The organism is Rhizobium sp. 1399 (genome assembly GCF_031455475.1).
Classification (GTDB): Bacteria; Pseudomonadota; Alphaproteobacteria; order Rhizobiales; family Rhizobiaceae; genus Rhizobium.
In genome coordinates, this window is record NZ_JAVDSU010000002.1 from 1 (window position 1) to 57,671 (window position 57,671).

At 60.8% G+C, this 57,671-nt stretch carries 44 protein-coding genes and 1 pseudogene (1 of these 45 running past the window's edge); 30 read left to right on the plus strand and 15 right to left on the minus strand.

All coding sequences use genetic code 11. From position 1 onward, the window contains the following. Window positions 1-177 precede the first annotated feature (177 nt). A complete protein-coding gene (gene istA, locus J2X71_RS06040; protein WP_310380119.1) occupies window positions 178-1,698 on the plus strand; it encodes an IS21 family transposase in 1,521 nt (506 codons plus the stop codon). Next, on the plus strand, window positions 1,688-2,482 hold the full coding sequence (istB, locus tag J2X71_RS06045) for an IS21-like element helper ATPase IstB (protein ID WP_310380121.1): 795 nt from the start codon (window positions 1,688-1,690) through the stop codon (window positions 2,480-2,482). The genes istA and istB overlap by 11 nt, the downstream gene beginning before the upstream one ends. Before the next feature lie 73 nt (window positions 2,483-2,555). Here the strand turns inward: istB and J2X71_RS06050 are convergent. From J2X71_RS06050 to msrA, 5 genes and pseudogenes are all read right to left on the minus strand, one after another. Next, a pseudogene (locus tag J2X71_RS06050) lies at window positions 2,556-2,923 on the minus strand (transposase); the annotation flags it as partial. A 93-nt stretch (window positions 2,924-3,016) separates the two neighbouring features. Further along, the gene (locus J2X71_RS06055; RefSeq protein ID WP_310380122.1) at window positions 3,017-4,138 is read right to left on the minus strand and encodes an alginate O-acetyltransferase AlgX-related protein; all 1,122 of its coding nucleotides are present in this window, start codon (window positions 4,136-4,138) and stop codon (window positions 3,017-3,019) included. Between the two features lie 9 nt (window positions 4,139-4,147). Beyond that, window positions 4,148-5,512 carry an MBOAT family O-acyltransferase gene (locus tag J2X71_RS06060; protein ID WP_310380124.1) on the minus strand — a complete coding sequence of 455 codons (1,365 nt, stop codon included), beginning with the start codon at window positions 5,510-5,512 and terminating at the stop codon, window positions 4,148-4,150. 218 nt (window positions 5,513-5,730) lie between these two features. Then, window positions 5,731-6,171 carry a response regulator gene (locus J2X71_RS06065; RefSeq protein WP_310380126.1) on the minus strand — a complete coding sequence of 147 codons (441 nt, stop codon included), beginning with the start codon at window positions 6,169-6,171 and terminating at the stop codon, window positions 5,731-5,733. A gap of 226 nt (window positions 6,172-6,397) precedes the next feature. Next, window positions 6,398-7,108, minus strand: coding sequence for a peptide-methionine (S)-S-oxide reductase MsrA (msrA, locus tag J2X71_RS06070; RefSeq protein WP_310380128.1), 711 nt, complete (start codon window positions 7,106-7,108; stop codon window positions 6,398-6,400). Window positions 7,109-7,310: 202 nt separating this feature from the next. Here msrA and J2X71_RS06075 point away from each other — a divergent pair, with 202 nt between their 5' ends. The 5 genes from J2X71_RS06075 (at window position 7,311) to cueR (ending at window position 20,600) form a co-directional block, all read left to right on the plus strand. After that, the gene (locus J2X71_RS06075) at window positions 7,311-12,791 is read left to right on the plus strand and encodes an alpha-2-macroglobulin family protein (RefSeq protein WP_310380131.1); all 5,481 of its coding nucleotides are present in this window, start codon (window positions 7,311-7,313) and stop codon (window positions 12,789-12,791) included. After that, window positions 12,788-14,869 (plus strand): penicillin-binding protein 1C, encoded by a 2,082-nt coding sequence (pbpC, locus tag J2X71_RS06080; protein WP_310380133.1) that lies wholly within the window; start codon window positions 12,788-12,790, stop codon window positions 14,867-14,869. The genes J2X71_RS06075 and pbpC overlap by 4 nt, the downstream gene beginning before the upstream one ends. Window positions 14,870-14,931: 62 nt before the next feature. Continuing rightward, complete coding sequence (gene treY, locus J2X71_RS06085) at window positions 14,932-17,541, plus strand: malto-oligosyltrehalose synthase (RefSeq protein WP_310380135.1); 2,610 nt, start codon at window positions 14,932-14,934, stop codon at window positions 17,539-17,541. A gap of 107 nt (window positions 17,542-17,648) precedes the next feature. Further along, window positions 17,649-20,195: a heavy metal translocating P-type ATPase gene (locus J2X71_RS06090; protein ID WP_310380137.1), complete on the plus strand. Its 2,547-nt coding sequence runs from the start codon at window positions 17,649-17,651 to the stop codon at window positions 20,193-20,195. A 12-nt stretch (window positions 20,196-20,207) separates the two neighbouring features. Continuing rightward, entirely contained in the window at window positions 20,208-20,600 is a 393-nt protein-coding gene (cueR, locus tag J2X71_RS06095) for a Cu(I)-responsive transcriptional regulator (protein WP_007812037.1), read from the plus strand. 60 nt (window positions 20,601-20,660) lie between these two features. On the opposite strand, the gene J2X71_RS06100 is transcribed toward cueR, so the two are convergent. Next, window positions 20,661-20,954, minus strand: a complete 294-nt coding sequence (locus J2X71_RS06100; protein ID WP_310380140.1) for a hypothetical protein — start codon at window positions 20,952-20,954, stop codon at window positions 20,661-20,663. Window positions 20,955-21,192: 238 nt separating this feature from the next. Next, window positions 21,193-21,528, minus strand: a complete 336-nt coding sequence (locus tag J2X71_RS06105) for a helix-turn-helix domain-containing protein (protein WP_113321201.1) — start codon at window positions 21,526-21,528, stop codon at window positions 21,193-21,195. A 131-nt stretch (window positions 21,529-21,659) separates the two neighbouring features. Here J2X71_RS06105 and J2X71_RS06110 point away from each other — a divergent pair, with 131 nt between their 5' ends. Next, entirely contained in the window at window positions 21,660-22,550 is an 891-nt protein-coding gene (locus J2X71_RS06110) for a LysR family transcriptional regulator (protein WP_310380143.1), read from the plus strand. A gap of 76 nt (window positions 22,551-22,626) precedes the next feature. Here J2X71_RS06110 and traA read toward each other — a convergent pair whose 3' ends face one another. Together traA and J2X71_RS06120 are read right to left on the minus strand one after the other, a co-directional pair. Beyond that, complete coding sequence (gene traA, locus J2X71_RS06115) at window positions 22,627-25,938, minus strand: Ti-type conjugative transfer relaxase TraA (RefSeq protein ID WP_310380144.1); 3,312 nt, start codon at window positions 25,936-25,938, stop codon at window positions 22,627-22,629. 337 nt (window positions 25,939-26,275) lie between these two features. Beyond that, complete coding sequence (locus J2X71_RS06120) at window positions 26,276-26,746, minus strand: DUF992 domain-containing protein (protein WP_310380145.1); 471 nt, start codon at window positions 26,744-26,746, stop codon at window positions 26,276-26,278. A gap of 528 nt (window positions 26,747-27,274) precedes the next feature. Here J2X71_RS06120 and J2X71_RS06125 point away from each other — a divergent pair. The 9 genes from J2X71_RS06125 (at window position 27,275) to J2X71_RS06165 (ending at window position 39,017) form a co-directional block, all read left to right on the plus strand. After that, on the plus strand, window positions 27,275-28,108 hold the full coding sequence (locus tag J2X71_RS06125) for a formate/nitrite transporter family protein (RefSeq protein ID WP_310380146.1): 834 nt from the start codon (window positions 27,275-27,277) through the stop codon (window positions 28,106-28,108). A gap of 7 nt (window positions 28,109-28,115) precedes the next feature. Next, window positions 28,116-29,264: an HlyD family secretion protein gene (locus J2X71_RS06130; RefSeq protein WP_405049684.1), complete on the plus strand. Its 1,149-nt coding sequence runs from the start codon at window positions 28,116-28,118 to the stop codon at window positions 29,262-29,264. After that, entirely contained in the window at window positions 29,261-30,877 is a 1,617-nt protein-coding gene (locus tag J2X71_RS06135) for an MFS transporter (RefSeq protein ID WP_310380148.1), read from the plus strand. The genes J2X71_RS06130 and J2X71_RS06135 overlap by 4 nt, the downstream gene beginning before the upstream one ends. Window positions 30,878-31,219: 342 nt before the next feature. Continuing rightward, a complete protein-coding gene (locus J2X71_RS06140; protein WP_310380150.1) occupies window positions 31,220-32,407 on the plus strand; it encodes an efflux RND transporter periplasmic adaptor subunit in 1,188 nt (395 codons plus the stop codon). Between the two features lie 3 nt (window positions 32,408-32,410). Further along, window positions 32,411-35,527, plus strand: a complete 3,117-nt coding sequence (locus J2X71_RS06145; protein WP_310380152.1) for an efflux RND transporter permease subunit — start codon at window positions 32,411-32,413, stop codon at window positions 35,525-35,527. Window positions 35,528-35,555: 28 nt separating this feature from the next. Continuing rightward, entirely contained in the window at window positions 35,556-36,806 is a 1,251-nt protein-coding gene (locus tag J2X71_RS06150) for an oxalate decarboxylase family bicupin (protein ID WP_310380154.1), read from the plus strand. Window positions 36,807-36,986: 180 nt separating this feature from the next. Beyond that, the gene (locus J2X71_RS06155) at window positions 36,987-37,526 is read left to right on the plus strand and encodes a sigma-70 family RNA polymerase sigma factor (RefSeq protein WP_310380156.1); all 540 of its coding nucleotides are present in this window, start codon (window positions 36,987-36,989) and stop codon (window positions 37,524-37,526) included. After that, window positions 37,513-38,280: an anti-sigma factor gene (locus J2X71_RS06160; protein ID WP_310380157.1), complete on the plus strand. Its 768-nt coding sequence runs from the start codon at window positions 37,513-37,515 to the stop codon at window positions 38,278-38,280. Before J2X71_RS06155 ends, J2X71_RS06160 begins: the two co-directional genes overlap by 14 nt. Window positions 38,281-38,300: 20 nt before the next feature. Beyond that, window positions 38,301-39,017 carry a Bax inhibitor-1/YccA family protein gene (locus J2X71_RS06165; RefSeq protein ID WP_113185105.1) on the plus strand — a complete coding sequence of 239 codons (717 nt, stop codon included), beginning with the start codon at window positions 38,301-38,303 and terminating at the stop codon, window positions 39,015-39,017. 140 nt (window positions 39,018-39,157) lie between these two features. Here the strand turns inward: J2X71_RS06165 and J2X71_RS06170 are convergent, their stop codons facing one another. The 3 genes from J2X71_RS06170 to repA all read right to left on the minus strand — a co-directional run bounded on the left by J2X71_RS06170 (window position 39,158) and on the right by repA (window position 42,664). Further along, window positions 39,158-40,285: an RHE_PE00001 family protein gene (locus J2X71_RS06170; RefSeq protein ID WP_310380159.1), complete on the minus strand. Its 1,128-nt coding sequence runs from the start codon at window positions 40,283-40,285 to the stop codon at window positions 39,158-39,160. Window positions 40,286-40,481: 196 nt separating this feature from the next. Continuing rightward, window positions 40,482-41,471: a plasmid partitioning protein RepB gene (gene repB / locus J2X71_RS06175; RefSeq protein ID WP_310380161.1), complete on the minus strand. Its 990-nt coding sequence runs from the start codon at window positions 41,469-41,471 to the stop codon at window positions 40,482-40,484. Continuing rightward, complete coding sequence (gene repA, locus J2X71_RS06180; protein WP_310380164.1) at window positions 41,468-42,664, minus strand: plasmid partitioning protein RepA; 1,197 nt, start codon at window positions 42,662-42,664, stop codon at window positions 41,468-41,470. Before repA ends, repB begins: the two co-directional genes overlap by 4 nt. A 202-nt stretch (window positions 42,665-42,866) precedes the next feature. Between repA and cobF the strand changes: the two genes are divergently transcribed. The 5 genes from cobF to J2X71_RS06205 all read left to right on the plus strand — a co-directional run bounded on the left by cobF (window position 42,867) and on the right by J2X71_RS06205 (window position 47,188). After that, window positions 42,867-43,631, plus strand: a complete 765-nt coding sequence (gene cobF, locus J2X71_RS06185) for a precorrin-6A synthase (deacetylating) (RefSeq protein WP_310380166.1) — start codon at window positions 42,867-42,869, stop codon at window positions 43,629-43,631. Window positions 43,632-43,708: 77 nt separating this feature from the next. After that, complete coding sequence (gene cobG / locus J2X71_RS06190) at window positions 43,709-45,070, plus strand: precorrin-3B synthase (protein WP_310380168.1); 1,362 nt, start codon at window positions 43,709-43,711, stop codon at window positions 45,068-45,070. 2 nt (window positions 45,071-45,072) lie between these two features. Then, window positions 45,073-45,705, plus strand: a complete 633-nt coding sequence (locus J2X71_RS06195) for a precorrin-8X methylmutase (RefSeq protein WP_310380170.1) — start codon at window positions 45,073-45,075, stop codon at window positions 45,703-45,705. Then, window positions 45,702-46,427, plus strand: a complete 726-nt coding sequence (locus tag J2X71_RS06200; RefSeq protein ID WP_310380172.1) for a precorrin-2 C(20)-methyltransferase — start codon at window positions 45,702-45,704, stop codon at window positions 46,425-46,427. Before J2X71_RS06195 ends, J2X71_RS06200 begins: the two co-directional genes overlap by 4 nt. Continuing rightward, complete coding sequence (locus J2X71_RS06205; RefSeq protein ID WP_310380174.1) at window positions 46,424-47,188, plus strand: precorrin-3B C(17)-methyltransferase; 765 nt, start codon at window positions 46,424-46,426, stop codon at window positions 47,186-47,188. The genes J2X71_RS06200 and J2X71_RS06205 overlap by 4 nt, the downstream gene beginning before the upstream one ends. Here the strand turns inward: J2X71_RS06205 and J2X71_RS06210 are convergent. Next, window positions 47,152-47,922: a cobalt-precorrin-6A reductase gene (locus tag J2X71_RS06210; RefSeq protein ID WP_310380175.1), complete on the minus strand. Its 771-nt coding sequence runs from the start codon at window positions 47,920-47,922 to the stop codon at window positions 47,152-47,154. The genes J2X71_RS06205 and J2X71_RS06210 overlap by 37 nt on opposite strands. Here J2X71_RS06210 and cbiE point away from each other — a divergent pair. Both cbiE and cobM read left to right on the plus strand, forming a co-directional pair. Further along, window positions 47,921-49,150, plus strand: coding sequence for a precorrin-6y C5,15-methyltransferase (decarboxylating) subunit CbiE (gene cbiE, locus J2X71_RS06215; protein WP_310380176.1), 1,230 nt, complete (start codon window positions 47,921-47,923; stop codon window positions 49,148-49,150). The two genes, J2X71_RS06210 and cbiE, sit on opposite strands and share 2 nt — an antisense overlap. A gap of 4 nt (window positions 49,151-49,154) precedes the next feature. Further along, window positions 49,155-49,913: a precorrin-4 C(11)-methyltransferase gene (gene cobM / locus J2X71_RS06220; protein WP_310380178.1), complete on the plus strand. Its 759-nt coding sequence runs from the start codon at window positions 49,155-49,157 to the stop codon at window positions 49,911-49,913. A gap of 5 nt (window positions 49,914-49,918) precedes the next feature. Here the strand turns inward: cobM and J2X71_RS06225 are convergent, their stop codons facing one another. Both J2X71_RS06225 and J2X71_RS06230 read right to left on the minus strand, forming a co-directional pair. Further along, window positions 49,919-50,731 carry a TIM barrel protein gene (locus J2X71_RS06225; RefSeq protein WP_310380180.1) on the minus strand — a complete coding sequence of 271 codons (813 nt, stop codon included), beginning with the start codon at window positions 50,729-50,731 and terminating at the stop codon, window positions 49,919-49,921. 215 nt (window positions 50,732-50,946) lie between these two features. Next, complete coding sequence (locus J2X71_RS06230) at window positions 50,947-51,975, minus strand: LacI family DNA-binding transcriptional regulator (RefSeq protein WP_310380182.1); 1,029 nt, start codon at window positions 51,973-51,975, stop codon at window positions 50,947-50,949. Window positions 51,976-52,109: 134 nt separating this feature from the next. Between J2X71_RS06230 and J2X71_RS06235 the strand changes: the two genes are divergently transcribed. The 6 genes from J2X71_RS06235 to nadA all read left to right on the plus strand — a co-directional run. Further along, window positions 52,110-53,198, plus strand: a complete 1,089-nt coding sequence (locus tag J2X71_RS06235) for a fatty acid desaturase family protein (protein WP_310380184.1) — start codon at window positions 52,110-52,112, stop codon at window positions 53,196-53,198. Window positions 53,199-53,234: 36 nt separating this feature from the next. Next, window positions 53,235-53,549 (plus strand): MocE family 2Fe-2S type ferredoxin, encoded by a 315-nt coding sequence (locus tag J2X71_RS06240; RefSeq protein ID WP_113320291.1) that lies wholly within the window; start codon window positions 53,235-53,237, stop codon window positions 53,547-53,549. A gap of 8 nt (window positions 53,550-53,557) precedes the next feature. Then, window positions 53,558-54,784 (plus strand): FAD-dependent oxidoreductase, encoded by a 1,227-nt coding sequence (locus tag J2X71_RS06245; RefSeq protein WP_310380187.1) that lies wholly within the window; start codon window positions 53,558-53,560, stop codon window positions 54,782-54,784. A 50-nt stretch (window positions 54,785-54,834) separates the two neighbouring features. Next, window positions 54,835-55,638 (plus strand): 3-methyl-2-oxobutanoate hydroxymethyltransferase, encoded by an 804-nt coding sequence (locus J2X71_RS06250; RefSeq protein WP_310380189.1) that lies wholly within the window; start codon window positions 54,835-54,837, stop codon window positions 55,636-55,638. 99 nt (window positions 55,639-55,737) lie between these two features. Next, window positions 55,738-56,634 carry an NrtR DNA-binding winged helix domain-containing protein gene (locus tag J2X71_RS06255; RefSeq protein WP_310380191.1) on the plus strand — a complete coding sequence of 299 codons (897 nt, stop codon included), beginning with the start codon at window positions 55,738-55,740 and terminating at the stop codon, window positions 56,632-56,634. A gap of 71 nt (window positions 56,635-56,705) precedes the next feature. Next, window positions 56,706-57,671 carry the 5' portion of a quinolinate synthase NadA gene (gene nadA, locus J2X71_RS06260; RefSeq protein ID WP_310380193.1) on the plus strand. 6 nt of this gene lie beyond the right edge of the window, so 966 of the gene's 972 nt are visible here — the first part of the coding sequence; it begins with the start codon at window positions 56,706-56,708; its stop codon lies beyond the right edge, outside the window.

Below are 57,671 nucleotides of genomic sequence, written 5' to 3' on the forward strand. Positions count from 1 at the left end.
CCTCGCTGGTCGGTAGGTCGCCCTGGCCAATTCCAGAGCCCACACAATCTACAGCGTGGGTGGGCGGCCCTCACCAACGAACATACGGTCTAGTGTTACCACTAGGACTGGCAGTCAGCAGCCCTCTATCGCAAGACGGCCTTCACCGTGGGCTTACGGGGCAACGGAGTGATCCACATGGGACTTTTAAACATCATCCGCCGGATGGCGCTGCGCGAGAAGCAATCGATCAGAGAGATCAGCCGGCGCACTGGGCTGTCACGCAACACCATCGCGAAGTATTTGAGTGCCGGTACGATCGAGCCGACGTTCACGGTACCGGAACGACCGAGCAAGCTTGATCCGTTCGCCGACAAACTCTCTGGCTGGCTGAAGACCGAGGCCGGGAGAACGCGCAAGCAGCGCCGGACGTTGAAGCAGCTTCATGCCGATCTGATGGCTCTGGGTTTTACCGGCTCCTATGGCCGGGTCGCCGCGTTCGCCCGTGAATGGCGGGTTGAGCAGCAGACGGCTGGCCGCGGCATATTCGTTCCTCTGTCTTTCCGCCCAGGCGAAGCATTCCAATTCGATTGGAGCGAGGATTATGCTGTGATCGGCGGCGATCGCACGAAGCTGCAAGTTGCCCACATCAAACTATCACACAGCCGGGCGTTTCTGATCAGGGCCTACCTGCTGCAGACGCACGAGATGCTCTTCGACGCTCACTGGCACGGGTTCCGCGTGTTCGGTGGCGTGCCTGGTCGCGGCATTTACGACAACATGAAGACCGCGGTCGATCGCGTCGGCCGCGGTAAAGAACGGCAGGTCAATATCCGTTTCCTCGCGATGACGAACCACTACGTCTTTGCGCCTGAGTTTTGCAATCCTGCCGCGGGTTGGGAAAAGGGCCAGGTCGAGAAGAACGTCCAGGATGCCCGACCACGGTTGTGGCAACAGATGCCGGACTTTCCGGATCTGGCGGCGTTGAATGGCTGGCTGGAACAGAATTGCCAGGACCTGTGGCGCGACACAGCGCACGGCACCTTGCCTGGTACGATCGCGGACGTCTGGTCCGCTGAACAACCAGCATTGATGGCGCTCCCAGCCGCATTCGATGGCTTCGTCGAGCAAAGCAAGCGCGTCTCGCCGACATGCCTGATCACCTTCGAGCGGAACCGCTATAGCGTGCCTGCATCGTTTGCGAACCGGCCTGTCAGCCTGCGGATTTATCCGGAGCGGCTGGTCGTAGTGGCCGAGGGCAATATTCTCTGCGAACATCCGCGGGTGATTGAGCGCAGTCACGATAAACCGCCACGGACGATTTACGACTGGCGGCATTATCTTACGGTCATCCAACGCAAGCCCGGTGCCTTGCGCAATGGTGCACCCTTCCTAGAATTACCGTTGGCCTTTCGGCAATTGCAGGACCAGATGCTTCGCCGCCCCGGCGGTGATCGTGAGATGGCCGATATCCTTGCCCTTGTTCTCCATCATGACGAACAGGTTGTCCTTCGCGCTGTGGAGCTGGCCCTAAATGCGGGCGTGGCAACCAAGACGCATGTATTGAACCTGCTGCATCGGCTGATCGACGGCAAAACGACTGACGGTCCCGACATCGATACCCCACAGGCGTTGACCTTGCTGCATGAACCCAAGGCAAACGTAGAGCGCTATGATGGCCTGCGTGTCCGGATCGCGGGAGGTCGTAATGCGTCATGATCCTGCCAGCGCCGCTGTCGTCATCATGCTGCGTAGCCTGAAGATGTATGGCATGGCCCAAGCCATCACAGACCTGATCGAGCAAGGGGCTCCGGCCTTCGATGCGGCCGTTCCCATCCTGTCTCAGTTGCTGAAAGCCGAGATGGCTGAGCGCGAGGTTCGCTCGATTGCCTACCACATGAAGGCAGCTCGCTTCCCGGCCTATAAGGACATCTCCGGGTTCGACTTCGCAGCCAGCGAGATCAACGAGGCGACGGTGCGCCAACTGCATCGATGCGAGTTCATGGACGGAGCCCAGAATATCGTGCTCGTCGGCGGACCGGGCACAGGCAAAAGCCACATAGCAACCGCTCTCGGCGTTCAGGCGATCGAGCACCATCGCCGGAAAGTCCGCTTCTTCTCGACCATCGAACTGGTCAACGCCCTTGAGCAGGAAAAGGCCAAGGGCAAGGCAGGACAGATTGCTGAGACATTGGTGCGCCTCGATCTACTGATCCTCGATGAACTCGGATACCTTCCGTTCAGTGCCTCAGGCGGAGCGCTGCTCTTCCATCTGCTGAGCAAGCTCTATGAGCGCACCAGCGTCATCATCACGACCAATCTCAGCTTCAGCGAATGGGCGACCGTCTTCGGTGATGCCAAAATGACGACCGCTCTCCTCGACCGTCTCACCCATCGTTGTCATATCCTCGAAACCGGCAACGATAGCATTCGCTTCAAAGCCAGCTCGGCCGCCGCGGCCCAGAAGAGAGGAGAAAAAGCTAATCCCTTGACCAAATCCTGATCAGAAAACCATACTCAGAGGTGGCTCACTTCTCGGTGGAAAAACCGGCTCAGTTCCGCGTGGAAACCAACAGTTCCTGCTCCAATGCGTGTGCGGTCTTTTTTTGAACGTCCAACCGCGCTTTCGCAGCCAGACATCGAGGGCGCTGCGACCAATGGAGACGTTCTTCTCTTCAGTCAGACGCAGGACCATCTCATTGAGCGTGATGTCTTTTTCCTTCTCGATCATGGCAATGATAAAATCCTCATGGGCATCTAGACGAGAGCCGCCACGCCGTCCTTGTTTGGCCGGCGCCAATTGACCCTGCCTCGCGCTGGCGATCCAGGCGATGGCCGTTGAAACGCCGATCCCGAACCGAGCTGCCGCCGATCGTGCGGACATGCCTTCACGAGACGCAGCAAGAATGCGGCTGCGAAGATCATCACTGAACGCGCGGCTCATATTCTCTCCGACCAAATCACCAATCGGGCTATGGAATCAGAAAACGATCGACAACGGAATCCTCATTCCGATTCCGCGTTCAACGGACGTGCTCTAGTGTCCAGTATCACCGCTGGGCGCAAGATCGACGCTTGGCGCGGTGGCGAACAGCTCGTTTCGGGCATCCCGCTCCACAACGGTGACGAAGACAAAGTCCGGCCTTAGCTTGTCAACTATCTTCAAGAGGGGCTGCTCCCTAAGTCCGTCAGTCCAGTGAAGTTGAACAACATCACTGAAGGTTAGAGCCATAAAGGGGGACAGTGCCACCCCAAAAGAGTCCCTCAGCCATAACACCTTTCTTCGATTTAAAGCTCCGTCAGCATGTATAAGAATTGGATGATGCGTCGGCTGGATAAGAACATTTGGTCCGGAACTTATTGGCTCTCCCGTTTCCCAATCGTATTGTGTCAACTTGATCGGTAATTGCATTACGCCGAGCAACGGCTCGCGATCACTGAGATCGGCCTCCAGATGAAGGAATCGAGAAAGGTCGCCACCCTTACGCCGGGCGTCCCCGGTTATCCAGTACGCGTCCTTGTTTGGCCAACGAAGATCTGGCTCTTTCGAACCAATTATTTTTGCGAATGACTCGAAGGCCGCCCCAGCGCCTGCGAGGTTCCAATGTGTATCAGTTTGATAGTAAAGCGGGACAGACGACGTTCCCTTGCGCGCAAGTAGCGAAGGGCGTAAGTCAATATAATTCGATCCCGCCGAGGCAAGGAGCGCGTCAGTGGGATTAGGAAATACAGGCTGCGCCCATTGAGGTGCCGTCTCCGGATAGATTGCACTTTTGTTCGGCCCAATCATGATTGCGAACTGACGAACCCCATACCTCGCGAGGATTTTTTCCCAACGCGTACTTGCGTTCTTCACCCTTAAACCGAAATCCTTATCGTCTTGGGTAGCCTCTCGCCTGTCATTGGAGAGTGTAGCCGAATAATAATCGCCGAGATGTAGCCAACCCTGCTTCCCAACCGTTACCTGATCCGGATCAATGCTAACGCCGACGGGATATACTGTTGCCGCGACCCGTCTTTTTATGTGATCTAGATTGAACAAAGTACTTTGTCTCAACCTAGTTTTTCCCATCGGCCACATCAAATTGACAGCTGGGACGACTGAAACTGTCAATAAGACAATCGAAAGGAATAGTAAAACAGCACGTGCGGGGCTCATTTTGACAGCTTAAAAGTTGAAGTAGAGAAAAACGGTACTTGATTGCACAAGCGTGAAATACAAACCGAATGAAAACAGCAGACTGCCGTACAAAACGTAGCGGATGTTCGCAGACGATCGTACAAGTTCCATCGAGTTTTTCTGACAGATCAGGAAAAACGCAACAATCAAAAGTGGCAAAAGAGGGAGTTGGCCAACAAGGTGCGCAGGGATCCAGCCGGCTAGTTGGTCTGCCATACTACCACCCCAAGCAAGATCGGAAACGGGAGCAGCTCTAGAACTGATACCGTAAGCGGATTGGATATCAATCATCCCCCAAAGTATTTTCGATGCAGCAGACCAATCTTCCGCCCTAAACAACACCCAGGAAATATTAATAAATAAAAACGTAACCAGCCAAGCAAGCGCTTTTGGCAATTTTAATCCGGCGCTCGTCCAAACCCGATGCACGACCAGAGCAAGGCCATGAAGTACACCCCACAAAACAAACATCCAGGTAGCGCCATGCCAGAGCCCTCCGAGAGCAAACGTTATCAGCAGATTAATATACGTCCGGCGCTTGGACATTCTGCTTCCGCCGAGGGGTATATAAATAAAGTCTCTAAGAAATCCGCTCAGCGTGATGTGCCATCGGCGCCAAAACTCTTGAATATTCAGCGCCTTGTAAGGCGAATTGAAATTGATGGGTAGCACTATATTGAACATCAGCGACGCGCCTATTGCCATGTCACAATAGCCGCTAAAATCGAAGTACAACTGAAAGGTATAAGCGAGGCTAGTTACCCAGGCTTCATAGAAATTAAGAAACCTTCCATGGTCAAAACCGGCCGCGACGGCTGGAGCAAGCGTGTCCGCGATACCAGCTTTTTTGAAAAGGCCTATTCCGAAAATGAATAGACCTTGCAAGATGTGATCGCTTGATGGACGCCAACGCCGAGGGGAAGCGAACTGAGGCATGATATGACTATGTTGAACAATCGGGCCTGCAATAAGATGAGGGAAGAACGTTACGAAGAGAGCATAGTTTAAAATATTATAGTGGCTGGTCTCGCCTTTATAGCTATCGACAAGGTATACAATTTGCGTGAAGGTAAAAAAGCTTATAGCCAAAGGAAGCGTGATCGATTTTAGATCAAAGCCTGTAGAAAATATCAAATTTGCATTATTTATGAAAAAATTCGTGTACTTGAAGTACGCTAGCGCAAATATGTTGGCGGTTATACTGACCGCCAACAAAAATTTCCTTCCGTTGGCAGCGCTTTCAGAATTTGCGAGCCTCTGCCCCATCAAAAAATTAGCGCCAATGGAGATCAAAATTACAGGAAGATACTTCACATTCCAATGACTGTAAAAAAACAAGCTCGCGATTACCAACCAAGCTTTCCCCGCTTCGGGACTCCGCCTCGCATTGAACCAAAAGTAGAGGACCAAGGTAGTTGGCAGGAAAACGCAAATGAATTGCCACGAACTGAAGAGCATCGAGTGAGCCTTTGACGAATGGCTCTCTTCTACAGCCTATGATGTGTCGCACAAGAGTTAACCCATTGCTCGAGCGATTGCCCCACAGCCATATTCGTACCACCGCCTGCGCTTCACGCAAAAACCATCATCTGCGGCGGCACCACAGCCAGCATTCCGGCGCGGCGAGCGGCGACGTATTTGAGGAGCTGTTCGACCACCCTTGGCATAACGGGTTTTTGTACCACGCCGAGGGCGCCGCGCACGCCATCTGCAACCACTTCCGGATTGGCAGTCATGAAGACGACGGAAATGCCATGATCTTCTGCGAGCTGCCGGCCGATCTCCGGGCCGGTTGCGCCATCTGAGAGATTGACATCGACGAAGGCGATGTCTGCGAGCGGCGCGAGCCTGAAGGCCCCCTCGCGATCCGATGCGAGGCCTGCGACATGCACGCCCATGTTCTCGATCGTCATTTCGAGATCGAGGGCGATCAGCAATTCGTCTTCGACAATTAGCACTCGCTGTTCCATGAGATGTTCCCGTTGCCAGCTACGCATGACATTCGTGGCCATGACAGATCCCTTTACGCTTTACCTTAGGGAGACTCCGCTTCGATGAAGACGACTGCTTCGACGAGGCTCGCAGCTTAAACGGGCGATGCGACGATATGTTCCGGCATGAAACGCAGTATTTCTCGATTAAACTTTTGTTAATATTGATAAATTCATAAAAGCCTTTGCAGGTCGTAAAAAAGCGGCTACTTGTGCCGCCTTCTCAAGTTCTGATTCTGGAGGCTTCTCAGCCCTTGGCCTTCAGCACCAGAACCGGATCCTTGCTGTAATCGGCCGGGAAGATTTGCTTCAGGTTCTCGATCTTCGGCAGGTCGTTATAGACGATATAGGGGTAGGTCGGATTGAGCGTCAGGAAATCCTGGTGATACTGCTCGGCCGGGTAGAAGCCGGTATAGTCGGTGACCTTGGTGACGATCGGCTGTTTGAAGACATGCGCCTTGTCGAGCTGGGCGATATAGGCTTCGGCGACCCTACGCTGTTCCGGGTCGGAGATGAAAAGTGCCGAGCGGTATTGGGTGCCTTCGTCCGGTCCCTGGAAATTGAGCTGCGTCGGGTTGTGCGCGACCGAGAAGAAGACCTGCAGGAGCTTGCCGTAGCTGACCTCATTCGGATCGAAGGTCACCTTGACGGATTCGGCATGGCCCGTCGTACCGGAACTGACCGTTTCGTATTGGGCGGTTGCGGCTTCACCGCCAGCATAGCCGGAAATGGCGCTTTTGACGCCCTTCACATGCTGAAAGACGCCCTGGACGCCCCAGAAACAACCGCCGGCGAAGACGGCCGTCTCCGTGCCGGACTTACCCGCCTCGTCGATGGCAGGGGCTGGAATGACGACGGCATCCTCCGCCGCTTTGGTTGCGACGGAACCAAGGCCGAGCGAAAGGACAGCGGTTGCAAAAAGCGCGGCAAGGAACTTGCCTGACGTGGATATGGGCATGGGGGCTACCTCCGGGACTACATGGCGAAATCCTCGCCGATCGACGAAAAAGCCGCAAATCACAAGCTGTTCACTCACACCGATGTGACGATTACACGAAAGCGAATGTGCGAAACCGGAACAGGCGGCAAGGCGAGTTGACAATTCTCTGGAGAGTGAGGACAGTGCCGCCCGGCTCAGAGCCAGCATCCGGGGGGAACCAATGTCTGTGCGCTCGTTCTTCGCTTTTTCCGTCATCGTCGCATCTATGATTTTTGCAGGCCCGTCGGCTTTTGCTGCCGACGCCAAGCGCGACATCGTCACCGTCAAGGACGCCGATTATTTCGGCTTCGACCTGCGCACCGAGCAGAATCTCTCGCTCGATCAGTGCAAGGCGGCCTGCATCGGCGACAAGAGTTGCAAGGCCGTCACCTATAATCCCAAGGTGAAGTGGTGCTTCCTGAAGTCCGACTTCAAGACGATGAATGCCGCCCCCGGCGCGATTGCCGGCAGGATCGTCGAAACGACGGCTGCCAGCGTCCCGAAAGAGCCGGATATCGGCGCTGCTCCCCGCCTGCCCTTCCTCTCGGACGATCTTGTCCAGCAGGCTCGCAATTTCCGCAACGATCTGGCGCTTGCCGACGACCAGCAGGGCCAGGGCGTCGACAGCCTGACGGCAAGCGCGCGCCTGGATCTCACCGGCGGCAATCTTTCCGATGCGCTGAAGGCCTTCCATGGTGCCCTCTCGATCACCCCTGATGATGGCGACCTCTGGATCGAGACGGCGCGTGCCGCCACCTCGCTCGGGGCGCCTGACAGCGGCATCTTCGGTCAGGCGGTGATCGACGCGCTGAACGGCTACCAGTTGACGCGCACCACCAACAAGCGCGCCGATGCGCTGGCCGTACTTGCCAAGGCCCTGGAAAAGAATGCCAACTATCGCGATGCGCTGAATAGCTACAAGGCAAGCCTTGCGTTCGTCGGCGCCAAGGATGTGCAAGCGGACTACCTGCAGCTCAAGCAGACGCAGGGCTTCCGCATCACCGAACATACGGTCGATGCCGATAGCGCCACGCCGCGCGCCTGCGTCACCTTCTCCGAGGCGCTGGTCAAGACGGTCGACTATGCGCCCTTCGTGACGCTGAACGGTACTGCGCCCAAGGCGATGGAAGCCAAGGACAAGCAGATCTGCGTCGAGGGCCTCACCCACGGCGAGACCTACAAGATCGGCTTCCGCACCGGCCTGCCCTCCTCGGTCGATGAGGTTCTGGAAGCGCCTGTCACGATCGACGTCTATATCAAGGACCGCGGCCAGATGGTGCGTTTCACCGGCGACAGCTTCGTGCTGCCGTCGACGGCGCGCCGCGGCATTCCGATCGTCTCCGTCAATATGGCGTCTGCCAATCTGAAGCTCTACCGGATCGGCGACCGCGGCATCGCGCCGCTCCTGACCGGCTCACAGTTCCTGACGCAGCTCGACGGCTACAGCGCCCAGAATATCCAGGACCAGAGCGGCGAGCTCGTCTGGCAGGGATCGATCGAGATCGCCAACGAACTCAATAAGGATGTCGTCACCAGCTTCCCGGTCGACGAGGCGCTGCCCGAACGCAAGCCCGGCATCTACGTGATGGTCGCAACCCCGCCGACCGGCCCCGCGCAGGACTGGGATTCGCAGGCCACACAATGGTTCCTCGTCTCCGATATTGGCATCACCACCTATGCCGGCACTGACGGGCTGAACGTCTTTGCCCGCTCGCTTGCATCTGCCAAGCCGATGGCCGGCGTCGAATTGCAGCTTCTTGCCAAAAACAATGAAGTGCTCGGGACTGCCACGACCGACGCGGACGGCCGCGCCACCTTCACGGCCGGTCTGATGCGCGGCACCGCCGCACTGACGCCTGCCGTCATCAGCGCCAAAAACGGCACGTCCGACTATGTCTTCCTCGACATGACGCGCGCCGGCTTCGATCTTTCCGACCGTGGCGTGACCGGACGCGCCGCGCCGGGCGCCATCGACGTGCTGCCCTTCACCGAGCGCGGCATCTACCGCGCCGGGGAAATCGTCCATGCCGCAGCCCTTGCCCGCGATACTGACGGCAACGCGATCGAGAACCTGCCGCTGACCTTCATCTTCTCACGGCCGGATGGCGTGGAAGACCGGCGCATCGTCAGCCAGACGAGCAATCTCGGTGGCTATGTGGTGGACCTGCAAACGCAGGAAAACGCCATGCGCGGCACCTGGACGATGAACGTCTATACCGACCCGAAGGGCTCGGCGATCGCCACCAAGACCTTCCTCGTCGACGATTTCGTGCCTGACCGCACCGACATGGAGATCAAGACCGAGTCCAAGGAGATCGGCACGGATACGGCCGCGACGATCAATATTTCCGGCAAATATCTCTATGGCGCGCCAGCGGCGGGCCTGACGATTGAGGGCGACGTCGTCGTCAAGCCGACGCGCGAAAATGCCGCCTATCCCGGCTACCAGTTCGGCCTTGCCGACGAAGAGGCGAGCGAGGATTCGCGCCAGCCGATCGACGGCCTGCCCGCGCTCGACGAGAATGGCGAGGCCTCGACGGACCTGACGATCGGCGAACTGCCGGCCACGACCCAGCTCCTGAATGCCACCGTCTATCTGCGCATGCAGGAGCCGGGCGGCCGGGCCATCGAGCGTTCGCTGGAAATCCCGGTCAAGACCGACGCGACCGCCATCGGCATCAAGCCGGAATTCGACGGAGATCTGCCGGAGAATGCGCTGGCGAATTTCACGGTCATCGGCCTCGATACCCAGGGCCAGAAGCAGGAGATGAAGGGCCTGCGCTGGAAATTTTACAAGCTGCGCCGCGACTATCAATGGTATCGCGAAGGCACAGCCTGGAAATATGAATCAACCTATACACCTGAAGAGGTCGCCTCCGGCTCGGTGGACGCGACAGCGGAGAATGGCGGCAAGATCCAGGCACCGGTCAACTGGGGCCGTTACCGGCTCGAGGTCGAAAGCCCTGACGCCGACGGTCCGACCTCCAGCGTCGAGTTCGATGCCGGCTGGTTCGTCGCCTCGACTTCGACGGAAACGCCCGACGGTCTCGAAATCGCTCTCGACAAGGACAGCTATCATGTCGGCGAGACGGCCAAGCTGAAGGTCACGTCGCGTTATGGCGGCGAGTTGATGATCACGGCCGGCACGGAAAACCTGATTGCAGTTAAGAACGCCACCATGGGTCAAACCGGCGGCGAGGTCGATATTCCCGTCACTGCCGACTGGGGTGCCGGCGCCTATGTGACTGCCACGCTCTTCCGGCCGGGCGATTCGCTCGACACCCATATGCCGGCCCGCTCGATCGGCATCAAATGGCTGAAGGTCGATCCCGCTGAGCGCGCACTACAGGTCAAGATCGATACGCCGGAAAAGATGCTGCCGCGCGGGCCGCTTGATATCGGCCTGCAGGTTACCGGCGCCGGCGCGAATGAGGAGGCCTATATTACGGTTGCCGCCGTCGATGTCGGCATCCTGAACCTGACCCGCTACGAGCCGCCGAACCCTGAGGACTGGTATTTCGGCCAGCGCCAGCTCGGCCTCGAAATCCGCGACCTTTACGGCCGCCTGATCGACGGTTCGCTGGGCGCGACCGGCAAGCTGCGCACAGGCGGCGATGGCGGCGCAATCGCGCTGCAGGCAAGCCCGCCGACGCAGAAGCTCGTCGCCTTCTTCTCCGGTCCGGTAAAGCTCGATGCCGAAGGCAAGGCGAAAGTCAGCTTCGACATTCCGCAGTTCAACGGCACGGCCCGCGTGATGGCGCTGGCCTGGACGAAAGCCGGCGTTGGTCACAGCGCCAAGGACGTCATCATCCGCGATCCTGTCGTCGTCACCGCAAGCCTGCCGAAATTCCTGGCGCCCGGGGACAAGGCTAATCTGCGGCTCGACATCGCCAATACCGATGCGCCGACCGGCGACTACAAGCTGACGCTCACCGGCAACAGCGCGCTCAGCATCGACGGGCCTGCCGAGCAGCCGTTGAAGCTTGAGGCCGGCGCCAAGTCCGACCTGACGCTGACGCTTGTCGGCGGCGAGCCGGGCGATGGCAGCGTGGCAATCAACCTGTCGAATGATCAGGGTCTGTCGCTCGACCAGGTGGTCGATGTGCCGGTGCGGCCATCGTCGCTACCGATTACAGAACGGCGCGTCATTGCGCTTGCACCCGGCAAGAGCCTGACGGTCGACAAGAACCTCTTGGCCGACAGCGTGCTTCCGGGTGCCTCGATCAGCGTCAACGTCACCCGCTCGGCTGCCTTCGACATTCCAGCACTGCTGATGACGCTCGACCGCTATCCGTTCGGCTGCGCCGAACAGACGACGAGCCGCGCCATGCCGCTGCTCTATCTGGCCGAGGTCGCCAAGCAGGCCGGTATGGATGAAACGGATGACGACATCCACAAGCGCGTACAGGATGCGATCTACCGCGTGCTGTCCTACCAGGCCTATGCGGGAAGCTTCGGTCTGTGGGGACCGGATTCCGGCGATCTCTGGCTCGACTCCTATGTCACGGACTTCCTGACGCGGGCGCGCGAGCAGAAGTACGACGTGCCGGATCGCGCCCTGGTGCAGGCGCTGGAAAACCTGCAGAACTCGCTCTCCTACACGACGGATGTGAAAGGCAAGGGCGATGAGATCGCCTACGCCCTCTATGTGCTTGCCCGCAACAAGAAGGCCGCCGTCAGCGACCTGCGCTACTATGCCGACACGATGATCAACGACTTCCCGACGCCGCTTGCCAAGGCCCATATCGCTGCAGCACTGGCGCTCTATGGCGATGCAACGCGCTCGAAGAACATTTTCGTCGATGCGCTGCAAATGTCGAAACAGTCGATGGTGACCCGCGTGAATTTCTCGCGCACCGATTATGGCTCGGTGCTGCGCGACGGCGCCGCGATCCTGGCGCTTGCCGCCGAAAGCCGTCCGGTTCCGCCCGTCATTCCCGAACTCGCCAAGGCGGTCGCGCGGGAATGGGATCGCAGCAAATATACAAGCACCCAGGAACAGGCCTGGATGCTTTTGGCGGCGCGTGCCCTGCAGAACGGCGACGACGATCTGAAGGTCAACGTCAACGGCGCTGAGCGGACCGGCGCCTATATGGCGAAGATGACCGGCGATGCGCTGATCGACCATCCGCTGACATTGACGAGTGCCACGAGCGACACGGTCTCGGCTGTCGTCACGACGGTCGCCGCCCCTGTCAAGCCGCTGCCGGCCGGCGGCAACGGCTTTACCATCGAGCGGACCTATTACACGCTTGATGGCGAGGAGGCGAATGTCAGCGAGGCGCAGCAGAACGAGCGCTACGTCGTGGTGCTGCATGTTACCGAGCAGAACGACTGGGCCTCGCGCATCGTCATCACCGATCTCCTGCCGGCCGGATTCGAGATCGACAATCCGAACCTTGTCGACAGCGCCCAGATGACGAATTTCGACTGGGTTGGCGAGATGTCCGCCGCCCATACGGAATTCCGCTACGACCGCTTCGTCGCCGCCTTCAACCGCGACGAAAGTTCAGCGCGTGACTTCAACGTCGCCTATGTCGTGCGCGCCGTAACACCTGGCGTCTACGATCATCCGGCAGCGACAGTCGAGGACATGTACCGTCCCGATATGTCTGCGCGGACGGCGACCGGCAAGATGGAGGTCGTTGCGGCTCGACAATGAGGCGGTGGCAAAAGTTTGCGATCGGGACAGCGGCCGGCATCATCATTGCCGGCGCAGGTCTTTTCGCGCTCGATGCCGCCGACCGTGCTTATCCGCCGCCGCTGGAGCAAGCAGAAGCCGTCTCGCCCGAAGTGCTAGATTCCGACGGGCAATTGCTACGCGCCTTTGCCACACCGGAGGGGCGCTGGCGGCTGAAAACCGACGTTTCCGACGTCGATCCGCAGTTCGTTCGCACGCTGGTCGCCTACGAGGATCAGCGTTTCTACGAGCATTCCGGCATCGATGTCTGGGCGCTCGGGCGCGCGGCAGTGCAATTTGTCAGCAACGGCCGCATCGTGTCCGGCGCCTCGACGCTCTCCATGCAGGTGGCAAGGCTGATCGAGCCGCGCGAAAGCCGGTCGTTTTCGGCAAAGCTCCTGCAGATCATGCGCGCCGTGCAGATCGAGCGGCGGCTTTCGAAGGGTGAAATCCTCGATCTCTATCTCACCCATGCGCCATATGGCGGCAATCTGGAAGGCGTGCGCGCCGCAAGCCTTGCCTATTTCGGCAAGGAGCCGAAGCGGCTGACGGTGGCCGAAGCCGCCCTGCTCGTCGCGCTGCCGCAATTGCCCGAAAAGCGCCGCCCGGACCGGAACCTGAAAGCTGCGGAAGCGGCGCGCAAGCGGGTGCTCGACCGTATCGCCGTGGCCGAGGTGGTCGGCGATGGCGAGGCCGAGCGCGCCGAGGGTGTCGCCATTCCCGCCCGCAGGCTGCAGCTTCCAGCCCTTGCCGCCCATGTCGCGGAAGCCGCCCTGCGTAAGGATCCGAAAACGATCCAGCACCAGACGACGCTGAAAAAGCAGGTCCAGACGGGTCTAGAATCCGTCGCGCGCGCCGCGACGGTGAAGCTCGGACCGAAGCTCTCGCTCGCCATGGTGATGGCAGACGCCGAGACCGGCGAGATCGTCGGCGAGGTGGGTTCCGCTGATTATTTCGATGCCAGCCGCTCCGGCTGGATCGACATGACGCGTATCAACCGATCGCCCGGCTCAACGCTCAAACCCTTCATCTATGGCCTTGCCTTCGAGCAGGGACTGGTCAGCCAGGAGACGATCATCGAGGACCGGCCGGCCGATTTCTTCGGCTACCGGCCGCGCAATTTCGACATGAGTTACCAGGGCGACGTGACCGTACGCGAGGCCCTGCAGCTCTCCCTCAACGTGCCGGCCGTCAAGCTGCTCGACGCGGTCGGCCCGTCTCGCCTTATGGTGCGTTTCCGCCGCGCCGAAGTGCGCCCCGTTTTGCCGCCAAACGAGACGCCGGGTCTGGCGATTGGCCTTGGCGGCGTCGGCATCACGCTGAAGGATCTCGTGCAGCTCTATACAGCGCTTGCCAATCGCGGCCAGCCGGTCAGGATCGGTGACGGTGTAACGAATGCGCCGGGCAAGATCGATGGCGAGCCCCTGCTGGAGCCGGTCGCGGTCTGGAATGTCGCCGACATACTCTCGGGCGTCATACCGCCGGCCGGCGCGCCGCAACGCGGCATCGCCTACAAGACCGGCACGAGTTACGGCTATCGCGACGCCTGGTCGGTCGGATATGATGGGCGCTATGTGCTTGGTGTGTGGGTCGGACGGCCCGATAACAGCGCCGTACCCGGTTTGACGGGTTATGGCACGGCCGCCCCCATCCTCTTCGAGGCGCTTGCGAAATCCGGCATCGCCACCACGCCGCTGCCGCGTCCGCCGGCAGGCGCCGCGCGCATCGCCCAGACCGAGCTGCCGATCAGCCAGAGGCGATTTGCCGTCAATGCCAACGGGCTGCTCGTCGCGTCCGGCCGCGAGCCTTCGCCCCAGATCGTCTATCCGCCGGAGGGCGCCCATGTCGATCTTGGGGCAAAGGCGGGCGATCTTTCGCCGCTGATGCTAAAACTGCAGGGCGGCCGCGCGCCTTTCCGCTGGCTTGCCAACGGCAAGCCGCTGCCCGATCTTTCCCGCCGGCGCACGCAAAGCTGGATGCCTGATGGCGGCGGTTATTCCAAGCTGACCGTGATTGATTCCATGGGCCGGGCAGCAAGCGTCGGCGTCTTCGTCGACTGACGGGAACAAAAGCGCTTCACAACCGTTGGAAGATGTGTCCTCCAAACGGCAAAAATGACCCCATGACGCTCCCATCCGCGACCTACCGGGTCCAGTTCCGCAACGGCATGACATTCGATCACGCATGCGGGCTCGTACCCTATCTGAGGTCGCTCGGCATCAGCCACCTCTACGCCTCGCCGGTCTTCACGGCCACCCAGGGATCGACGCATGGTTACGACGTGACCGATGCCGGCGAGATCGATCCGGCACTTGGAGGAAGGGCGGGCTTCGATCGCCTGACGGAAACGCTGTCAGAAGCAGGCATGGGCCTGATCCTGGACATCGTTCCGAACCATATGGCCGCTTCACTGGAGAATGCCTGGTGGCGGAGCGTCCTGGAATTCGGCAGGCATAGCCCGTTTGCAGACTATTTCGACATAGACTGGCGCGAGCGGCTGACCCTGCCCCAGCTCGGCAAGAGCTTCGATGAAAGCGTTGCTGCCGGCGAACTGACGATCAGCATCGACGAGGCGCATGGCAATCTGGCGATCGGTTATTTTGAAACCCTCTTTCCGCTGAGCATGGAAAGCTACCCTCTGCTCTCGGCGGAACTGGATGATCCGGTTCTCGCGGCGATGGCGGAACTGACGGCCTCTGTCGACGGCGGTGACCTGCATCGTGGCCTGCGCGATATGATCTTCGAGGCCGGCGATCTCAAAAGCCTGAGTGGAAAGCTTGCAGCGCTTTCGAAAGACCATGCCTTTATGACACAGCTGCACGGGAGACAGCACTGGCAGCTTCAGCGCTGGCAGGAGGCCTCGGAGCATCTGAGCTATCGGCGGTTTTTCGAAGTGACCGGGCTGGTCGGCCTGCGGGTTGAGGATATCAGGGTCTTCGAAGAGAGCCACCGCCTGGTTCTCGATCTCGTGCGTCAGGGCCAGGTGCAGGGCCTGCGCATCGACCATATCGACGGGCTGGCGGAACCGAGAGCCTATCTCAACCGACTGCGCGAAGCTGCCGGCGCGGACACCTATATCGTCGTCGAAAAGATTCTCGGCGCAGGCGAGGAATTGCCCGCCGACTGGCCGGTGCAGGGAACGACCGGCTACGAGTTCATTACAGCCTTAAGTGGGCTTTTCGTGGACGGCAATGGTTTGCAGAAGCTCGATGAAGCCTATCGCCGACTGGCGGATGGCAATGGCGATTTTGAAGCCGGGCGGCGGACGGCCAAGCGGCTGATGGTCGAACAGAATTTCGCCGGCGAGACGGCCCGCCTCGCACGCATTGCAGCAGGCCTCTTTCCCGAACTGTCTATGGAGGAAATCACCGGGGCGATCTGCGAGCTTCTGATCGCCTTTTCCGTCTACCGCACCTATGGGACCGATGGCCCGCTCGATACGCGGGATGCGGATCTCCTGAAAAAAGCCGAGATGACGGCCGCCGGACATCTGGATTATGCGCAGCCACTGCAGAGCATCGCGGCCATACTCGAAGGCACGATCGACAACGAGGCGGCTCGCGAATTCCGCCTCCGCTTCCAGCAGCTCTCCGGCCCCGTCATGGCCAAGGCAATGGAGGATACGCTCTTCTATCGCTACAACCGGCTACTGGCGGTAAATGAGGTCGGCGGCGAGCCGGATCATGTGCCAGGCGGCATCGAAGCGTTTCACCATTTCATGCAAGCGCGCAGGCGCTCCCAGCCCTCAGGTCTTTCGGCAACATCGACGCATGACACAAAGCGCGGCGAGGATGCGCGGGCGCGGCTTTATGCTGTCAGCGAAGGCGCCGGCGTCTTTGCCGACGCCGTCGAACACTGGCGAAGACTGAATGAAAGCCACCGCACCGAGCTTACGGATGGCGCAGCACCCGAGCCCAATCTGGAATGGATGCTCTACCAGGCGCTTGCCGGCGCCTGGCCCGAGGATTTCGACCGCCATCATGCCGATGCGCTACGCGACCGCTTCACCGCTTATGCGGAAAAGGCCATTCGCGAAGCCAAACTGCGCACCGACTGGACGGCGCCGAACAGGGACTATGAAGAGGCGGTGCGCACCTATACGGCCGCGCTCTTCTCAACCGACAACGACGCATTCATCGAGGATTTCGCTCGCGTCCTGCAGCCCTTCATCGAAGCCGGCTACGTCAACAGCCTATCGCAGACGCTGATCAAACTGACGGCGCCGGGCATTCCCGACATCTACCAGGGGGCAGAGGGATTCGATTTCAGTTTCGTCGATCCCGATAACAGGCGCGGGCCGGATTTCGAGACATTGAGCGGCTGGCTTGCCGAAGGCGGTGCGCTCGCGCGGCTGCAGGCCGCGGCATTGAAACAGCGCATCATCCAGATCGGCCTGGGGCTCCGGATGGAGCGCGCCCGGCTTTTTGCGGAAGGCGATTACCTGCCGGTTGCCGTCAACGGGACCAGGAGTGACCATGTCGTCGCCTTTGCCCGTCTGCATCAGGAGAACTTCGCCATCACAGTCGTGCCGCGACTGATGTTCGGCTGGCTCGATCCCGGCGTGCTCTTTGCCGGACCGGAATTCTGGGAGGATACGGCAATATCAGTGCCCTCGCCCATGCACGGTCTCAAGGCCGATCTCTTGACCGGCAAGATGCTGGAGCCGGGAAACAAGATCTCGCTTGCCACGCTACTTGGAGACCAGCCGGCGGCTCTGATCGTGCCGGCCTGACGGCAATATCAAAAAATCTGCACAGACGAAAAAAGACGTTGACCTTCCAGTTGCTGGAAGGTTCATAAAGCTGTCCGGATGCCAGAAAGGCATGAAAGGCGCAGTTTATGGATAACAAGCACGATCATCACCACGACCACGATCATCATGGGCATGGCCACGACCATCACCATGCCGACGGTGCGCAATGTGGCTGCGGCCACGACGAAAAGGCTGAAGTGGTGGTGCGCGATGCCGTCTGCGGCATGACGGTCGATCCGAACGCTGGAAAACCTTCCTTCGATTATGAAGGTCACACCTATCACTTCTGTAGCGATGGCTGCCGCAAGAAATTCGAGGCGGCGCCGCAGGATTATCTGACCGCCAAGGACCCGGTCTGCGGCATGAGCGTAGACCGCTCGAACGCGAAACACTTCCTGAAGCACGAGGGCGAAAAATTCTATTTCTGCTCGGCGGGCTGCAAGGCGAAGTTCGAGGCCGATCCCGAAACCTATCGCCATGGCAAAAAGCCAACGGCGGCCGTCATGCCGAAGGGCACGCTCTATACCTGCCCGATGCATCCCGAAGTCGTCAGCGACCATCCCGGCGACTGCCCGAAATGTGGCATGGCGCTGGAGCCGATGGGCATTCCGCCCGAAGATGAAGGTCCAAATCCGGAACTCGTGGATTTTATCCGCCGCCTGTGGGTCAGTGCTGTTCTTTCAATTCCGCTCCTGATCCTTACCATGGGGCCGATGCTTGGTCTGTCGTGGCCGCGCGAAGCGCTTGGCGAGCCGCTGGCGAGCTATGTCGAACTGTTGCTGGCGACACCCGTCGTCCTCTGGGCAGCACTTCCCTTCTTCCGCAGGGCATGGGCATCGCTCGTCAACCGCAGCCCCAATATGTGGACGCTGATCGGCCTCGGCGTCGGTACGGCCTATCTCTACAGCGTCGTCGCGACCTTGGCGCCGGACCTCTTCCCGCACAGCTTCCGCGGTCATAGCGGCTCCGTCCCCGTTTATTTCGAGGCGGCTGCCGTCATCGTGGCGCTCGTCTTCGTCGGGCAGGTGCTGGAATTGAAAGCCCGTGAACGCACCGGCTCTGCAATTCGCGCCCTGCTCGATCTTGCGCCAAAGACTGCGCGCCGCATCGATGCCGACGGCAGCGAGCGCGACGTGCCTGTCGATGAGATCCAGACCGGCGACCGGCTGCGCGTGCGCCCCGGCGAACGCGTACCGGTCGATGGCTCCGTCACCGAAGGGCAGTCGACGCTGGATGAATCGATGATCACGGGTGAACCGCTTCCGGTTGAAAAGGCCAAAGGCGACGCACTGACCGGCGGCACGATGAACAAGAACGGCGCATTGATCATGACCGCCGAAAAGGTCGGTGCCGATACCACTCTCTCACGTATCGTCGATATGGTGGCCAAGGCGCAGCGTTCGCGCGCGCCGATTCAGGGCGCCGTCGACCGTGTTTCGGCGATCTTCGTTCCGGCCGTCGTTGCCGCTGCCATCGCAGCCTTCCTCGTCTGGTCCTTTGTCGGGCCGGAGCCGCGGCTGGCCAATGGGCTGCTCGCCGCCGTCGCCGTCCTGATCATCGCCTGCCCATGCGCCCTCGGCCTCGCAACGCCGATGTCGATCATGATCGCCACCGGACGCGGTGCGCAGGAAGGCGTCCTGATCAAGGATGCGGAAGCGCTGGAGCGTTTTTCCACGGTCGATACATTGATCGTAGACAAGACCGGCACGCTGACGGAAGGCAAGCCCAAGCTGACGGACGTTGTGGCTTTGGGCAGCATTGATGAAAGACATCTGCTGGCGCTCGCCGCAAGCCTGGAGCGCGGTTCTGAGCATCCGCTTGCAGAAGCCATCGTCTCAGGGGCCGAAGAACGCGGCCTCACCTTTCACGAGGTCACAGGTTTCGAGGCAAAGACCGGTAAGGGCGTGAAGGGCACGGTCGGCAGCGCGTCCGTCGCCCTCGGCAATGCGGCTCTGCTCGGCGATCTCGGCACCGATCCGGCAGCGCTCCTGGACCAGACCGAGGTGCTCCGCGGCGAAGGCAAGACCGTCATGTTCGTCGTCATCGACGGTACTTTGGCCGGCCTCGTCGCAGTCGCCGACCGCATCAAACCAACGACGGCGGCTGCCATCAAGGCGCTGCACGACAGCGGCCTGAAGATCATCATGGCGACCGGCGACAACGAACGCACGGCCCGTGCCGTGGCGAAAAGCCTCGGGATCGACGAGGTCCGCGCCGATGTTCTGCCCGAGGACAAGAAGGCGCTCGTCGATGAACTGAGGGCAAAGGGCGCCGTCATTGCCATGGCTGGTGATGGGGTCAATGATGCACCGGCGCTGGCAGCCGCCGATGTCGGCATCGCCATGGGCACGGGTGCAGATGTTGCGATGGAAAGCGCAGGCATTACATTGGTGAAGGGCGATCTCAACGGGATCGTCCGCGCAAGACGGCTGGCTGAGGCGACAATGCGCAACATCCGCCAGAACCTCGGCTTCGCCTTCGGCTACAATGCTCTCGGCATCCCCGTGGCAGCCGGTGTGCTCTACCCGATCTTCGGCCTGTTGCTCTCGCCGATGATTGCAGCGGCCGCCATGAGCCTCTCCTCTGTCTCCGTCATTGGCAATGCGCTGAGACTGAGGGTCGAAAAGCTGTAAAGGAACCAGGCGATGAATATCGGCGAAGCCTCGGAACGGTCCGGCCTGCCTTCAAAGACCATCCGCTATTATGAGGATATCGGCCTGATCCGTCCTGACCGGGGCGGAAACGGCTACCGCGACTATGCGGCCTCGGACGTACACAAGCTGCGCTTTCTGCAGCGTTCGCGCGGCCTCGGCTTCTCCGTGGAGGAATGCCGTCAGTTGCTGGCGCTCTACGAGGACAAGAGCCGGGCAAGCGCCGACGTCAAGGGGATCGCCGAGGCGAAGCTTTCGGAAATCGATCGGAAGATCCGCGAGCTGACGGAGTTGCGACACACGCTCGAGCATCTCGTTCATGCCTGCCACGGCAATGACCGTCCCGACTGCCCGATCCTCGAAGAGCTCTCGGATAGCGCCGCCTAACGAGGCCGGTGCCCAGATCCAGGGCTTTTCTCGTCCTCGCCATATCAGGAAAAGCGGAGGTTATTCCTTGATGACCGTTTCGGAGGGTTTCTTCTGTTCCTCGGCCTCTTCATCATGCTCGTCATCGATGCTGGTGTCATCCAGTCGGTGCTTGATCGCCAGCGCATAGATGACATCGAGGATATTGCGGTCCTTTAGATGAGGATCGCTAAGCGCCAGCAGCGAGGCACGAACGATCTTCTTGCTGGAGGCTTTCGGACAGCGCTTGCGGACAAAATCATAAAGGGCATCGCCCACAAGTCCATCCATTGCGCCGTCCACGAGAGCCTCGTAGACCCGCTTTTTCTCTTTCATATTCCATGTTCCCCTTGCAAATCAGCGGGGCACATATTCTGTCATGGAACCGTCATAAACAACCGCCGAGCGCGATCTGTCGACAATTGGTCAGCTGTGCAATCGTGGAAAACGATAATTCTCATGTCGCCTGTCTAGACATGCGACCGACAAGCCTGGCGGGCATCCCTAAAACCGAGACCAGCTCCCCGAAACGCATTCAGGCAAGATTAGTCACAGCGGAAGCGACATGGAGAGGCTAATCGCGCTTCTTGGCTGCAACGACAGCTTCAGCCTGAATCACAAACATCTCTAGTTCCTGTTTGGTCATTCCATTAGCCACATTGGAAAAACGCTCAAGCAGCGCCGCGAACTGTGGATCTTTTGCAGTCTTAAGTGTCACACCCAGCAGCCAGTTTGGTGAGGTCTCCAAGGTGTTCGCGATCCTCACAAGGGTCGCCAAATCTGGTTCCCTGCGACCTGAAGCGTAGTGCGCGTACCGGCGTTCATCGAGCCCAATTCGCCGCGCCGCCTCAGCGTTCGAAATGCCCAGTTGCTGGGCTCGTTCCTGCAATCGTCTCGCGAGTGTTTCCATAGGAACATCTTGTTCCCCAATGACACGAGTCTAGCCATGAACGATATGTAGTGCTATAACTACGATATGGAGTTACCCGATGCGGAAGATTTCTGTCTGGAAGATCCCGGAAAAAGGACATTAGGCAGCACATGGAATTACGCCAGCTATCCTACTTCGTTGCAGTGGCCGAGGAGCTGCATTTCGGCAGGGCGGCGGCCAAGGTGCATATCGCCCAGCCGGCTTTGTCGAACCAGGTGATGGCGCTGGAGAAGGAGCTCGGCGTGCAGCTCTTCATCCGCACGACCCGGCGGGTGGAGCTGACGCGGGCAGGGGCGGCCTTTTACGAGCGCTCGGTCAGGATCCTGAGCGAAGTCGACCTGTCGACCGAGATCGCCCGCTCGGTGGCCGGCAAGACGGCACGCAGGATTGCGATCGGCACCGTCTATCCTGCCACGATCGGCGTGCTGCCATCCTTCCTGTCGCGCATCGCCCGCAAGTATCCCGATATCCGCCTGCATATCGAAAGCGGCACCACCGATGACATCATCCGCCATATCGAGGCAGGCCGCATCAATCTCGGCTTCATCCGGCCGGTGGAGAATATCGGCTCCTTGCGCTTCTTCTCGATTGCCCATGAACGTTACCTGCTGGCTGTTGCCAAGGAGAGCCCGCTATCGCGGAAGAGCGAGATCGGTCTCGAGGATCTGCGTAGTGAGAAGATCATTTCCTTTTCCCGCCAGAACCTCCCCTACAGCGAGCGCTATTTCGCGGAAAAGTTCGAGGAGCACGATCTGACCGGCAATGTCGCCTATACATGCGACGACACGTTCTCGCTGGTATCGCTGGTTTCTGCCGGCCTTGGCATCGGCTTCGTGCCGGAATGGACGCAGGATCTGCCGAACCGCGGGTTTGAACTGAAGAAGGTGAGGGGCGTCGATTTCAAGATCGGGCTCGGTGTCGCCTGGAACCGGGAAGACCCGACCGCCTCACGCGACGACATCATCGATATCGCACGATCGCTGGTTCGGCCGGGACGATAAGATATCGGTCAATCGCTGTCGCGGTGGTCGATGTATCTGCCATGGATTGGTTTTGCGGACTGCATCCATCAATAGGCTATTTCAGGGATAGTCCTTGGCTCTTCGTCTGCCGCATTGCCTCCGCCTGCTTGAGTGCCATGACAGTACGCTCATGCGCAGACAGTTGTTGGACGGTCCGCATCGAGGCCCAGGCGGCCTTGATCTCCAGCTGTAGCGCAGTGCTTATTCCGGCGGTAAGGGTCTTGAACGCTTCGCCGTCAGCATCCTTCGCCGCTATTCCGAGAAAAGTGCGCTCTCCGAACCGTTGAGAAACGGCGCGTGCGAACCCCTCGAGCTCTGCCTTTACGGTTCTGTCGGCCAGCGCATATTCGAGGCCAGCCGGATGATTGTTTCGATTGATTGCATCGCGAACGCGTTCGAGAACAGCCTTGGCATTTTGCGACAGATCTGGGATTTCAACCGACAAGTTCTGGCGTCGAGCGTACTCTGCCATCTCAGCCCTTTGCACGGTCTGAATGCGTATCTTCAGAAAGCGCTCCAGAGAGCGAGATAGAGCGGGAACATTAAGAAGAGCAGTTTCCCGATCACGCTTGTCGCTCTTACCGGCCAACAAACCTATCTTGCCTCTGAGCGCGCCATATATCTCCGGCGTGTTTGCGATCTTCAATATTGTATTCGCAGCCACCCCTGCATCCCGGATCATCGCGTCGACATTGACCGCCTTGAATGCCGCCTCCGGTTGCCCATAGACGAGACGAAACCGCAACGAGACATCCTCCCACTCCTTCTGGAGGCCGGGATCGGCGCCGAGCCTGGCCTCTATGGCCTGTGCCATCGACTGAGGGAAGATCGTTATGCCGGATACCATCGGCCTTGCTGCCTTGTCTGCGCTGACAAGGTGAGCCGTCGATGCGGTTCTTGCGACACCGAGCCTTTCGCCGACAGTGGCCAGACGGGCGGCGAGGCTCAAGAGCGTCTGCTTCTGCCTGACCATCCATTCCAGCCGATGCGCGACCAGCGTCCGCGCGACCCGAACGAGGTGCAGACCGCGGCTTTCGGCAAAACGAAGTGCCTGCCGATAGAATGAGCCGCCCTCGTAGTCGAGCGTCGTTTCCTTGGAATTCCTGCGCGACAGGATTGGTATGAGACCACCCGTCTTTTCGAAGGACCGGCGTCCGTAGTAGAGGCTGAGATCCTCGCGATGGCGTGTCATCGCCACATAGGCCAGGTGCCGGTCGAGAGACAGCGAGGCCAGAACCTTGACCTGGTCGACGGTGGCGCCCTGGCTCTTGTGGATCGTCGTGGCATAACCGTGATCGACATGCCCGTAGAAGCGCTGCTCCACGACCACCTGCCGGTTGTCATCGCCCGCACCGATCTGGACGCAGATGCGGCCGGGTGCTGCCTCGATCACCTTGCCCAACATGCCGTTCTTGACGCCAAGCGAAGCCTCGTTCTTCAGGAAGACGATCTGGTCGCCGGCTGCAAATTGGCGTTTGCCCTCGGTTGTCGCAAAGACGAAGCCCTGTTCCACGATACCGCGCTCGACAAGCCGTTCGCGTGCCATCTCGTTCAAGGCGCGCACGTCGCGACGCAGATGCGCCAGGATCAGCGAGGTCTTGGCCGGATCGTAATCGCGATCCCAGTCCGCGATCAGACTGGCGAAGGCCTGCGCCTTCAGCTGCGAGCCCACGATCTTGTCGTTGGCCCTATAGGCGTCGATGGCCCGACCGACATTGCCGCGGGCAAGGTCGAGCGAGGCGTCGCGCATCCACTGCTCGCGCTGTCTGTAGATCGTGTCGAGTTCGGCATAGCCGATGCGATCGGTGATCGCCCGGAAGGCGGCGCCCGCTTCGATCGGCTGCAGTTGTTCGGGATCGCCGACAAGCACGAGTTTGGCGCCGGCCCGCGTGGCAGCTTCGACGAAGAATGCCATCTGCCGCGACGACACCATGCCGGCCTCGTCGAGCACGAAGACCGTCTTGTCGTCGAGCCGGTCTCGGCCCCGGCTCCAGCGCTGTTCCCAGGACGACAGGGTGCGAGAGACGATGCCCGCTTCCTTCTCCAGTCCTTCCGCCGCCTTGCCGGCAAGTGCCGCGCCGATGACACGGTAACCTTGCGCCTCCCAGGCCTCGCGGGCCGCCTTCATCATCGTCGTCTTGCCGGCACCGGCGCGGCCGATCACGGTTGCGATCCGCTCGCCGCCGGCAATATGTTCGATCGCCACCTTCTGCTCGTCCGAAAGACGCGGATGGCGCAAAAACGTCGCCTCCAGAACTCTGTGTCTGACACCATGCGACGAGCGCTGCGACAGCCAGATCGCCCGGTTCGCCATCTCGGCTTCCAGGCGGATCATCTCGCGGGTCGTGTATCTGGCCGGCGCACGCAGGCCAGTCGCAAACTCTGTTCGCTCACCTTCGAGCATCACTATCTGACGACTCTGCAGGATTTGCGCCATCAGGCTTCGGAACACCCTGGCATCATCGATATAGCGATGCAGCACCTTGCCCACATCACGTTCGTCGAAAACGCTTTTCTCCCGCGTGATCAGGTCAAGCACGATATCGGGAGTGAGCTGGATACGGCGAGCATTCTCTGCACGCCGCTCCTCCTGCAATTCCAGTCGATCGAGCACAACGGCTTGACCGGAATTCGAGGCCTTTTGTAGGAGCGCCTTCGTGGCAACACCCAGATGGGCGGTTGGCGCCAGCTCGATCCCCTGCTTTTCGAAGGAGCGCCCATCGACCCTGACGTCGAGACCGGCAAGCGCCAGATGCCGGTTCTGGCAAGCAAACCACCCGTCGCGGAATGCATTGAACTCGTCGATGTCGCCCACCCAGCGCTCGTACACGATTTTGCCTGCACCATAGCGGATCGGTTGACCGTCAGGACCGAGCACGGCGACGATCTTGGGGCCGAATCCATCCTCGGTCAGCGGCCGCAGCGTCATCATCAGGTGCACATGCGGATTGCCGGGGGCATCGTGATAGACCCAGTCTGCGACCATGCCCTTCGCAGTCACATGGGTCGCCACGAAGTCGCGCATCAGGGCGATATTCTGCTCGGCAGAAAGTTCGATCGGCAGGCCGATTGTGACCTCCTTGGCAAGCTGCGCATTGGCGCGCTTCGAGGAAGACTCCACCTTGTTCCAGAAGGACTCGGATGCGCTGGCAACGGAGAGATCAGCGATCATCGACTGCAGCCATTGCGGCGCATCCGAAGGAATGGAAAACTCCTCGTGCAAAAGCCCCTTCTTGCGCGTGTAGTCGATAGTTCGCGCTTCCCGATCGAATTCCATTCTGGCGCAATGGCAATAGGCCGCCAGTTGCACCGCGCTGCGTCCAGAGCCGCGGGCGACGATTCTGACGAAGAAATGTGATATGGCCACGTAAAAGCCTCTTGCGAACGAAACCTATGGGTTCGTCGAAAGCGGAGACACTCTTACGCCTGAACAAGACGGCGACGGATATCGCTGTTAGCTCCGCTCCGTCGGAACGGTCGCAAGGATGCGCAAACGTGTTGGCTGCGCCAACTCGCATTTTTGCTAGTAGATGGCACCAAACTGTGGGGCTTTCATGCGGTTTAAGTCGAAACCGCATGAAAGGCATCCGGAGTCCTCGTCTACGATTTGCCAAGCTCCGGTGTAGTTTAGGTCGTGGAAAGGTTTGATCTTGGCGCAAGCGCTCTGGTGGCACTTACGCAGTTACAAATCGACCCGATCCCGCTCATTCTGCGAGCTGCAGCTTCAAGGCCGTGACACCGACGGCCAGATTGACGCCGACATCGCCTTCGAGCGAAACCGGCTGCAGCGAGACGGTTCTGCTCGTTCCGCCGACCAGCACATTAGCGCCGCCGCCGATACCGACGCTGGCATCAGCCGTGACACCGGCATAATTGCCCTCCAGGCCGGCGACCGGTTCGCGCGTGGCGCTAAAGACGAGCCAGACCATCCGGCCCTTCTCGATGGTGCCGACATCAAGGCCGAAATCGGTGATCGTGCCGACATAGTGCTGGCTGGCGTCGCCGGAAGCGCTCGGCGTGTAGGTGCAGTCGAGATCCTGCTTGGAGCCGACGATGACACCGATGCCCTTGGAAACGTCGCAATCCAGCTTGCCGACATCGGCCTGGGCGGCGTTTGCAACGACAGGCGCGGCCAGCATGCCGGCGACGAGAAGGGAAAGAAGGGTGGTTTTCATGATGGGTCCTGTTCGAAGTTGAGGTTGCTATCGGCAGCGCAGTTCATGGGAGCTGACCGCGGGTACTGCCCGACATCGTCGACGAGGGCTCGCCGATCGATGAAAAGAATAGAGGTGCGGCCGGATCGGATGAAATCGGGCGCTGGTCTAGGCGGGCCAATACGAAAGTTTAGTTCCGCCCGCTTCGAGATGGGCGTAACTTCCTTCCCATCGCCTGACGCCTCCTCCTGACAGGCGATAGAAATCTCGGTTAAGGCTTCCCGGTGTCCCTCCCCTCCGCCCGAAGTCACGGATTGCCCGAGGATCCGCAAATGGCCGCCTTTCCGTATCGGAAGGCGGCCTCTTTTTTTCAGCATTGCGCGATTTTCCGTCGCGACCGAAGTAGCATGCGAGCATGACAACAGATGTCCCGGCCTGTCCGGAGATAGCCTAGACGTAGGTATGATTCAGCGATGCGGCTTGCGCGATTAACTTCTCGAGCGTCCGGGACGAAGCCCGGTTCGATCATCAAAGAGACGAGGTACTGTCATGTATCAGGATTCGATTGATCACTTTGCCCAGTCCGGCGAAGAGAAAGCCGAAGAGGTCCGTAGCCACTTTCCCGCCTTCCTGATCGGGGCGGCGATGGCCGGCGCCTATATCGGTTTCGGCGATATCATCATGTTTACCGCCGGCGCTCATGCCGATCCGGCCTGGGCGCATCTCGTGATGGGCGTGGTCTTCTCCTCTGCCCTGACAATCGTCGTCTTTGCCGGCAGCGAGCTTTTCACGGGAACGGCGATGTATATGCCGCTTGCCGTGCTGACGCGGCGCAGCCGCGTTGCCGATATGCTACTTGTCTGGGTCGCGGCCTGGATCGGCAACCTGATCGGGGCCGTGGTGCTCGCCGGCCTCTTCCATCTGGCTGGCGGCGGTGTGCTTCTCGGCGACGGAAGCCAGGCGTTCTTTTCGATTGTCTCGGCCAAGATGTCGGCGGGATCGCTGGAGCTTCTTGCCCGCGGTATTCTCTGCAACTGGCTTGTTTGCCTCGCCATCTGGATGGCTGGACGCACGGAAAATGCCGCTGCCAAGATCATGCTGATCTTCTGGCCGATCACGATCTTCGTGGCCGCCGGCTACGAACACAGCGTCGCAAACATGTTCACCTTCTCGATGGCGCTGATGGGCGAGCATCCCGCAAACATCACGCTTGCTGCCGCAGTCCATAATCTCGTGTGGGTCACGCTCGGCAACCTCATCGGCGGCGCGGTTTTCATGGCGCTTGGCTACTGGCTGCAGGTCCATGGCACCGGCCACGTCTCCTTCGTCCCGGCCCCGGTTCGCGTCCGCGCAAAGATTTCCGCTGACCGCGGCAAGAAGTGAGGCGCGCGTGGCCAAGCAGATCACCATCACCAGCCTCAGCCCGTCCGAGCCCGCGCGCTCGCCGCCGCCGGAAGCTCCCGCCGCGCCTTCTGCGCCCTCCCCGGGAGCCGTGGTGTCGTTGAGACGGCTTGCCATTCCCCTTCTCGCCATCACGCTCGTGGGCGCCGGAGTGGCAATCGTGACCGTCGACTGGAACCGTTGGGTGGCGGGCGCATCGCATCAATCGACGGACGATGCCGTGGTCAGCGCCGATGTCTCGACGCTGAGCGCCCAGATCAGCGGCATCGTCCAGAGCACCCCGGTCACCGACTATCAGACGGTGACGAAAGGCCAGTTGCTCGCTGAAATCGATCCGCGGGAATATGACGCGGCGGTCGCCGTCTCGAAGGCCAATCTTGCAGCCGCAAATGCGTCGCTTGCCAATCTCGCAAACCAGGTCGAATTGCAAAAGGCCGTCGTGCAGGTGGCTGAAGCGCAGAACGCATCGGCGCTGGCACAGCAGACCCAGACCGAGCAGGAGTTCCACCGCCAGACCAGCCTTGGCGGCGCGACCTCGCAACAGCTGCTGCAGCAGGCGCAGGCCGCCTATCTGCAAGCCCAGGCTTCGGTCAAATCGACGGCAGCCTCGATCGAGCAGCAAAAGGCCCAGCTGAACGTTCTCAACGGACAATCCCCGCTGCTGCAGGCGCAGGTGAATGCCGCCCAGGCATCGCTCGATACCGCCCTGATCCACCAGAGCTATGCCCGCATCTACGCGCCTTTCGATGGCGTCATTGGCCGCAGGCTCGTCCATGAAGGCGATTTTGTCGCCGCCGGCACCAGCCTCGTGTCGGAAGTGCCGCTTCCGAGCGTCTATATCACCGCGAATTTCAAGGAGACACAGCTTTCCCGGATCACGCCGGGCCGATCTGCGCAGGTTACCATCGACACCTTCCCCGGCCAGTCGCTGCATGCCAAGGTCGTCGGCCTGTCTCCGGCAAGCGGCTCGATCTTCGCGCTGCTGCCGCCCGACAACGCGACCGGAAACTATACCAAGGTCGTCCAGCGCATCCCTGTCAAGATCGTCTTCGATCCCGGCCAGCCGCTCGTTGATCGGCTCAAGCCCGGAATGTCGGCCGTCGTGACGGTGGATACCAAGCGGGACCCGGACCAATGAGCGCGGCTCCGCGCGCCTTTGGTCCGCTGACCAGCGGCACGACGACCAGCCATCCGTTTCTTATCGTCGCAGCCCTGTTGCTCGCCTCCTTCGTGGTCGGCTTCGATACGCGCGTCTTTGCCGTCGGCCTGCCCGATATCCGTGGCGCCTATTCGCTTGGCTTCGACGAAGCCTCATGGCTCAGCACCGTCGCCAACGCGCCGCAGATCCTCATTTCATCGGCGGTCGCCTGGATCGCCACCGTTTTCGGTGTGCGCCGCGTGATGATCCCGACGACATTGGTCTATGCCTGCATTTCGCTCATTATTCCCATGGTCCATGACGGTGGCGCACTCTTTGCGCTGCATGCGGCGCGAGCGCTTCTGCTCGGCGTCTTCATTCCGGCCACCATCATGGTGATCTTCCGTAATCTCGACATGAAATACTGGCTGATTGGACTTTCGATCTACGCGCTTCGCGTCCCGCTATCGCAGAATCTCGGCTTTGTGCTCGTCGGCATCTATGATGATTATCTCGGCTGGCAGTGGGCCTATTGGCAGGATGTGATTGTCACGCCGATCATCGCCCTTCTCCTCATCATCGGTGCTCCCAAAGAAGAGATCAATTCAAGCCTGCTCAAGGACGCCGACTGGGGCGGCATGATGCTGCTCGGATGCTCGATGACGATGATTTATGTCGGTCTCGATCAGGGCAACAGGCTGGACTGGTTCAATTCCGGCATCGTCACCTCGCTGCTGGCAGGCGGCACGATTCTCTTCATCGGCTTCCTCATCAACGAGAGTGTCGTCGCCAATCCCTGGGCGCATGCGAGCGTGATCCTGTCGCGCAATATCGGCATCGGCTATGCGATCATCATCGCCTTCACCTTTGCCAGTTCCGGTGCCTCGATTTCCATTCCGGGCTTCCTGCAGTCGGTCGTCGGATTGCGGCCGATCGCCATATCCGAACTCTACATTTTCGGCGCGGTCATCCCGGTCTTTCTGTTCATCGCATTTGCGATCTTCCTGCTGCGCCGGATCGATGCGCGCCTTTGCATCATGATGGGGTTGGCGGCGATGGCGCTCGGCTCTCTCTGGGGATCAAACCTCTCCATTACATGGGCGCCGTTTAACTTCCTGCCGGCCGTGCTCCTCCATACGGCGGGGCAATCCTTCGCCTTCTTCGCAACCGTCGTCTACCTGATCGCAAATTCCGACCCGAAACGCTCGACGGCGGTATCCGCCTATATCCAGGTAATCCGGCTCGGTAGCGTCGAACTAGCCCTGAGCCTCTTGAACACCTGGTTCCGACAACGCGAGCAGTACCATTCCAATATCCTGACGGGGCCGATCTCGGGATCGTCGAGCAATCTTCACGGCGTATTGGCAAAGCTGGAGACGCTGTTCGGGACAAGCCATCGCGGGAGTCTCGAAGCCCTCTCCGCAGTTGCGGCTGATATCCGTGCGCAGGCAAGCGTACTTGCCTATGCCGATATCTTCGTCCTGTCCTTCTGTTCTGCGATCGCCGGCCTTGCGCTTGTGGCCTGCATGGGCGCCATGCCCTTCGGACCGCTGCATCCCGATTTCCGCAAGAACCCGCCGGCCGCCGACGCACATCCGGCCTCAGCCGGCTGACCGGACGACGCGCGATAGTCCGTCGAATAGGTGCAGTGAGCCGGTGCGAATGCTTTTCGCGCCGGTCCTTCTGCGTGCCGCCGGCTAGCCGTATGCGGGAGCGTATACCTATGGGGAACGGCGACTAGACCTGCGTATAGATGCGCCGATGCCCGCCCGGACGTAGCCTTCTCGCATTGAATTGATCTAGCAGGACACAGAAGCGCCGGTCGGCCTGCCGATAATCAGCAGTCTGACCCCTGGCTTCGGCACCAGCCCGTCAGTTCAGGAGACAGATACGGAGGCCGCCCAATGCCGGCGGCCGTTGCAGCATAATTCAACCTTTAGTCTATGGAGCCGGCAGTGACATCCATCCGTACCGTGATTGAACCCCGTCGTCGCCGGAAACCGGCGATCCTTGCTGCTGCCGCCATTCTCGCCATTGCGGGCGGATCGGCCGCAGCCTTCTGGTTTGCAGGGACCGAGCCGACCATTGCCGCCCCGGAGCCTGGCACGCCGGCGGTGCCGGTCGAGGTCGCGACCCCTGCCGTTACCGACGTGCCTGTCTATCTCGACGGCCTTGGCACGGTGCAGGCGAACTATACGGTCAATATCACGACGCGTGTCGACGGAGAGCTCCAGAGCGTGATGTTTGTCGAGGGACAGGCCGTCAAGAAGGGCGATCTTATCGCTGTCATCGATCCGCGGCCCTTCCAGGCAGCCGACGATCAGGCTGCCGCCAAGATCAAGCAGGACCAGGCCGATCTCGCCAACGCCCAATATCTGCTCGGCAAGGACCAGAAACTGGGCCAGCAGCAGATCGTCACGCAGGAAACCGTCGAGCAGCAGCAAAGCATGGTGGCAAGTGCACAGGCACAACTTGTGCAGGATCAGGCGGCAAAAGAGGCCGCTGACATCTCGCTCTCCTATACGCAAATCCGCTCACCGATCGACGGGCGCACGGGTATCCGCCGGATCGATGCCGGCAACGAGGTCCACACGACCGACACGACCCCGATCGTCACTATCACCCAGACACAGCCAATCACGGTTGTCTCCACACTGCGTGAGGACGATCTCGACGCGGTGCGCGACGCGCTGAAGGCCGGCCCGGTCGAGGTGACAGCAATGTCGATGGACCAGTCGCAGCAGCTTGCGTCAGGCACGCTCTCGCTCATCGACAACGAAATCGATCAGGCAAGCGGCACGATCCGCATCAAATCGATTTTTGAGAACAAGGATGATGCGCTCTGGCCCGGTCAATTCGTAACGCTGAGGGTCAAGCAGCAGACGCTCCAGAAGGCCGTGACCATTCCTTCCGCAGCGCTTGAGCGGGGAGAAGACGGCTTCTTCGTCTACGTTATCGATGCCACCGGCACGGCTGCCGTGCGCAAGGTCACCCCCGGGCCGATCGAGAGCGGTCACGCCGTCATCGAAAAGGGCCTTTCCGGCAACGAGCAGGTCGTCACGTCGGGCCAGTATCGGCTGGATGTCGGCACTCATGTCAGCATTCAACAGGCGGCCGCTACGCAAGCCGCCAGCAAGGAGTAGGCCATGTCGATCTCCTCCTGGTTCATCGAGCGGCCGATCGCCGCCTCGCTCATGATGGCAGGCCTCTTCGGCATCGGTATCGTCGCCTACCCTCTGCTGCCGGTTGCGCCTCTGCCGCAAGTCGATTTTCCGACAATCCAGGTCTCGACACAGCTCCCCGGCGCCGATCCGAAAACGATGGCATCGGCGGTAACGCAGCCGCTGGAACGGCAGTTCGGGCAGATCCCCGGCGTCACCCAGATGACCTCGACGAGTACGCTCGGCTCGAGCGCGATCACTCTGCAATTCGATCTGTCGCGCGACGTCGATAGCGCCGCCCAGGACGTGCAGACCGCAATCAACGCAGCCGGCGGGCAATTGCCGACGGACCTGCCTTCGCCGCCAACCTATCGCAAGGTCAATCCGGCCGATCCGCCGGTCATGGTTCTTGCGCTCACTTCAGATACCCTGCCGCTGACGCAAGTCGACGATTTTGCCGAAAGCGTGCTCGCGCAGCATGTCAGCCAGATCGACGGCGTTTCGCAGGTTCTGATCTTCGGCCAGCAGAAGCCGGCCGTACGGCTGCAGATCGATCCCGGCAAGATCGCCGAGATGGGACTTTCGCTTGAGGATATCCGCAGCGCCGTTACCGGCATCACCAGCAACTCACCAAAAGGCAGTGTGCAGGGTGGAGAGCACACCTACACGATCTATGACAATGACCAGCTCCTGAAGGCCGCCCCCTGGAACGATTCGATCGTCGCTTATCGCGACGGCGCTCCGGTCCGCATCAGCGATATCGGCCAGGCGATCGACGGACCGGAGAACGATCAGCTGGCGGCCTGGGCTGATGGCAAGAGGGCGATCCTTCTGCCGATCTTCAAGCTCCCGGGTGCCAACATCATCGATACGGTCGGTGCGATCCGCGCTGCCCTGCCGCAGCTGCAAGCGATCGCACCGGCCGCCATCCACCTCTCCATCCTCAGCGACCGGACGACCACGATCCGCGCCTCGGTGGCGGATGTCGAAACGACGCTTGTCATCACCATCGCCCTTGTGGTCATGGTGATCTTCATCTTCCTGCGCAATGTCTGGGTGACGGTGATCCCGAGCGTCACCGTGCCGCTGGCGCTACTGGCCACATTGGCGCTGATGTATGCCGCTGGCTTCAGCCTCGATAATCTCTCGCTGATGGGCTTGAGTATCGCCGTCGGTTTCGTCGTCGACGATGCGATCGTCATGGTCGAGAACATCCATCGCCATATGGAGATGGACAAAACGCCGAAACAAGCGGCAATCGACGGCGCGCGCGAAATCGGCTTCACCATCATTTCGATCAGTATCTCGCTCGTCGCCGTCTTCATCCCGCTGCTCCTGATGGGCGGCATTGTCGGCCGGCTATTCCGGGAGTTCGCAATCACAGTGACGATGACGATCGTCGTCTCGGCAATCGTCTCGCTGACCATCACACCGATGATGAGCTCACGCTTCCTGAAGCCGGAAAAAGACGCCCGCCACGGCAGGCTTTACAATATGAGCGAGAAGGCGTTCGACGGGCTTCTTGCCGCCTATCGCTACACGCTCGATATCGCGCTGCGCCATCACCGGCTGACCATGACAGTCTTCATCGCTTCGCTTGCGGCAACCGGCGTCCTGTTCGTCAATATTCCCAAGGGCTTCTTCCCAATCCAGGACACCGGCCTGATCACCGGTACACTCGAAGCCGCGCAGGATATTTCCTTCGCCGAAATGTCGCGCCACCAGCTCGAAGCAGGCAATATCGTTGCCAGCGATCCCGGAGTTGCGACCGTCGGCATGGCCGTCGGCAGCGGAGCGGGCCAGACCGTCAATAACGGCCGCATGTTCATCACGCTGAAGCCTGAAGACCAGCGCGATGCCTCGGCAAGCGAAATCATCAACCGGCTTCGTCCGAAACTCGCGCAGATGCAGGGTGCAGAACTCTTCTTGCAGCCGGCACAGGATATCAATGTTGGCGGACGCGCCTCGGCCACGCAGTTCCAATATACGCTGCAGGACGGTAATGCCGGAGAACTCGACGACTGGGCAGCCAAGCTGCTCGCCACATTCAAGACGCTGCCGGAGCTGACCGATGTCGCCACCGACCAGCAGAACAGCGGCGCTACCGTGACGCTTACGATCGACCGTGACCAGGCATCGCGCTTCGGCATTGCGCCGCAAACGATCGACGATACGCTTAACGATGCTTTCGGCCAGCGCCAGGTCACCCAGTATTTCACCGACCTGAACAGCTACCATGTGGTTCTCGAGCTTGCGCCGCAGTTCCAGAAGTCGCCGCTGGCGATCAACGGTCTCTATATCAAATCGCCGCTGACGGGCGAGCAGGTTCCCTTGAGCCAGCTCGTCAAGCAGACGACGGAGCCGACGGCCGTGCTTGCCGTCAACCACCAGAGCCAGTTTCCGGCCGTTACACTCTCCTTCAACCTTGCAAAGGGGACCGCGCTCAGCCAGGCGGTTGCCGCGATCAGCAAGGCTGAGGCCGATCTCGGCAAGCCGGCAACCGTCATCGGCACGTTCCAGGGCAATGCTCAGGCCTATCAGAGCTCGCTCTCGAGCGAACCGCTGCTGGTGCTTGCAGCGATTGCCGTGATCTATCTGATCCTCGGCGTACTTTACGAGAGCTATTTCCACCCGCTGACGATCCTGTCGACGCTCCCCTCCGCCGGCCTCGGTGCTCTCGCCATGCTCTGGGCCTTCGGCTTCGACTTTACCGTGATCGCGCTGATCGGCGTGATCCTGCTGATCGGCATCGTCAAGAAGAACGGCATCATGATCGTCGACTTCGCCATCGCCGCCCAGCGCGAGCAGGGACTGTCGCCGGAAGACGCAATCCGTCAGGCCTGTCTCCTGCGCTTCCGCCCGATCATCATGACGACAGCGGCGGCACTTCTTGCCGGCCTGCCGCTGATGCTCGGACACGGCACCGGCTCGGAACTGCGCCAGCCACTCGGCTACGCCATGGTCGGCGGTCTGCTCATCAGCCAGGTGATGACGCTCTACACCACGCCAGTCGTTTACCTCTACCTGGAAAAGCTGAGCGAATTCGTCAGCCGGAAACGGCCCGCCACCACCGGCGCCCCAACTCAAGCCCCGGCGGAATAACCCCAATCGACACGAAAGGATTAAAACCATGGAACCTCTTTCTAGACGTACGGTTCTAGCGCTCGGAGCGATGGGCGGAACGGCACTTGCGGCGGGTGCTGCGCACGCAGCGAGCTTCGGCAATCCCGACCAGCCGGCCGAGGGTGCGATCAACGCCAATCCAGCCGGCCTTTCCGATCCCGGCCCGAAGAACCCAGCCATCAACGACCAGTTTCCCTCGTTCGGCAGCCCGCCGGCAACCGATGTCGGCGACATGCAGCTCTTCTGGGGCTCGTTCAACAATGCGCCCAAGCGCATCCAGAACGGCGGCTGGGCACGGCAGGTGACGAAGGCCGATTTTGCAATTTCCGAAGCGGTCTCCGGCGTCAACATGCGCCTTGGTCCCGGCGGCATCCGCGAGATGCACTGGCACCGGGCTTCCGAATGGGCGATCATGACCAATGGCCGCTGCCGGGTGACCGTGCTTGATCCGCAGGGCCGCGCCTATGTACAGGACGTCGAGGCTGGCGATCTCTGGTATTTTCCAGCCGGTTTCCCGCATTCGCTGCAGGGCCTCGGGCCCGAGGGCTGCGAATTCGTCCTCGTCTTCGACGAGGGCGACCAGTCCGAATACGGCACGCTGCTCCTGACCGACTGGCTGGCGCATACATCGCCGGAGCTGCTTGCCAAGAACTTCGGCGTACCACAGGACACGTTCAAGAACATCCCATTGCAGGATCTCTGGATCTTCCAGGGCAAGGAGCCGGGTCCGCTTTCGGCCGACCAGGAAGCCGTCGCTTCTGCGGGCCTGCCGCCCTACCCTTTCACCTACCGGCTGACGGCATCGGCACCGCTGAAGCAGAATGCGTCGGGCACGATCCAGCTTGCCGACAGCAGCATCTTCAAGGTCTCCAAGACGATCGCTGCGGCGATCGAGACGATCAAGCCGGGTGGCGTGCGTGAAATGCACTGGCATCCGAATGCCGACGAATGGCAGTACTGGATCAAGGGCGAAGGCCGCATGACGGTGTTCGATGCCGGCCCGCGCAGCCAGACCGCCGATTTCCGACCCGGCGATATTGGTTATGTCAAACGCAGCCAGGGCCATATCATCGAGAATACCGGCAAGACCGATCTGCAATTCGTCGCCGTCTTCAAGGTCGCCGAATACCAGGAAGTCGGGCTCTCCTCGTGGCTCACGCATACACCGGCCGCCCTCGTTGCCCAACATCTCAATGTCAGCGTCCAGGACATTGCGAAATTCCCTTCCGACCAGCCGGGGATCATGCCCGAGGGCTGACCCCGGGGTATCATGCCCAAGGGTTGATCCCTTGCGCTAAGGCTGCGAGACACCACCTCCGCCATGGCATATGGCGGAGGTTGTTGGCGTTGCCCGAAAACCGGCACTCCCTTTCCGGCCGATGTAAAAAAATCTGCGTCGCTTCGGAATAAAATCTGCGATGCTTTCGTATACTCAATCATGGAACGGAATGAACGCCCCTTCGATGTCATCGGTCAGCTCGCAGCGCTTCGTCGCTACGCGCGCTCGCTGGTGCGCAATTCGGATGAGGCGGAGGATCTTGTGCATGATGCCCTGGTTCGGGCCTTCGAGAAGCGCAAGAGCTTCCGCAGCGGCGGAAACCTGCGCACCTGGCTGCTTTCCGTTCTGCACAATGCGCATATCGACCGCGTGCGGCAGACCCGCTCGCTGACGCGCCGCCATGACGAGGCGGCGGTCGAGGCGGAGCAGTCGCTGCCGGCCGGACAGGAGCATGCGGTGCGCCTGCAGCAGGTGCGCAACGCCTTTTTCAATTTGCCGGAAGAGCAGCGCGAAGCGCTGCATCTCGTGGCGATCGAGGACCTGTCCTATCAGGAAGCGGCCAATGCGCTCGGCATTCCCGTCGGCACGCTGATGTCGCGTATTTCCCGCGCCCGCGCCCAGTTGCGCGAGTTCGAGGAGAAGACACCGCGCATTTCGCATCTGAGATTAATTGGAGGGAACGGCAATGAAGGCGATTGATCCAATCATCGATGCCGATCTCGACGCCTACGTAGACGGCGAGCTCGATGTTGCGCGGCGTATCCAGGTGGAATCCTATCTGTCGGAGAATCCGGCGATCGCCGCCAAGGTCATGGCCGATCTCAGCATGAAGGGCGAGTTGCGCCTGGCGCTGGCAGGCGAGAGCGCCTTTGGCCGCCCCGAAACGCGCGATGCCGCCCGAAAGCTGGAACGCGGTCTTTCCTATGGTCGCATCCTGCATTCGATGCAGCGCATCGCTGCTGTCGGTGTTCTGCTTGCCGCCGGCTGGGTGGCGCATAATTCCTTCGGCGCCTTTACGGCAACGGAAGTCGCAGCTTCTGTTCCGGCACCGGCCTATGTCGAGGATGCGGTGCGCGCCTATCGCACGGCAGCGCTTCGTGAAACCATCCCGTCGCAGACGGCAATGACCTACAGCGCCGAGGAAATCCGCGCTGCAACCGCAATCGTGATGCCCGAACTGCCAAAGGGCTGGAAGGTCGCCGATGTGCAAATCTTCCCGTCGGATTTTGGTCCAAGCGTCGAAATGGCAATCGAGGAGACCGATGGCAAGCGCCTGTCGCTCTTTGCCGTCCGGCCGGGCGCCTTCGAGGTGAAGCCCGTCAGCCACGTTGCCCTTGAAAAGACAGAAGCCGCCTACTGGCAGATCGGCGAGGTCGCCTACGCGCTGATCGCCGACAACAGCGGCACCAATCTCGATCAGGCAGCCGAACGGCTTGCCCGATCACTCTACTAGTTCAACCGAGGAGATCAGTCATGAACCCGATCAATCCCCGCTATGGTTACGGCTCCGGCGCCCAAACACAGACCCTTTTCGATGAAGGTCTGCGCCAGCACATGCTGCGCGTCTACAACTACATGGCGCTCGGCCTCGTCATAACCGGCATCGTTGCCTTCATCGTCGGCTCGACGCCGGCGCTCTACGTGCCGATTTTCCAGACCCCGCTCAAATGGGTGGTGATGCTGGCCCCGCTCGCCTTCGTGTTCTTCTTCTCGTTCCGCATCCAGTCGATGTCGTCGAGCACCGCACAGATGACCTTCTGGGCCTTCTGCGCTGTCATGGGCCTGTCGCTCGCCTCCGTCTTCCTGGTCTTCACCAAGACGAGCATCGCGCAGACCTTCTTCATCACTGCTGCCATGTTCGGCGCGATCAGCCTCTACGGCTACACAACGAAGCGTGACCTTTCGAAGATGGGTTCGTTCCTGATGATGGGCCTGTTCGGCATCATCATCGCCGGTATCGTCAACATCTTCCTGGGTTCGTCGGCCCTGCAATTCGCCATCTCGGTGATCGGCATCGTCGTCTTCGTCGGCCTGACCGCCTACGACACGCAGAGCATCAAGGAACAGTATTCGGAAAACTACGATCAGGAATCGAACCAGAAGCTGGCCGTCTTCGGCGCGCTCTCGCTCTACCTGAACTTCGTCAACATCTTCCAGCTTCTGCTCAACTTCACGGGCGAGCGGGAATAAGGACTGCGCTTCTGGGGGCAATGGAAGCGCAGAGCGCCCGGTTCGAAATCTGTGACAGGATGGCGGATCGGGTGCTCACCCTAAAGAAACGGCCGGGCTTGACGCCCGGCCGTTTTCGTTTGTGGCAACGGCCCGTGGTTTCAGATGATGCCCCAGGCCCGGTAACGGCCGCGACCGGTGATCTCACGAATGCCGATCTCGTTGATCAGGTTCAATGCGCCGCGCTGCGTGACGCCAAGCTCACGGGCGATCATGGCGGCCGACACCATCGGCCGCGACAGGATGAAATCGGCAAGCTGCGGCAGGCTGCTATTGGAGCGTCGGCCGCGAAAGCGCAGCTCCATCTGCGTGCGCGCCAGCGACAGCCGATCGATCTCCTTGAGGCCGGTGATCGCACTCTCCCGCATCGCATCGAGAAAGGCCTGCAGGCGTGTGACCCGGTCACGCGAGCGGCGGCGCTCATGACGGATCTGCTTCAGCCCTGTGTGAAAAGAAAAGAGATGCGAGGCGACCTTGCCTCTGAGACGCAGGCTACTGGCAATCAGCAGGCCACCCAGCCAATGTTGGCGACGCAGCGGCTCGATCCGTTCCCAGGCGTCAAAGAGGATGGCGGCGGCCAGGCTGGGCGGCAGCTCCTCGACGAGCGGGATCAGACCACGCCATTCCCGTAGCCGTTCCTCCTCGTTCCATTCGTCGTCACCGAACAGGCCGAGCGGATCGTCATCGCGCTGCGAGGGCTCGGCCCCCTCCGGCTCTTCCGCAACAGGCTTTCCGGCATGACGGTCGAGAAGTTGTTGCGAGCGGGCGAGCAGCGCATCGAGCTCGGCGATTTCGGCGGCAAGCGGCGCCTCATCGTCCTCATCATCAGGCTTGCTCCCAGGCTCCGCACTTCCCGCGTCTGACACCCTCTCCTGCCCTTCCAATGTGCTGGCAGTCAAAACACTAAGACCTGCTGGGCTTAGCGCCCAGCCGGGATCGGCCGTCTCGATGCGCCTGCGGACACGCAGCACGGAATGGGCAATCGTCAGCTCATGGCTTGGCGCGCGGCTATCCATATGCGCATCGTGCAGAACGAGATCCTCGACATGCACAAGCTCGCCCGCCACCCACAGGGCGCCTGCCGCATCGAGATAATGGCTGCGCTCGGCAAAGCCCTGCCCCACCGGCGAGCGCGCTACCCGCTCATCAAGCCGTGCCAAGCCATCTTCCGCCCCGGCAATGGCTGGAAGCAGCGTTTGGAGCATTGCGGCGTCAATATCGTATCGCATTGTTAGGCTTGGTGGATTCTCACAAAGGGAAGCGAAACCCGCATTTCCTTCCGTCAGTTATCTCATGGCGCACAGACACGGACAATGACGCGATCCCCGCGCCTCGGAAGTTTCCACCGGGTTTTCGGATGGGACCATTTACGAGCGTTGATGAATTGCGCGCACAGGGCAAACGGCTCGCCCCCTCCATGCTGCCTCAACCGGCTTTCCCCGCCTTATAGGCGTCATAGAGCTCATCGAGACGACCAGAGAGATAGGCGCCGAAATCCGGCGCGTCACCGGTCTTCAGGGCGATGGTGAAGGACGTGCCGGAACTCTTGATGCGGCCGGCGATCTTGCCGCCGCTGGCAGGCTTCCAGTCATATTCCGTGCCCTCGGGCTTTGTCTCTTCCTTCTTCGAAAGCTCGGCGATGACAAGCTCGAAGCGGCGGTCACTCTCGACGGCGTTAAAGGTGGAAGAGCCAATCAGCTTGGTCAGACGTGATGCCGCGGCTTCGGTCCAATCCTGCGCAAGCGCCATCCAGCGTCTGCGGCCGATACCGGGGGCGGCTCCGACAGCCTGGATGATATCCGCGGGAATAGCCCTTGCCACGGAGATGAGCTTCGACAGTTCCGTCTTGTCGGTCGAGAGCGCCTTCATGATAACAGGGCGATCGAACTTCTTCAGTTCAAGATTGAGCGCGAAGACGGCGCGCTCGATATAGGACAGATTGCGGCGCGCCGAGTTTTCGATGCCCTGGGCGATCACGAGATCGGTATCGTCGAGCTTGCGGATAACCGCCTGCACCTTTCGGCCGAGCAGCTTGACGGCCTGGAGGCGGCGATGGCCATAGGCGACCTGGTAACGCCCGTCGTGATGCGGATTGCGCCGCACCAGGATCGGCACTTCCTGGCCGTTCTCGGCGATCGACTGAACGAGTTCGTCTTCCAGATCGAGCGGCTCATCAGCGAGGCGATCGCGGATGAAGGAAGAATCGATCAGCTCAGGATCGAGCTCGACGATATGTTCGCCGGACAGCAGGGCCTCCTCCATCGCCCTGCTCTCTTCCTCCATGCGGCCGAGTGTCAGGGCCATGGTGCGCACCGGACCGGCTGCACCGCGCGCAGCGGTTTCCTCGAAGTTGGCCGCGGCCAACTCCTGCGCCGTGTCGGTGAACAATCCCTTCAATCGATCTCGTCTGCTCATGTGCGGCCCCATGCTTTGTGGATGCTGGTGATAATTTCGCCATTGGCGGCGTTAACCGATTCCAGTGCCCGGTCATAGGTGGAGCGGCGAACCTGCCCCTTTTCAATTTCATAGAGGGTCTGTTTGGTCAGGCCCGCATCGGCAATCGCCGTCGACTTCAGGATGGTCGCCGTCAGCACATCATCGCCGAAGAGGCTGCGCAAGAGTGCCACGATCTGCGACTGCGGCGCGTCAAAAGGCTCATGGCGGGTGACGACATATTTAATGAAATCATGCTGCAGGTCGCCGCCGGCCTTGCGCACCACCGACAAGAGGTCGGACGTCATCAACAGGAATTGCGACATGGAGGCGACATCAACCATCTGCGGATGGATGGTGATGAGAAGCGACGTGGCGGCGCAGACGGCGCCGAGCGTGAGATAGCCGAGCTGTGGCGGGCAGTCGATGACGACGATATCGTAATCCGCCTCAACCTCGGCGATTGCATTGCCGACGCGCCGAAAGAATAGCTCCTCCGGCTTCTGGCGATCACTCAAGGCACGCGGCGTTTCATGCTCGAACTCCATCAGTTCGAGATTGCCCGGGACCATATCGAGACCGTCGAAATAGGTCTTGCGGATAATATCCTTCAACGGGCGCCGTTGGGCATCGTAGCGGATCGCGCCATAGAGCGTGTCGCCTTCGCCGAGATCGAATTCCGGCTGGACGCCAAGCAGGGAGGAGAGCGAGGCCTGCGGATCGAGATCGATCGCAAGAACACGATAACCTTCCAGCGCCAGATGCTGCGCCAGATAAAGCGTCGTCGTCGTCTTGGCCGAACCGCCCTTGAAATTGGTGATCGCGATTGTCTGCAGCTTCTCGCTGTCGCGGCGCCAAGGCAGGTAGGAGAGCGCATCCTTCGGTTTGATCTTCGCCATATGTTGGCGCAACTCGTTGATCTGGCCGAGCGTGTAGGAGCGACGGCCATTCTGCGAGACATCCGGCTGCGGACCTTTACCGTCCAAGGAAAGCTGGCGAAGATACCCATCGGAGACGCCGATCATCTGCGCCGCCTCACCCGAGGTGAATGTCCGGAGCGTCTTTTGCGAAAGCGGCGGGAAGAGCCTTTCTCGCAGCAGCTTCAACTGACGTGAGAGCTGCGTGGCGTGCCGTTCGATGCGAACGTCCGTCGTCGATACGCTAATGTTGTCCAAAACACTTGTCCCTTCTTAAAGCGCTTTTCCATCAACATAGCGTCAAAAAGCGTATCGAAGATGACATGATTCGGGAGGTGGCGACAATAAACGGCTCGCTAACCACACAGATAGAAGGTTGGCCGCGGCCAACTTTTGCCTCCACCCTTGCCAAAGACCTGCTTTGGCGGCACAAACCGCCGGAAATCGCGAGGCAGAAAGCGTGCGGCATATCCACATCATCGGTATTGGAACGGGCAATCCCGAACATCTGACCATCCAGGCGATCAACGCCATGAACGCGGCAGACGTCGTGTTCATCCCGACCAAGGGTGCTGCGAAGGCGGATCTTGCCGAGGTTCGCAGGGAAATCTGCGAGCGATATTTGACCCGCGAAACTGTGCGCATCGTTGAATTCGAGATCCCAAAGCGCGCGACCCAGGACCGGAGTTACGTCCAGAGCGTAGACGAGTGGCATGCTGCTATCGCCCATATCTATGAAGGACTGATCGGCGACCTGCCGGATACGGGTGCCGGCGCATTCCTCGTCTGGGGCGATCCGAGCCTCTATGATAGCACGATCCGCATTATCGAACGGGTGCGTAACACCGGATCCTGTTCCTTCGACTATCGTGTCATTCCCGGCATCACCAGCATCCAGGCGCTGGCGGCAAGCCATCGCATCCCTGTCAATCTCGTCGGCAAGCCGGTCGAGATCACCACCGGCCGGCGGCTGAGCGAAACGGGGCTGACGCGTGAGAGCACCGTCGTCATGCTCGATGGCGAACAGGCCTTCTGGAAGATCGACGATCCCGATGCGGAAATCTACTGGGGCGCCTATCTCGGCACGGAGAACGAGGTGATCCGCTCAGGCCGGCTTAGCGATATAGCCGACGACATCCTCCGGCTCCGGGCCGAAGAGCGCGAGCGGCATGGCTGGATCATGGATATCTATCTCCTGCGCAAGGGACGGGACTTCGAAGGGTAGCCATCCCTATATCCCACCCGATCTCGCTTTGCTGCATCCGGCGCGATCATGTAAGACATGGGCCAAAGGATGGATGAATGCACAGCGCTGCCGGCAAGATCTTGGAAGCAGAAACCCCTGATATAACGGGCATGCAGCGTGGCGCCTGCCCGGCGCTCGCAGCCCCCATGCAAACCGGCGATGGCCTGCTCGTTCGCCTGCGGCCAGCGGGCGGCGCACTCACGATTTCCCAGTTCCGGCAGTTGGCCTCGGCAGCGGCGCGACATGGAAACGGTATTCTTGAAATCACCGCCCGCGGCAATTTGCAGATCCGGGGTCTTCAAACCGGCTCCGTCGGGCCGCTGGCAGCCGAGATCGATGCTAGCGGCATCATTGTGCCTGAGGGCGTGGCGATTGAAATGTCACCGCTGCACGGCGTCGATGCCGACGAGATCGCCGATGCGGCAGACATGGAAGCGGGACTGCGCAGCAAGCTCGGCGACCTTCTCAGCTCTCCGCACCTTGCTCCGAAACTCTCCATCCTGATCGATGGCGGTGGTGAGTTTTCACTTTCCGCGCTCATTGCCGATATCCGCATCGCAGCACAGCCCGCCGGGCAATGGCTGGTCTCAATCGCCGGCGATGATGCGGGCGCGACCCCACTCGCCCTCGGCGGAGCAGATGCCGCCGTCAATGCGATCGGCGATCTGCTCCAGATGCTGATTGCGCGCGGCAGCCGGACACGCGCCCGCGACATCGACGCAGCAATACTGCGCGCCCATTATCCGCAGATCGATAGCATCCGATCTACCCGGCCAGCGCCAAGAAAATCGTCCTTCGTCGGTGTCACGAGGCTGGGGAACGGCAGCACGGTGCTCGGAGTGCGCCTGAAGTTCGGTCAGGCAAGGGCCACTGATCTGCTTTCCTTTCTTACGTCAGCCGAAAGCGCTGGCGCAAGGGAAATCCGGCTGGCTCCGGATCGTGGTTTCTTCGTGATTGGTCTGACCGAGACGGCAATGCCGGCAATTCAAGAAGCGGCCATCGATCATGGCTTCAGCGTCACGGCGAACGAGCCTTCCGAGCAGATCGCTGCCTGCGCCGGGGCAGGGGCCTGTGCTTCGGCCTTCTACGATACCAGGGCTCTCGCCAGTCAGTTGATCGACCAGGTTCCCGATCTCTTCGACGGCTCGCTGAAGCTTCATCTCTCCGGCTGTGCGAAAGGTTGCGCGCATCGGCGCGCGGATCTCGCGATTGTCGGTACGGGCGAAGGTTACGGCTTCATCGTCAACGGTCTCGCTGCAGACAGACCGGCTGCAAGGATTGCTGGCGAACGGATCGATTTCGCTATAGAGAGGCTCGCCCGGCTGATCAACGACAAAAGAGGCGCCGGCGAGTCGAGTGCCGATTGTCTGAAAAGGCTTGGGCCCAATGGCCTCACCGAGGCGCTGCAACAGGAATAGCAATGCCAGACTACGATTATATCCGCAGCGGAGACGCAATCTACGAGCGCTCCTTCGCAATCATTCGCAGCGAAGCCGATCTCTCGCATTTTTCGCCCGAGGAAGCCGATATTGCTGTCCGCATGATCCATGCCTGCGGGTTGGTCGAAGCCGCACAGAACTTCGTCTTTTCACCCGATTTCGTCCATGCCGCGCGCATCGCCCTTCAGGATGGCGCCCCGATCTTCTGCGATGCGGAGATGGTGTCGCATGGCGTGACGCGGGCCCGCCTGCCGGCTCAGAACAAGGTGATCTGCACCCTGCACGATCCGCGCACCCACGAGCTTGCTCATCGGACCGGCAATACCCGCTCGGCCGCCGCCATCCATCTCTGGCTCGACCGGCTCGCCGGCAGCGTGGTTGCCATCGGCAACGCACCCACGGCCCTCTTCCATCTTCTCGAACTTCTGCGCGACGGCGCGCCGAAGCCGGCGGCGATCATCGGCATGCCGGTCGGCTTTGTCGGGGCTGCCGAATCCAAGGATGCGCTTGCGGAAAATTCCTATGGCGTTCCCCATGCCATCGTGCGCGGCCGGCTCGGCGGCAGCGCCATGACGGCAGCCGCCATCAATGCGCTTTCGAGGCCCGGCCTATGAGCGGGCGTCTGATCGGCGTCGGCACCGGACCCGGCGATCCAGAGCTCCTGACCGTCAAGGCCGTGCGGGCCATCGAGGGTGCCGACGTGATTGCCTATTTCGCCAAGCAGGGCAAAGGCGGCAATGGTAAAGCGATCGTCGAGCATCTCTTGAAGCCCGGCATTGAACTTCTTCCGCTCTATTATCCTGTCACAACCGAGCTCGATAAAGACGACCCGCTCTACCAGAGCCGCATCACCGATTTCTACAATACATCCGCCGATGCCGTTGCCCTTCATCTCGAGGCAGGCCGCATGGTCGCGGTGCTGAGCGAAGGCGATCCGCTCTTCTACGGCTCTTACATGCATCTGCATGTGCGGTTGTCGCAGCGCTACCCGACCGAAGTCATTCCCGGCATCAGCGCCATGTCCGGCTGCTGGTCGCTCGCGGGCATGCCGATCGTCCAGGGCGACGACGTGCTCTCCGTCCTGCCGGGCACGATGGGCGAGCAGGAGCTCACCCGGCGTCTTGCCGATACAGAAGCCGCCGTCATCATGAAGGTCGGCCGCAACCTGCCGAAGATCCGCCGCGCACTGAAGGCGGCCGGACGTCTTGGCGACGCGCTCTATGTCGAACGCGGCACCATGGCAAATGCCGCAATGGTCAAGCTTGCCGAACGGGGAGAGGGCGATGCGCCCTATTTCTCGCTGGTGCTGGTGCCCGGCTGGGAGGCTCGCCGATGAGCGGGCGGCTATTCGTGATCGGCACCGGTCCCGGTAACCCTGAGCAGATGACGCCACAAGCGCTGGCCGCCGTTGAGGCTGCCACTGATTTCTTCGGCTACGGTCCCTATCTTGATCGCCTGACATTGCGCGCCGATCAGACCCGTCACGCTTCCGACAATCGCGAGGAACTAGACCGGGCAGGGGCTGCTCTGACGCTCGCCACCAGGGGTGCGAATGTCTGCGTCGTCTCGGGCGGCGATCCCGGTGTCTTTGCCATGGCCGCTGCCGTTTGCGAAGCGATCGACAAGGGGCCGGCGGAATGGCGCGGGATCAATCTCACCGTTCTACCTGGCATCACCGCCATGCTCGCCGTTGCCGCGCGCGTCGGCGCACCGCTCGGGCATGATTTCTGCGCGCTGTCGCTATCGGATAATCTGAAGCCCTGGGCCATCATCGAGAACCGCCTGGCGTTAGCGGCGCAAGCCGGCTTCGTCATTGCCCTCTATAATCCGATCAGCAAGGCTCGACCCTGGCAGCTCGGCACCGCTTTCGAACTGCTGCGCCAACATCTGCCAGGCACCACACCTGTCATCTTCGGCCGCGCGGCCGGACGGCCCGACGAGCGGATTACCGTGCAGCCGCTTGAAGGAGCCGATGCCGCTCTTGCCGATATGGCGACCTGCGTCATCATCGGTTCGCCCGAGACCCGGCTGATTGCCCGTGAAGGACAGCCGGATCTGATCTATACGCCGCGCTTCATGGCCGGAGAGACGAGATGATCGATTGCCTCGAGCGCCGCTTCCACCGTTTCGACCGACGTCATGATGGCAGCGGGCGCGCGGGCGATCACGACAACCTTGATACCGAGCAGGCGTGCGGCCTCGATCTTGGCATAAGCCGCCATGCCGCCGCTGTTCTTGGTGATGACGGCATCGATACGATGCTTCCGCATCAGGTCGATTTCGCTTTCGAGCGTGAAGGGACCACGGTCGAGGACGTAGTCGACATCGGCAAGGGCAAGCGGCGGATCGACGGGATCGACGCTGCGCACCAGATAGAAATGCTGTGGGGCGATCTCGGCGTGATGGGCGCCCTGACGGCCGGTCGCCAGAAAGACGCGGCGCGGGGCGGGGCCAAGTGCCGCAATCGCCCCCGGAATATCCGCAACGATATGCCAGTGATCGCCCGGTTCGGGCATCCATTCAGGGCGAACGAGCGCGAGCGCGCGGATACCGGTGCGTTCAGCAGCAATCGCGGCATTGGCCGAAATGCGTTCGGCGAAGGGATGGGTGGCATCGACCAGCAGGTGATAGCCTCCTCCCGTCAGGAAGTTTACAAGCCCCTCCGCACCACCGAAGCCGCCGATACGGACGGGAACCGGTTGCTGGGCGGGAGCCTGCGTGCGGCCCGCCAGCGACAGAAGAATGTCGAACTCTTCCCGCGTGGCAAGTTCTTCAGCAAGCCTGCGCGCCTCGCTGGTTCCGCCGAGGATCAGAATACGGGTCTTCTCCATGTCTGACACTTCCCCCTCCGGCCCGCGCTGGCTCACTCTTATCGGCATCGGCGAAGATGGTCCAGACGGGCTTGGCGAGGAGGCAAAGCGCCTGATTGCTGCCGCACCCGCCGTCTTCGGCGGTGGGCGCCATCTTGAACTTGCCGATACACTGATCACCGGCGAACGCTTTGCCTGGCAGAGCCCCTTCGAAAAGTCGGTCGAGGCGATCGAGGCTCGGCGCGGCACGCCCGTCGTCGTGCTGGCATCAGGCGATCCCTTCCTCTACGGCGTCGGGGCGACGCTGTTGCGCCGCATCGCGGCACACGAAATGCACACCATCCCGGCACCCTCCGCGTTCAGCCTTGCTGCGGCGCGTCTCGGCTGGCCACTGCAAGAGACGGCCTGTGTGTCGCTGCATGGACGCCCGCTCGACCTCATCCGGCCGCACCTGCATGCCGGCAGGCATATTCTGGCGCTGACCTCTGACGAGAAAGGGCCGCAGGCGCTCGCCGACCTGCTTGTCGCCAACCGCTTCCCCGAAACACGCCTGACGGTCCTGGAAGCGCTTGGCGGCGGACGCGAGCGCATCCGTAGCACGACGGCATCGGGCTTCGATCTCGACACGATCGACCCGCTGAATGTCTGTGCCCTCGAAATCGTGGCAGCGCCAGGAGCACGCATCCTGCCTTATACTTCGGGTCTCGACGACGATCTCTTCGAACATGACGGACAGATCACCAAGCGGGAGATCCGCGCCGTTACACTGTCAGCGCTGTCGCCACGCCATGGCGAACTCCTGTGGGATATCGGCGCGGGATCCGGATCCGTCGGTATCGAATGGATGCTGGCCGATCCGTCTCTGAAAACAATCGCAATCGAACAGGCGCCGGAACGGGCCGCTCGCATTGCCCGCAATGCCGCGAGTTTCGGCGTGCCGCAGCTTGCCCTTGTCGAAGGCACCGCACCCGCCGCACTCGCCGGTCTGCCGGCACCGGACGCGATCTTTATCGGCGGCGGCGGCAGTGAAGCCGATGTCATGGATGCGGCGATCGCAGCTCTGAAGCGGGGAGGACGGCTCGTTGCCAACGCCGTCACGCTGGAAATGGAGGCGCTGCTGTTCGCCGAATATGCGGCGCGCGGCGGCGCGCTGACGAAAATCGAAATCACCCGCGCCGCACCCGTCGGCGGCATGAGCGGCTGGCGCCCGGCCATGCCCGTCACGCAATGGCGCTGGATCAAGGAATAGAAGAATGGTCGTTCATTTCATCGGCGCCGGACCGGGTGCAGCGGATCTCATCACGGTGCGCGGACGCGACCTGATCGGCAAATGCCCTGTCTGCCTCTATGCCGGCTCCATCGTCTCGCCCGAGCTCCTGCAATATTGCCCGCCGGGCGCGCGCATCGTCGATACCGCACCGATGTCGCTTGACGAGATCGAGGCCGAATTTCTTGATGCCGCCAATGCCGGCCAGGACGTGGCGCGGCTGCATTCCGGCGATCTCTCTGTCTGGAGCGCGGTCGCAGAGCAGATCCGCCGGCTGGAGAAACACGGCATCGCCTATACGATGACGCCGGGCGTTCCAGCCTTTGCGGCAGCGGCCTCGGCTCTCGGCCGCGAATTGACGATCCCGGCCGTGGCGCAGAGCCTCGTTCTGACGCGTGTCTCCGGCCGCGCCTCGCCGATGCCGAATGAGGAGACGCTCGAAAAATTCGGCGCGACGGGAGCAACGCTGGCAATCCACCTTGCCATCCATGCGCTGGCTGAGGTCGTCACGGAACTGACGCCTCTCTATGGCGCCGATTGCCCTGTCGCCATCGTGGTGAAAGCCAGCTGGCCAGACGAGCGTATCCTGCGCGGCACGCTTGCCGATATCGAGGCGAAGGTGGCAGCCGAGCCGATCGAGCGGACAGCCATCATCTTTGTCGGCCGCTCACTCGGATCAGAAGATTTCCGCGAAAGCTCGCTCTACGACGCCGCCTATCAGCGCCGCTTCCGCGGACGCGAATAGGCTTTTCAGACCTTCGCGACGATATAATCCATGCTCGCCTTCAACGCGGCGCCGGGGTCCTTCAGCGCATGGATTTCGGACGCGAAGGGCTCAAAGGAGAAGGGGCCTTTGTAGCTTGCCTGCAGCAAAGCGTGGATCTGGGCGGCATTACCAAGCCGGTCATCTGCATCGACGAGAATACGGTGTGGATCGCGCATGTCGGAAACGGAAACGGCGGCATCGCTGACGCCGGAAATATGCACGAGCCCCGTCAGATGCGGGAAGAAGGACGTTTCGCCGGCAAGGTGATGGTGGAACGTGTCATGCACCAGCCGGAAGGTCGGCTGCGCGCCGAGCGTCTCGATCGCATCGGCTGCTTCCGCCTTGGAGCGCAGCGAGCAGATTTCGAAGCCGAGCGGCTCGACCAGACCGACAATGCCGGCGGCATCGAGCATGGGGCGGAGTGCCGTCAACGACTGGCGCAGATTGGCCTGGCGCTCGCCATCGGCGCGGCCCGTACCGTCATTCTTGGGAACCAGCACCAGCGCCTGCGAGCCGACAGCCCTTGCATAATCGATCAGCTCGCGAGCTTCCCGCTCGCGCGTCGCATTCCATTCGTTGAAGCGCTGCAGCGCGTTGATCGAGATGATCGCAACGCCGTGGCGGGCCGCCGCCTCCTTGATGACCTCAGGCTTTGTACCATCGAGAATGGCATTGCCGGCGAGATCGTTGCGGATTTCCACCGCATCGATGCCGAGCGAGGCGGCAAGCGCAAAGAAATCCTCGATCGAAAGCGAAGGTGCTGCCATATGGTTCAGCGCGAAACGAATGGATGCCATGCGAAATCTCCTTCTCGCCCCTCGTGAGTGAGAAGCAGTATGAATGTCTGATCGAATCTCTACTGGAATTTATCCGCCAATCCATCTGTTGCGCGGCATCAAAGCCTATCATCGCTGATAGATTTTCTGGAGCGATGATAGAATTCCATCATTCTAGAACAGCCTGTTTCGCAATTGCGGGCGCAAAACCGCTACGCACTTGTGGTGGAATTGCTCTAGATATTCTCAGGCAGAAAGATCTCGAAGGGCAGGAAGGACTGGCCGGGGATGGCGATCTCGCCCTGTTCCAGCGCGCCGGTCATCAGCGCCACCACTTCCTTGCAGAGCGCCGGCAGCGGCGTTCCAATCGCCATGGTGACGATGCCGTCGGCAAGGCCTGCCTTGCTGTCGGCGGTCAGCTCGTTGACAACAAGCACAATGCGGCCGCCGATCTCCTCTTCCCGGAATGCCGAGATCGCCCCTTCCATGCCGCCGCCACAGACATAGAGGCCGACGAGATCGGGATGTTTCTGCAGGAGCGTCAATGTCGCCTCATGGGTGATCTCAGGCGTTTCCAGATTGATCAGCGTTTCGACCACCTCGAAATCAGGCGCCTCCTCGCGGAAATAGGAGCGGAAGCCCATTTCGCGAAGCTCGTGGCCATGAAAACGGTGACTGCCGACGAAGCAGGCGACCTTGCCAGGCCGGCGGGCAGCTTTGGCAATCATCCAGGCGGCGGAGCGACCAACCTTGCGGTTGTTGACGCCGACATAGGCGTCCCGCACCCCTGTCGCGAGATCGGACAGCAGCGAGAAGACCGGAACGCCGCGCGCCTTTAACTCCTCGACGGCTGCCGTCACGGCCGGATAATCCGGCCCGACAAGCGCGACCGCCTGGCTGCGGGCGCCGAGCAGCTTGATCTTTTCGATGATGGCGGCGGGCGTAGCCGCAGCGGGATATTCCACTTGCGTCTGGATCCGCGCAGTTGTGACGTTGCGGGCCGCCGTTTCGATCTCGCGGGCAAAGGCCTGATAGAAAGGCTGCGTCGGCTTCTGCAGCAGGAAGGCCAGCCGATATTGTGGCAGATCCTCGAAGACGCGCTGCCGGATCAGGCCGACGGCATGGTAGCCGATCGATTGCGCGGCATCATAGACACGACGCGCCGTTTCCTCGCGCACCCGATGGCGGCCGTTCAGCACGCGATCGACGGTCGCAACACTAACGCCGGAGACCTGAGCGAGATCGGAGATGGTTGGGCGGCGCATAGCTATTCCTGATGGTTTTCAATCATGAATGAAAGCCGTCTTTGATGGCTTTTGATAGAATATATCAAGCCTGCATTGAGCGCCTTTCGAAGTCAACCTATTCTCCTGATCCAAGAGCTGATGAGGAGGAAGGCATGGCTGGCGAGGCAACGAAGCGCGATTACAGCCTTTTGGGAGAGAGCGGCAGGACGGCGGTCGAAACCGGTCTTGCGGCCGCGCAATGGTATCATACCGATATTGCCCGCAAGGAGATGAAGGCGCTGATGCAGCGCTCCGACGACCAGGCGATCCGTGACACCGCGCTCTGGCTCGGCAGTATGGTGATCTTTGCCGCGCTCGGCATTTTCTTCTGGGGCTCCTGGATCGCCGTGCCTTTTTTCCTCGCCTATGGTGTGCTCTACGGTTCGGCCTCCGACAGCCGCTGGCACGAATGCGGCCACGGCACCGCCTTCAAGACGCGCTGGATGAACGATGTCGTCTACCAGATCGCCTGCTTCATGATCATGCGCAATCCGGTGACCTGGCGCTGGAGCCATGCGCGCCACCATACCGACACCGTCATCGTCGGCCGCGATCCTGAGATCGCCGTCATGCGCCCGCCCGATCTCTTTCGGCTGATCCTGAATTTCTTCGGCATTCTCGATGCCTGGCATGCCGTCATCGACATGGTCCGAAATTCGGCCGGCATCATCAGTGCGGCGGAAAAGACCTTCATCCCTCAGATGGAACAGCCGAAGGCGATCCGCATTGCGCGTATCTGGCTTGCGATCTACGCCGTCGCCATTGCGCTTGCGTTTTACCTGGGCTCGATCCTGCCCCTGATGCTGATCGGCCTGCCGCGCCTCTATGGCGCCTGGCATCACGTGCTGACCGGCCTGCTGCAGCATGGTGGGCTTGCAGACAATGTCATCGACCACCGCCTGAACAGCCGCACGGTCTACATGAACCCGATCAGCCGCTTCATCTACTGGAACATGAACTACCACGTCGAACACCACATGTTCCCGATGGTGCCCTACCACGCGCTGCCGAAGCTGCATGCGATGATCAAGCACGACCTGCCGGCGCCCAATCCGTCGATCTGGTCCGGCTATAGGGAGATGATCCCGGCCTTTCTGCGCCAGCTTCGCAACGAAGATTATTTCCTGAAGCGGGAACTGCCGGCGACAGCGCGACCCTATCGCGAGGAATTTCACGCCGAGCTGGCGCCTGCAGCCCAGTAGGCTGCTCAATAGAACAAGATCGAGGGAGGAAAAGAGATGAACGGAAACTGGATCGAGGTTTGCGGCAAGGACGAGATCGACGAGGAGGATGTCATCCGCTTCGACCATGGCGGGCGCACCTTCGCGGTCTATCGCAGCCCGGACGATGAGTTCTTTGCGACTGATGGGCTCTGTACCCATGAGCAGATCCATCTCGCCGACGGCCTCGTCATGGACGAGATCATCGAATGTCCCAAGCACAATGGCCGCTTCAACTACAAGACGGGCGAGGCCAAGGGCGCCCCCGTCTGCGTCAACCTCAAAACCTATCCCGTCAAGATCGAAGGCGGCGCCGTCTTCATCGCGATCTGAGGTGCGCCATGGCCCATTTTGTCATCCTGGGGGCAGGGGAATGCGGGGCACGCGCCGCCTTCGCGCTGCGGGAAAAGGGATTTGACGGTGAGATCACGCTCGTCGGTTCCGAACCGCACGCTCCCTATGAGCGCCCGCCGCTCTCCAAAGCCGGCCTTGCCGGCAATGTCGATCCGAAATTCATCGCCGCACAGGAAACCTATGAGGCCGGCAATATCCGCCTGCTGACTGGTATCACGGCAACCGGCCTCGATGCCGCGGTCCATACCGTTACCCTGTCAGACGGCAATCGCCTCAACTATGACCGGCTGCTGCTTGCAACGGGCGCCAGCGCCCGCGCCTTTCCCAATGCTCCCAGTGAAAGCAGCCATATCCGCCTCCTGCGCACGCATCATGATGCGGTGACGCTGCGCGCCATGCTGCAGCCCGGCAAGCGGCTTGCCGTCATCGGCGGCGGCTTCATCGGCCTGGAGGTTGCAGCAACCGCGCGTCAGCTCGGCGCCGATGTCGTTCTCGTCGAAGGGCTGGAGCGGGTGCTGAAGCGCGGCGTTCCCGAGGATGTCGCCCATCTTGTCGCCGAGCGCCACCGTGCAGAGGGCGTCGATCTGCGCTGCGGTGTCTCCATCGAATCCCTGACCGAGCGGGAGGGCAAGGCTGTCATCCGGCTTTCCAACGAAGAGACGGTCGAGGCCGACATTGCGCTTGTCGGCATCGGCGCCCGGCCGAATACCGAGCTTGCCGAAGCGGCCGGACTTCATACCGACAACGGCATTGCCGTCGATGATCGGCTGCGCACCTCCGCCGCCGATATATTCGCTGCCGGCGACTGCTGCTCCTTTCCACTCACAATCTATGGCGGCCGGCGTGTGCGGTTGGAATCCTGGCGCAATGCGCAGGAACAGGGCACGCTTGCCGCTGCCAACATGCTGGGCGCCGATGAGCCGGTCTCCGCCGTGCCGTGGTTCTGGTCGGATCAGTATGAGATGACGTTGCAGATAACAGGGCTTGCCGATGGCGCAGTCGCCCATCTGCGCCGCGATCTCGGCGAGGGGGCCTTCATCCTTTTCCATCTCGATGCCGAGGGCCGGCTGATCGCAGCAAGCGGCATCGGACCCGGCAATGCGGTCGCCCGCGACATCCGTCTGGCGGAAATGCTGATTGCCGCACGCGCCCATCCCGATCCGGCCGCGCTGACGGCCAGCAACGTCAAGCTGAAGACGCTTCTCGCCGCCTGATCGCTTCCCCGAATACCGACCCAACGAATACTGGTCCAAAGGATATTGCGATGAAAAAACATAATCGCGCCACGGTCGCCGACCTCCTGGCGCTCAAGGAAAAACGGCAGCTCACGATGCTGCGCGTCACCTCGCTCGATGAGGCGGAAGCGGCGGAAAAAGCCGGCATTGACATGATCTCCGTGCCGCCAACCCTCTTGGGACCGGTCTTTCGCGAGGCGGCCCCCACACCCTTTGCCATTCCCGGCCTCGAATATGGCGACCATGTCTCGGCCGAGGACTATATAGGCGAGGCCTTCAAGGCGCTGAGGGCAGGCGGCGACGCCGTCTATTGCGCCGCAAGCCTGCAGACGATCCGCCGCATGCGCGACGAGGGTATTCCCGTCTGCGGCCATGTCGGACTGATCCCTTCGAAGGCGACCTGGACCGGCGGCTTTCGCGCTGTCGGCAAGTCGGCCGCTAGCGCCTTCGACGTCTGGCGCCAGACGAAGGCGCTTCAGGATGCCGGCGCATTCGCGGCCGAGATCGAGGTCGTTCCCGGCGATGTCGCGGCTGCGATTTCCAACCGCACCTCGATGCTGATGATCTCCATGGGCGCCGGGCGCGGCTGCGATGCGCAGTATCTCTTCGCCGACGACGTGCTCGGCACGACCAGAGACCACACGCCGCGACACGCCAAGGTCTACCGCAACTTCGCAGCCGAATATGACCGGCTACAGCGCGAGCGCATTGCGGCCTTCAGCGAATTTGTCGAGGATATCCGCTCGGGAGCCTATCCGGAAAAGCGTCACCTTGTCGGTATCGACGAAGCCGAATTGCGCAATTTCCTGCATCGGCTGGAAGCCGAGGGATAGAAGGCCCTCGGTCGCTGGGGAGAAAAGGAACCCGCCATTGGCATCGATGCCGGCCTATGTCAGAGAATAGAGCGATCACGAACAGATTCTCAGGCTCTGGTGACGATAGGCTTTGCACATGCGGAATTGATCGCGGTTCTCGTCGCGGTGACGGGCGATGAACCGCGTGTCATGACGATCCAGAGTGGCGATGCACTTCCGTCCGGCCCTTTCGAAATGGGCCATCGCACGCTGCAATCGGGCCTGCGTGAATGGATCCAGGAACAGACTGCCCATCCCGTCGGTTTTCTCGAGCAGCTCTACACATTTGCCGACCGCGACCGGAACAACGACATCCAGGGCGGACGCACCATATCCATCAGCTATCTCGGCCTCGTTTACGAACAGACGGGCGCCGGCCGGCCGGGCTGGCACGGCTGGTATGAATATTTCCCCTGGGAAGACCATCGCGACGGGCGGCCAGCCGTCATGGACGAATTGATCGCTCGCCTGCGCCTGTGGGCCGATGCCGATCCCTCCAGGCGCGAATATCGCCACCGCCGCGCCGATTTCACTTTCGGGCTCGACGGCGGCGGCTGGAACGAAGACCTGACACTGCAGCGTTACGAACTGCTCTATGAGGCGGGCCTCGTCACGGAAGCCGGCTCTAGCAAGAACGACAATCTCGGCCGACCGATGTTTGCCGACCACCGACGGATTCTCGCGACCGGCATTGCAAGGCTTCGCGCCAAGATCAAATACCGCCCGGTCGTCTTCGAACTTATGCCCGAAAGCTTCACCCTTCTGCAATTGCAGCGGGCCGTCGAAGCGCTGGCCGGCCTGACGCTGCATAAGCAGAACTTCCGCCGCCTGATCGAACAGCAGGAACTGGTGGAGGAAACCGGCGAGGCGACGAGCGAAACCGGCGGCCGGCCGGCCAAGCTTTTCCGCTTCCGCCAGACCATTCTCGAAGAGCGCGCGCTCGCTGGAACGAAATTACCTCTCTCCCGCAATTGACATATGCTCACTGTGAGAATATCTCTGTGCGCAGGATATGCTCAAATCGAGCATAATTGATGGAGCCGGCCATGAACCACCTTGTATCCGCGTCGTCCCTCTATGATCGCGTCAGCCGCGTCATTCCCAAAGCCGAATGGATGATGTTCCAGGACGATGTCGATGCGATCCTCGAGTTGAAGCGCAAGCGCAATGCCGTCATCCTGGCGCATAACTATCAGACGCCGGAAATCTTCCATGGCGTGGCCGATATCGTCGGCGACAGCCTGGCTCTGGCGCGAAAAGCCATCGAGGTCGATGCCGACGTGATCGTGCTGGCCGGAGTGCATTTCATGGCCGAGACGGCAAAGCTCCTGAACCCGGAAAAGACAGTGCTGATCCCCGATATGGGGGCCGGCTGTTCGCTGGCGGACTCGATCACGCCCGAGGATATCGCGCTGCTGCGCCAGGCTCATCCAGGCGTGCCCATCATCACCTATGTCAACACGTCTGCAGCCGTCAAAGCGGCCTCGGACATCTGCTGCACCTCGGGCAATGCCAAACAGGTCGTCGAATCCCTTGGCGTTCCCCGGGTGCTGATGATCCCGGACGAGTATCTTGCCCAGAATGTCGCCAAGGAAACCGATGTCGAAATTATCGCCTGGCATGGCCATTGTGAGGTGCATGAGCTTTTCACTGCCGAAGATGTTCGCCAATTGCGGGAGAACCACCCCGGCGTGACGGTGCTTGCCCATCCCGAATGCCCGCCGGATGTCGTTGCCGAGGCTGACTTCGCCGGCTCCACCGCCGTCATGTCCGATTATGTCGGGCAGAAGAAGCCGGCCCGCGTCGTGCTGCTGACCGAATGCTCGATGAGCGATAATGTCGCCGTGCATCATCCCGATGTCGAATTCATCCGCCCTTGCAATCTCTGCCCGCACATGAAGCGGATCACGCTCTCCAATATCCGCGCGGCACTGGAAGAAAACCGCCACGAAGTGACTGTCGATCCCGCGGTCGCTGTCGCTGCCCGCCGCGCTGTCGAGAGGATGCTGGCA

Excerpts from the sequence above, each read along its gene's own strand:
- istA (WP_310380119.1), top strand. The coding sequence starts at position 178 with ATGGGACTTTTAAACATCATCCGCCGGATGGCGCTGCGCGAGAAGCAA.
- istB (WP_310380121.1), top strand. The coding sequence starts at position 1,688 with ATGCGTCATGATCCTGCCAGCGCCGCTGTCGTCATCATGCTGCGTAGC.
- J2X71_RS06055 (WP_310380122.1), bottom strand. The coding sequence starts at position 4,138 with ATGAGCCCCGCACGTGCTGTTTTACTATTCCTTTCGATTGTCTTATTG.
- J2X71_RS06065 (WP_310380126.1), bottom strand. The coding sequence starts at position 6,171 with ATGGCCACGAATGTCATGCGTAGCTGGCAACGGGAACATCTCATGGAA.
- msrA (WP_310380128.1), bottom strand. The coding sequence starts at position 7,108 with ATGCCCATATCCACGTCAGGCAAGTTCCTTGCCGCGCTTTTTGCAACC.
- J2X71_RS06075 (WP_310380131.1), top strand. The coding sequence starts at position 7,311 with ATGTCTGTGCGCTCGTTCTTCGCTTTTTCCGTCATCGTCGCATCTATG.
- pbpC (WP_310380133.1), top strand. The coding sequence starts at position 12,788 with ATGAGGCGGTGGCAAAAGTTTGCGATCGGGACAGCGGCCGGCATCATC.
- treY (WP_310380135.1), top strand. The coding sequence starts at position 14,932 with ATGACGCTCCCATCCGCGACCTACCGGGTCCAGTTCCGCAACGGCATG.
- J2X71_RS06090 (WP_310380137.1), top strand. The coding sequence starts at position 17,649 with ATGGATAACAAGCACGATCATCACCACGACCACGATCATCATGGGCAT.
- cueR (WP_007812037.1), top strand. The coding sequence starts at position 20,208 with ATGAATATCGGCGAAGCCTCGGAACGGTCCGGCCTGCCTTCAAAGACC.
- J2X71_RS06100 (WP_310380140.1), bottom strand. The coding sequence starts at position 20,954 with ATGAAAGAGAAAAAGCGGGTCTACGAGGCTCTCGTGGACGGCGCAATG.
- J2X71_RS06105 (WP_113321201.1), bottom strand. The coding sequence starts at position 21,528 with ATGGAAACACTCGCGAGACGATTGCAGGAACGAGCCCAGCAACTGGGC.
- J2X71_RS06110 (WP_310380143.1), top strand. The coding sequence starts at position 21,660 with ATGGAATTACGCCAGCTATCCTACTTCGTTGCAGTGGCCGAGGAGCTG.
- J2X71_RS06120 (WP_310380145.1), bottom strand. The coding sequence starts at position 26,746 with ATGAAAACCACCCTTCTTTCCCTTCTCGTCGCCGGCATGCTGGCCGCG.
- J2X71_RS06125 (WP_310380146.1), top strand. The coding sequence starts at position 27,275 with ATGTATCAGGATTCGATTGATCACTTTGCCCAGTCCGGCGAAGAGAAA.
- J2X71_RS06135 (WP_310380148.1), top strand. The coding sequence starts at position 29,261 with ATGAGCGCGGCTCCGCGCGCCTTTGGTCCGCTGACCAGCGGCACGACG.
- J2X71_RS06145 (WP_310380152.1), top strand. The coding sequence starts at position 32,411 with ATGTCGATCTCCTCCTGGTTCATCGAGCGGCCGATCGCCGCCTCGCTC.
- J2X71_RS06150 (WP_310380154.1), top strand. The coding sequence starts at position 35,556 with ATGGAACCTCTTTCTAGACGTACGGTTCTAGCGCTCGGAGCGATGGGC.
- J2X71_RS06155 (WP_310380156.1), top strand. The coding sequence starts at position 36,987 with ATGGAACGGAATGAACGCCCCTTCGATGTCATCGGTCAGCTCGCAGCG.
- J2X71_RS06160 (WP_310380157.1), top strand. The coding sequence starts at position 37,513 with ATGAAGGCGATTGATCCAATCATCGATGCCGATCTCGACGCCTACGTA.
- J2X71_RS06165 (WP_113185105.1), top strand. The coding sequence starts at position 38,301 with ATGAACCCGATCAATCCCCGCTATGGTTACGGCTCCGGCGCCCAAACA.
- J2X71_RS06170 (WP_310380159.1), bottom strand. The coding sequence starts at position 40,285 with ATGCGATACGATATTGACGCCGCAATGCTCCAAACGCTGCTTCCAGCC.
- repB (WP_310380161.1), bottom strand. The coding sequence starts at position 41,471 with ATGAGCAGACGAGATCGATTGAAGGGATTGTTCACCGACACGGCGCAG.
- cobG (WP_310380168.1), top strand. The coding sequence starts at position 43,709 with ATGCACAGCGCTGCCGGCAAGATCTTGGAAGCAGAAACCCCTGATATA.
- J2X71_RS06195 (WP_310380170.1), top strand. The coding sequence starts at position 45,073 with ATGCCAGACTACGATTATATCCGCAGCGGAGACGCAATCTACGAGCGC.
- J2X71_RS06200 (WP_310380172.1), top strand. The coding sequence starts at position 45,702 with ATGAGCGGGCGTCTGATCGGCGTCGGCACCGGACCCGGCGATCCAGAG.
- J2X71_RS06205 (WP_310380174.1), top strand. The coding sequence starts at position 46,424 with ATGAGCGGGCGGCTATTCGTGATCGGCACCGGTCCCGGTAACCCTGAG.
- cbiE (WP_310380176.1), top strand. The coding sequence starts at position 47,921 with ATGTCTGACACTTCCCCCTCCGGCCCGCGCTGGCTCACTCTTATCGGC.
- J2X71_RS06210 (WP_310380175.1), bottom strand. The coding sequence starts at position 47,922 with ATGGAGAAGACCCGTATTCTGATCCTCGGCGGAACCAGCGAGGCGCGC.
- cobM (WP_310380178.1), top strand. The coding sequence starts at position 49,155 with ATGGTCGTTCATTTCATCGGCGCCGGACCGGGTGCAGCGGATCTCATC.
- J2X71_RS06225 (WP_310380180.1), bottom strand. The coding sequence starts at position 50,731 with ATGGCATCCATTCGTTTCGCGCTGAACCATATGGCAGCACCTTCGCTT.
- J2X71_RS06230 (WP_310380182.1), bottom strand. The coding sequence starts at position 51,975 with ATGCGCCGCCCAACCATCTCCGATCTCGCTCAGGTCTCCGGCGTTAGT.
- J2X71_RS06235 (WP_310380184.1), top strand. The coding sequence starts at position 52,110 with ATGGCTGGCGAGGCAACGAAGCGCGATTACAGCCTTTTGGGAGAGAGC.
- J2X71_RS06240 (WP_113320291.1), top strand. The coding sequence starts at position 53,235 with ATGAACGGAAACTGGATCGAGGTTTGCGGCAAGGACGAGATCGACGAG.
- J2X71_RS06245 (WP_310380187.1), top strand. The coding sequence starts at position 53,558 with ATGGCCCATTTTGTCATCCTGGGGGCAGGGGAATGCGGGGCACGCGCC.
- J2X71_RS06250 (WP_310380189.1), top strand. The coding sequence starts at position 54,835 with ATGAAAAAACATAATCGCGCCACGGTCGCCGACCTCCTGGCGCTCAAG.